Source organism: Pseudoruegeria sp. SK021 (genome assembly GCF_002119405.1).
GTDB lineage: Bacteria > Pseudomonadota > Alphaproteobacteria > Rhodobacterales > Rhodobacteraceae > Meridianimarinicoccus.
This window is the reverse complement of the sequence record NZ_MTBG01000012.1, coordinates 1-56,949: the sequence shown is the minus strand read 5'-3', so window position 1 is coordinate 56,949 and position 56,949 is coordinate 1. Positions and strand designations below refer to the sequence as shown.

General features: G+C 60.9%; 54 protein-coding genes and 1 tRNA gene (1 of these 55 only partly in view). 33 read left to right on the top strand and 22 right to left on the bottom strand.

The genetic code is table 11. The features are described from left to right. Positions 1-1,246, bottom strand: partial view of a UbiH/UbiF/VisC/COQ6 family ubiquinone biosynthesis hydroxylase gene (locus BV911_RS09510; protein WP_240512209.1) — the 5' portion only. Its footprint begins 14 nt before the window's first position; 1,246 of the gene's 1,260 nt are visible here — the first part of the coding sequence; its start codon is at positions 1,244-1,246; its stop codon lies beyond the left edge, outside the window. Between the two features lie 118 nt (positions 1,247-1,364). Between BV911_RS09510 and BV911_RS09505 the strand changes: the two genes are divergently transcribed. The 3 genes from BV911_RS09505 (at position 1,365) to BV911_RS09495 (ending at position 6,333) form a co-directional block, all read left to right on the top strand. After that, positions 1,365-2,570: an aminotransferase class I/II-fold pyridoxal phosphate-dependent enzyme gene (locus BV911_RS09505; RefSeq protein ID WP_240512208.1), complete on the top strand. Its 1,206-nt coding sequence runs from the start codon at positions 1,365-1,367 to the stop codon at positions 2,568-2,570. Positions 2,571-2,582: 12 nt separating this feature from the next. Continuing rightward, entirely contained in the window at positions 2,583-5,510 is a 2,928-nt protein-coding gene (locus BV911_RS09500; protein ID WP_086053370.1) for a DNA translocase FtsK, read from the top strand. A 232-nt stretch (positions 5,511-5,742) separates the two neighbouring features. Continuing rightward, entirely contained in the window at positions 5,743-6,333 is a 591-nt protein-coding gene (locus BV911_RS09495) for an outer membrane lipoprotein carrier protein LolA (protein ID WP_086053369.1), read from the top strand. 14 nt (positions 6,334-6,347) lie between these two features. Here the strand turns inward: BV911_RS09495 and BV911_RS09490 are convergent, their stop codons facing one another. Beyond that, positions 6,348-6,926: a transglycosylase SLT domain-containing protein gene (locus BV911_RS09490; RefSeq protein WP_086053368.1), complete on the bottom strand. Its 579-nt coding sequence runs from the start codon at positions 6,924-6,926 to the stop codon at positions 6,348-6,350. Between the two features lie 86 nt (positions 6,927-7,012). Further along, positions 7,013-7,894 carry an AEC family transporter gene (locus BV911_RS09485; protein ID WP_086053408.1) on the bottom strand — a complete coding sequence of 294 codons (882 nt, stop codon included), beginning with the start codon at positions 7,892-7,894 and terminating at the stop codon, positions 7,013-7,015. Positions 7,895-7,982: 88 nt separating this feature from the next. Between BV911_RS09485 and hspQ the strand changes: the two genes are divergently transcribed. Continuing rightward, positions 7,983-8,309, top strand: coding sequence for a heat shock protein HspQ (hspQ, locus tag BV911_RS09480; protein ID WP_086053407.1), 327 nt, complete (start codon positions 7,983-7,985; stop codon positions 8,307-8,309). Positions 8,310-8,334: 25 nt separating this feature from the next. Here hspQ and BV911_RS09475 read toward each other — a convergent pair whose 3' ends face one another. Then, positions 8,335-8,817: an ATP-binding protein gene (locus BV911_RS09475; RefSeq protein ID WP_086053367.1), complete on the bottom strand. Its 483-nt coding sequence runs from the start codon at positions 8,815-8,817 to the stop codon at positions 8,335-8,337. Between the two features lie 16 nt (positions 8,818-8,833). Next, positions 8,834-9,178: an STAS domain-containing protein gene (locus tag BV911_RS09470; RefSeq protein ID WP_086053366.1), complete on the bottom strand. Its 345-nt coding sequence runs from the start codon at positions 9,176-9,178 to the stop codon at positions 8,834-8,836. A gap of 139 nt (positions 9,179-9,317) precedes the next feature. Here BV911_RS09470 and BV911_RS09465 point away from each other — a divergent pair, with 139 nt between their 5' ends. The 4 genes from BV911_RS09465 to BV911_RS09450 all read left to right on the top strand — a co-directional run bounded on the left by BV911_RS09465 (position 9,318) and on the right by BV911_RS09450 (position 11,832). Next, positions 9,318-9,767, top strand: coding sequence for a GAF domain-containing protein (locus BV911_RS09465; protein WP_086053365.1), 450 nt, complete (start codon positions 9,318-9,320; stop codon positions 9,765-9,767). A gap of 23 nt (positions 9,768-9,790) precedes the next feature. Next, the gene (locus BV911_RS09460; RefSeq protein ID WP_086053406.1) at positions 9,791-10,414 is read left to right on the top strand and encodes an RluA family pseudouridine synthase; all 624 of its coding nucleotides are present in this window, start codon (positions 9,791-9,793) and stop codon (positions 10,412-10,414) included. A gap of 239 nt (positions 10,415-10,653) precedes the next feature. Then, on the top strand, positions 10,654-10,881 hold the full coding sequence (locus BV911_RS09455) for a hypothetical protein (RefSeq protein WP_086053364.1): 228 nt from the start codon (positions 10,654-10,656) through the stop codon (positions 10,879-10,881). A gap of 159 nt (positions 10,882-11,040) precedes the next feature. Next, entirely contained in the window at positions 11,041-11,832 is a 792-nt protein-coding gene (locus BV911_RS09450) for a glycosyltransferase family 25 protein (RefSeq protein ID WP_086053363.1), read from the top strand. Positions 11,833-11,891: 59 nt separating this feature from the next. Here the strand turns inward: BV911_RS09450 and BV911_RS09445 are convergent, their stop codons facing one another. The 8 genes from BV911_RS09445 to rbfA all read right to left on the bottom strand — a co-directional run bounded on the left by BV911_RS09445 (position 11,892) and on the right by rbfA (position 19,701). Then, the gene (locus BV911_RS09445; RefSeq protein WP_086053362.1) at positions 11,892-12,545 is read right to left on the bottom strand and encodes a peroxiredoxin; all 654 of its coding nucleotides are present in this window, start codon (positions 12,543-12,545) and stop codon (positions 11,892-11,894) included. A gap of 145 nt (positions 12,546-12,690) precedes the next feature. Then, on the bottom strand, positions 12,691-13,695 hold the full coding sequence (locus BV911_RS09440; protein WP_086053361.1) for a PAS domain-containing protein: 1,005 nt from the start codon (positions 13,693-13,695) through the stop codon (positions 12,691-12,693). A gap of 146 nt (positions 13,696-13,841) precedes the next feature. Next, positions 13,842-15,977 (bottom strand): polyribonucleotide nucleotidyltransferase, encoded by a 2,136-nt coding sequence (pnp, locus tag BV911_RS09435; RefSeq protein ID WP_086053360.1) that lies wholly within the window; start codon positions 15,975-15,977, stop codon positions 13,842-13,844. A 196-nt stretch (positions 15,978-16,173) separates the two neighbouring features. After that, positions 16,174-16,443 (bottom strand): 30S ribosomal protein S15, encoded by a 270-nt coding sequence (rpsO, locus tag BV911_RS09430; RefSeq protein ID WP_086053359.1) that lies wholly within the window; start codon positions 16,441-16,443, stop codon positions 16,174-16,176. 252 nt (positions 16,444-16,695) lie between these two features. Next, entirely contained in the window at positions 16,696-17,211 is a 516-nt protein-coding gene (locus tag BV911_RS09425) for a DUF1643 domain-containing protein (RefSeq protein WP_086053358.1), read from the bottom strand. A 56-nt stretch (positions 17,212-17,267) separates the two neighbouring features. Beyond that, positions 17,268-18,125: a DUF2189 domain-containing protein gene (locus tag BV911_RS09420; RefSeq protein ID WP_086053357.1), complete on the bottom strand. Its 858-nt coding sequence runs from the start codon at positions 18,123-18,125 to the stop codon at positions 17,268-17,270. Positions 18,126-18,330: 205 nt separating this feature from the next. After that, positions 18,331-19,242: a tRNA pseudouridine(55) synthase TruB gene (gene truB / locus BV911_RS09415; protein ID WP_086053356.1), complete on the bottom strand. Its 912-nt coding sequence runs from the start codon at positions 19,240-19,242 to the stop codon at positions 18,331-18,333. A 3-nt stretch (positions 19,243-19,245) separates the two neighbouring features. Continuing rightward, positions 19,246-19,701 (bottom strand): 30S ribosome-binding factor RbfA, encoded by a 456-nt coding sequence (rbfA, locus tag BV911_RS09410; protein WP_086053355.1) that lies wholly within the window; start codon positions 19,699-19,701, stop codon positions 19,246-19,248. 98 nt (positions 19,702-19,799) lie between these two features. Here rbfA and dapB point away from each other — a divergent pair, with 98 nt between their 5' ends. Beyond that, the gene (gene dapB, locus BV911_RS09405) at positions 19,800-20,612 is read left to right on the top strand and encodes a 4-hydroxy-tetrahydrodipicolinate reductase (protein ID WP_086053354.1); all 813 of its coding nucleotides are present in this window, start codon (positions 19,800-19,802) and stop codon (positions 20,610-20,612) included. 46 nt (positions 20,613-20,658) lie between these two features. On the opposite strand, the gene BV911_RS09400 is transcribed toward dapB, so the two are convergent. Beyond that, entirely contained in the window at positions 20,659-20,844 is a 186-nt protein-coding gene (locus BV911_RS09400) for a DUF1674 domain-containing protein (protein ID WP_086053353.1), read from the bottom strand. A gap of 78 nt (positions 20,845-20,922) precedes the next feature. Here BV911_RS09400 and BV911_RS09395 point away from each other — a divergent pair, with 78 nt between their 5' ends. The 10 genes from BV911_RS09395 to BV911_RS09350 all read left to right on the top strand — a co-directional run bounded on the left by BV911_RS09395 (position 20,923) and on the right by BV911_RS09350 (position 34,167). Further along, positions 20,923-22,263 (top strand): RsmB/NOP family class I SAM-dependent RNA methyltransferase, encoded by a 1,341-nt coding sequence (locus BV911_RS09395; RefSeq protein WP_086053352.1) that lies wholly within the window; start codon positions 20,923-20,925, stop codon positions 22,261-22,263. A gap of 81 nt (positions 22,264-22,344) precedes the next feature. Then, entirely contained in the window at positions 22,345-24,090 is a 1,746-nt protein-coding gene (locus BV911_RS09390) for a heparinase II/III family protein (RefSeq protein ID WP_086053351.1), read from the top strand. Between the two features lie 11 nt (positions 24,091-24,101). Further along, positions 24,102-25,688 (top strand): bifunctional phosphoribosylaminoimidazolecarboxamide formyltransferase/IMP cyclohydrolase, encoded by a 1,587-nt coding sequence (purH, locus tag BV911_RS09385; protein ID WP_086053350.1) that lies wholly within the window; start codon positions 24,102-24,104, stop codon positions 25,686-25,688. A 7-nt stretch (positions 25,689-25,695) separates the two neighbouring features. Then, a complete protein-coding gene (lspA, locus tag BV911_RS09380; protein WP_086053349.1) occupies positions 25,696-26,157 on the top strand; it encodes a signal peptidase II in 462 nt (153 codons plus the stop codon). Positions 26,158-26,211: 54 nt separating this feature from the next. Further along, positions 26,212-26,757: a DUF3035 domain-containing protein gene (locus BV911_RS09375; protein ID WP_086053348.1), complete on the top strand. Its 546-nt coding sequence runs from the start codon at positions 26,212-26,214 to the stop codon at positions 26,755-26,757. A gap of 103 nt (positions 26,758-26,860) precedes the next feature. Beyond that, positions 26,861-28,210 carry a pitrilysin family protein gene (locus tag BV911_RS09370; protein ID WP_086053347.1) on the top strand — a complete coding sequence of 450 codons (1,350 nt, stop codon included), beginning with the start codon at positions 26,861-26,863 and terminating at the stop codon, positions 28,208-28,210. After that, complete coding sequence (locus BV911_RS09365) at positions 28,207-29,520, top strand: pitrilysin family protein (RefSeq protein WP_086053346.1); 1,314 nt, start codon at positions 28,207-28,209, stop codon at positions 29,518-29,520. Before BV911_RS09370 ends, BV911_RS09365 begins: the two co-directional genes overlap by 4 nt. A 42-nt stretch (positions 29,521-29,562) precedes the next feature. Beyond that, on the top strand, positions 29,563-31,410 hold the full coding sequence (mutL, locus tag BV911_RS09360) for a DNA mismatch repair endonuclease MutL (protein WP_086053345.1): 1,848 nt from the start codon (positions 29,563-29,565) through the stop codon (positions 31,408-31,410). Next, a complete protein-coding gene (locus tag BV911_RS09355; protein ID WP_086053344.1) occupies positions 31,407-32,570 on the top strand; it encodes a DNA recombination protein RmuC in 1,164 nt (387 codons plus the stop codon). Before mutL ends, BV911_RS09355 begins: the two co-directional genes overlap by 4 nt. A gap of 67 nt (positions 32,571-32,637) precedes the next feature. Next, positions 32,638-34,167: a serine hydrolase gene (locus BV911_RS09350; protein WP_086053343.1), complete on the top strand. Its 1,530-nt coding sequence runs from the start codon at positions 32,638-32,640 to the stop codon at positions 34,165-34,167. A gap of 17 nt (positions 34,168-34,184) precedes the next feature. Here the strand turns inward: BV911_RS09350 and BV911_RS09345 are convergent, their stop codons facing one another. Together BV911_RS09345 and BV911_RS09340 are read right to left on the bottom strand one after the other, a co-directional pair. Beyond that, positions 34,185-34,829, bottom strand: coding sequence for a ChrR family anti-sigma-E factor (locus BV911_RS09345; RefSeq protein WP_086053342.1), 645 nt, complete (start codon positions 34,827-34,829; stop codon positions 34,185-34,187). A gap of 8 nt (positions 34,830-34,837) precedes the next feature. Continuing rightward, positions 34,838-35,392: a sigma-70 family RNA polymerase sigma factor gene (locus BV911_RS09340; protein ID WP_086053405.1), complete on the bottom strand. Its 555-nt coding sequence runs from the start codon at positions 35,390-35,392 to the stop codon at positions 34,838-34,840. A 252-nt stretch (positions 35,393-35,644) separates the two neighbouring features. On the opposite strand from BV911_RS09340, the gene BV911_RS09335 reads away from it, so the two are divergent. The 7 genes from BV911_RS09335 to BV911_RS09305 all read left to right on the top strand — a co-directional run bounded on the left by BV911_RS09335 (position 35,645) and on the right by BV911_RS09305 (position 45,129). Further along, positions 35,645-36,937 (top strand): NAD(P)/FAD-dependent oxidoreductase, encoded by a 1,293-nt coding sequence (locus BV911_RS09335; protein ID WP_086053341.1) that lies wholly within the window; start codon positions 35,645-35,647, stop codon positions 36,935-36,937. Continuing rightward, positions 36,934-37,692 (top strand): DUF1365 domain-containing protein, encoded by a 759-nt coding sequence (locus tag BV911_RS09330; RefSeq protein WP_086053340.1) that lies wholly within the window; start codon positions 36,934-36,936, stop codon positions 37,690-37,692. Before BV911_RS09335 ends, BV911_RS09330 begins: the two co-directional genes overlap by 4 nt. 71 nt (positions 37,693-37,763) lie before the next feature. Next, on the top strand, positions 37,764-38,504 hold the full coding sequence (locus BV911_RS09325; RefSeq protein WP_086053404.1) for an SDR family oxidoreductase: 741 nt from the start codon (positions 37,764-37,766) through the stop codon (positions 38,502-38,504). A gap of 72 nt (positions 38,505-38,576) precedes the next feature. Then, entirely contained in the window at positions 38,577-38,948 is a 372-nt protein-coding gene (locus tag BV911_RS09320; protein WP_086053339.1) for a DUF3775 domain-containing protein, read from the top strand. A gap of 40 nt (positions 38,949-38,988) precedes the next feature. Further along, the gene (gene fdhF, locus BV911_RS09315; RefSeq protein WP_086053338.1) at positions 38,989-41,748 is read left to right on the top strand and encodes a formate dehydrogenase subunit alpha; all 2,760 of its coding nucleotides are present in this window, start codon (positions 38,989-38,991) and stop codon (positions 41,746-41,748) included. 1,158 nt (positions 41,749-42,906) lie between these two features. Further along, positions 42,907-44,109: a phenylacetate--CoA ligase family protein gene (locus BV911_RS09310; protein WP_240512207.1), complete on the top strand. Its 1,203-nt coding sequence runs from the start codon at positions 42,907-42,909 to the stop codon at positions 44,107-44,109. A 117-nt stretch (positions 44,110-44,226) separates the two neighbouring features. Continuing rightward, positions 44,227-45,129, top strand: coding sequence for a PAS domain-containing protein (locus BV911_RS09305; RefSeq protein WP_139840058.1), 903 nt, complete (start codon positions 44,227-44,229; stop codon positions 45,127-45,129). A 109-nt stretch (positions 45,130-45,238) separates the two neighbouring features. On the opposite strand, the gene ykgO is transcribed toward BV911_RS09305, so the two are convergent. Together ykgO and BV911_RS09295 are read right to left on the bottom strand one after the other, a co-directional pair. Continuing rightward, the gene (gene ykgO, locus BV911_RS09300) at positions 45,239-45,364 is read right to left on the bottom strand and encodes a type B 50S ribosomal protein L36 (protein ID WP_086053335.1); all 126 of its coding nucleotides are present in this window, start codon (positions 45,362-45,364) and stop codon (positions 45,239-45,241) included. A 94-nt stretch (positions 45,365-45,458) separates the two neighbouring features. Further along, a tRNA-Val gene (locus tag BV911_RS09295) sits at positions 45,459-45,533 on the bottom strand. Positions 45,534-45,693: 160 nt separating this feature from the next. Between BV911_RS09295 and BV911_RS09290 the strand changes: the two genes are divergently transcribed. Then, on the top strand, positions 45,694-46,554 hold the full coding sequence (locus BV911_RS09290; protein ID WP_086053334.1) for an N-formylglutamate amidohydrolase: 861 nt from the start codon (positions 45,694-45,696) through the stop codon (positions 46,552-46,554). Positions 46,555-46,565: 11 nt separating this feature from the next. Here the strand turns inward: BV911_RS09290 and BV911_RS09285 are convergent, their stop codons facing one another. Beyond that, complete coding sequence (locus tag BV911_RS09285) at positions 46,566-47,819, bottom strand: DNA polymerase IV (RefSeq protein WP_086053333.1); 1,254 nt, start codon at positions 47,817-47,819, stop codon at positions 46,566-46,568. 83 nt (positions 47,820-47,902) lie between these two features. On the opposite strand from BV911_RS09285, the gene BV911_RS09280 reads away from it, so the two are divergent. Continuing rightward, positions 47,903-48,343, top strand: coding sequence for an NUDIX hydrolase (locus BV911_RS09280; protein WP_086053332.1), 441 nt, complete (start codon positions 47,903-47,905; stop codon positions 48,341-48,343). Positions 48,344-48,487: 144 nt separating this feature from the next. On the opposite strand, the gene pyrF is transcribed toward BV911_RS09280, so the two are convergent. Continuing rightward, a complete protein-coding gene (gene pyrF, locus BV911_RS09275; RefSeq protein WP_086053331.1) occupies positions 48,488-49,189 on the bottom strand; it encodes an orotidine-5'-phosphate decarboxylase in 702 nt (233 codons plus the stop codon). A gap of 136 nt (positions 49,190-49,325) precedes the next feature. On the opposite strand from pyrF, the gene BV911_RS09270 reads away from it, so the two are divergent. Both BV911_RS09270 and clpB read left to right on the top strand, forming a co-directional pair. Next, a complete protein-coding gene (locus BV911_RS09270; protein ID WP_086053330.1) occupies positions 49,326-49,520 on the top strand; it encodes a hypothetical protein in 195 nt (64 codons plus the stop codon). 129 nt (positions 49,521-49,649) lie between these two features. Continuing rightward, positions 49,650-52,265: an ATP-dependent chaperone ClpB gene (clpB, locus tag BV911_RS09265; RefSeq protein WP_086053329.1), complete on the top strand. Its 2,616-nt coding sequence runs from the start codon at positions 49,650-49,652 to the stop codon at positions 52,263-52,265. A gap of 71 nt (positions 52,266-52,336) precedes the next feature. Here clpB and BV911_RS09260 read toward each other — a convergent pair whose 3' ends face one another. Then, complete coding sequence (locus BV911_RS09260) at positions 52,337-52,837, bottom strand: fasciclin domain-containing protein (protein WP_086053328.1); 501 nt, start codon at positions 52,835-52,837, stop codon at positions 52,337-52,339. A 534-nt stretch (positions 52,838-53,371) separates the two neighbouring features. Here BV911_RS09260 and BV911_RS09255 point away from each other — a divergent pair. From BV911_RS09255 to msrQ, 3 genes are all read left to right on the top strand, one after another. Further along, complete coding sequence (locus BV911_RS09255) at positions 53,372-54,907, top strand: FMN-binding glutamate synthase family protein (protein WP_086053327.1); 1,536 nt, start codon at positions 53,372-53,374, stop codon at positions 54,905-54,907. Positions 54,908-55,022: 115 nt separating this feature from the next. Then, positions 55,023-55,934 carry a protein-methionine-sulfoxide reductase catalytic subunit MsrP gene (gene msrP / locus BV911_RS09250; protein WP_086053326.1) on the top strand — a complete coding sequence of 304 codons (912 nt, stop codon included), beginning with the start codon at positions 55,023-55,025 and terminating at the stop codon, positions 55,932-55,934. Between the two features lie 5 nt (positions 55,935-55,939). Then, on the top strand, positions 55,940-56,560 hold the full coding sequence (gene msrQ / locus BV911_RS09245) for a protein-methionine-sulfoxide reductase heme-binding subunit MsrQ (protein WP_086053403.1): 621 nt from the start codon (positions 55,940-55,942) through the stop codon (positions 56,558-56,560). Between the two features lie 111 nt (positions 56,561-56,671). Here msrQ and BV911_RS19760 read toward each other — a convergent pair. Further along, positions 56,672-56,949, bottom strand: a 278-nt coding sequence (locus BV911_RS19760) for a hypothetical protein (protein WP_205963828.1), incomplete at its 5' end; no start/stop codon positions are given.

Here is a 56,949-nt window from a genome sequence, read left to right as displayed (position 1 = left end):
CGGTCATCAGGCGGGGCAGGTCGCCGCTGAGGCCTGCGGCCTCGCGCATTAAGCGGCGGCGCAAGCCTGGCAGAACGTTGACCGCGCCCATCCCAAGATCCCGCCCCAGCCGCAGGATCGGATTGTCATTTGAGAACAGTCTGTTGAAGCCATCTGTGGCCAAAGCCAATGTGGCGGTGTCAAACCGGCGCCAGCGCGCATAGCGGCCCAACACGTCGGCACGGCCGATGTCTTCGCCCCGGCGATGCGCCTGAATGGCGACCTCGGCCAGCGCGGCAACATCCCGCAAACCCGCATTCAGGCCTTGGCCTGCAATGGGATGAACCCCGCGGGCGGCGTCGCCCACCAAGGCCAGTCGGTCAGCGGTCAAGCTGGACGCAAGGCTGAGGGACAAGGGATAGGTAAAGCGGTCGCCGGCCAAATGGATCTCGCCCAGAAAGTCGCCAAACCTTGGCCGCAAAACCTGTAAATAGGCGACGTCATCCAATGCTTGGATCGCGGCAGCCTGCGGCCCTGATTCTGTCCAGACGATGGAGCTGCGATTGCCGGTCAGGGGCAGGATGGCCAGCGGGCCAGAGGGCATGAAGAACTGATGCGCGATGCCGTGATGCGGAAGATCATGACTGATGGCGCAGACCAATGCGGTCTGGCGATAGTCCGTGACCTTGCGGGTCAGGCCCGCGCGCAGGGCGGTCGGCCCGGTTCGTCCGTCGGCGGCGACCAACAGCGGTGCCCGCAGGGTGCGGCCATCATCCAGCGTGATGATGGCGCCATGGTCATCCGTGCTTTGCGCGGTGACACGGGTGCCGGGCAAGTGGGTGATGGTCTCGGTGCGGTCGATGGCGGCCAAGAGGGTGCGCCGCAGGTGCCGATCCTCAATCATCTGGCCCATGGGGCCATCCTCGCCCTCGTCCTGACCGAATTCCAGCACGAAGGGGGCCGGGCCCCATCCGGCATGGCCATCGCTGACCTTGATCTCGGTAATGGGTTGGGCATCGAGCGCCAGATCCGGCCAAAGTCCCAGCGCGTCCAACATCCGGACCGATCCCAGCGCGAGCGCATAGCTGCGGCCATCGAAATCGGTCGCGGTTTGGGTGTGGCGGGGCAGGGCGTCGATCACGACCACCCGCAATCCGGCCTGCGCCAAGGCGAGGGCCAGCGCGGTTCCATTCAGGCTTCCGCCAACAATCAGAATATCAGGGTCGGTCATGCCCCAGAATAGGGTCGCGATGACGCCATTGTCCATCGCGACCGGCGACCATCTGTTGCGTCTGGGTGTCGCTGTTTGGGCTGTGCTGGCAAAGTTCCTGCCTTTCACTGGACCGATAGACAAGTTCGCGATACCTTGGCAGGAACGGGGCGTTATGACCCTGAAAAGCCGAGGCAACATGCAGTATCCAGACCGGTTTTCCGATCTGCCCCCCTACGCGTTTCCGCGGTTGCGGGGGTTATTGGACGCGCACCCACCGGGTGGCGCGCCGATTTTTATGTCCATCGGAGAGCCCAAGCATCCGTTCCCCGAATGGGTGGGGCAAATCTTTGCGGACCATGTTGGCGAGTTTGGGAAATACCCGCCCAATGACGGCATGCCCGAGCTTCTAAGCGCGATCGCCGACTGGGCGAATCGGCGCTATGGCGTCACGTTGGATCCGGCGCAGCAGGTCATGGCGCTGAACGGCACCCGCGAAGGGCTGTACAATGCCTGCATGGCGCTGTGTCCGGAAACTAAGGCCGGAAAACGACCGGTCGTGCTGATCCCGAACCCGTTCTATCAGGTCTATGCCGTGGCCGCGCTGTCGGTTGGTGCAGAGCCGGTCTTCGTGCCCGCAACCGCCGAGACCGGCTATTTGCCGGATTATGCCGCGCTGCCGCCAGAGATATTGAACCGGGCAACCATCGCCTATGTCTGCTCGCCGTCGAACCCGCAAGGCGCGGTGGCGGACCGGGCCTATTGGGATCGCTTGTTGGCCTTGGCCGAAACGCATGATTTCCGGATCTTCGCGGACGAATGCTATGCCGAGATCTATCGCGGTGCCCCGCCCTGCGGCGCGTTGGAAGCGGCGCAGGCGGTTGGGGCCGACCCTGAACGGGTGGCGGTGTTTCATTCCCTGTCGAAACGATCCAACCTGCCCGGGCTGCGGTCGGGGTTTGTCGCCAGTGGGCCCGAGAATATCACCCGCATCCGCCGGTTGCGGGCCTATTCCGGGGCGCCGCTGTCGCTGCCGGTGCAGCGAGTCTCGGCGGCGGTTTGGGCAGATGAGGCGCATGTGATCGAAAACCGGCGTCTCTATACAGAAAAGTTCGATCTTGCGGATCGGATCTTTGGGGATGTGCCCGGGTATCTATCGCCGCAGGCCGGGTTTTTCCTCTGGCTTCCTGTGGATGACAGTGAGGCCGCTGCTTTGAAGTTGTGGCAAGAGGCCGGCGTACGCGTTTTGCCGGGGGCCTATCTGGGGCGATCCGTAAACGGGCACAATCCCGGTGCCGGCCATATCCGAACCGCCCTTGTGGCCCCGAAACCAGAAACCGAACGCGGCCTGACCTTGCTGCGCAACTGCTTGTACGAATAGGATTTCCCAGACATGGCATATCAGACCCGCCGCCGCGATCCGTTGTTCGACCAAGCCACACAGGTTGCGCTAGAAAAACGCGCGCGCGAGTTGATGGGCGTGGCGCTGTTCGTGGGGGCGACGCTTCTGGCGCTGGCGCTGGCATCCTATTCGCCCACCGACCCCAGTTTCCTCGGAACGTCGAGTGAGGCTCCGCAAAACTGGCTGGGCTATTTCGGTGCCTATCTTGCGGCACCGCTTTACGTGATCCTTGGGGCGGGGTCTTGGGCGTTGGTTGCGGTCGGCATGGTCTGGGGCGTGCGGTTTGCGTTTCATCTTGGGGAAGATCGGGCCTTTGGCCGGTTGATTTTTGTGCCGGTCTTTGTGGCGGTGGCCGCAGTCTACGCCGCGACCTACCCGCCGGGGGCTGAATGGGTCCATAGTTTCGGCATGGGCGGCCTGTTCGGGGATACGGCGCTGGGTGTGTTGCTGGGCATCTTACCGCTGGCGCCGTCTTTTGGCCTGCTGTTGTCGGCTGCGGCTTTGGCCATTTTGATGTTGGCGGCCGGGCTGCACGCGCTTGGCTTCACGCGTCCTGAATTGGCGGGTATGGGGCGGTTTTTGTGGTTCGGCACGCTATTTGCCTTCGACGGCCTGATCCGAAAGCTGGGTCATGGTGCCAGCCGTACCCGAGAGCAATTGGTCGAACGGGTGGAGCGTCGCAAGGAGTTGCGGGCCGAGCGGCGGCAATTCGACGATGAGATGCTGGTGGATGAGGATGATGGCGTTATGGCCCCGTCCTATGACCGTCCAGCAGCGACCCTTCCGCCGGTGCCCAAGCTGGGGGGGGCGGCCCGAACGATCAGCCGGGATGAACCGATGCTCAGCGCCCGATATGCGCCCGAACCGCTGATGTTCGAAGCCGAGGATGACGATTACGACGACGAGGTATTTGAAGAGACGACGCAGCCCGGCCCTGGCGGCGATCAACGCGTCCGGGCGAAGATCACCGATGCCATCCGCCTGCGCCTGCGCAGTGATCGGGCCCGGGCGGCGGCGGCCTCGCGCAATCGGCGCGAACCAGTTCTCAGTCGGCATGAGCCGACGGCGCCTGAGATCACGGCAGAACCGGCCTCCATGTTTGTGCGGGCCACACCGCGCCCGGCGGCACCTGCGGCGTCACGCATGCCGTTGCCGGCAGCCGGGGCACCTGCTGCTTTCGCAGCGAGTAAGGCGGCAGCCTATGATCAGACTGCCTTTGTCGATAGCGATGACGACGACGACGATTACGATGATTACTCCGCCCAAGAACCGGCCATCTCGGGCGATGCTGCCCGGTTCCATGACCCCAAGCCGGTGGTGCGTCATGCGGTCAAACGTCCCGCCGTGGCGCAACAGACGGGCGGCGCGGCGCAACCGTCGCATCAGCCCACGCATACCGATGACGATGGCTATGAGACCCCTCCCCTCTCGTTGTTGGCGGACCCTTCGATCGTCGAACGCCTGCATCTGAGCGATGAAGCGTTGGAAGAAAACGCCCGGATGCTGGAAAACGTGCTGGATGACTATGGGGTCAAGGGCGATATCGTGTCGGTTCGGCCCGGGCCTGTGGTCACGATGTACGAGCTTGAGCCCGCGCCGGGCCTGAAGGCCAGCCGGGTAATCGGCCTTGCGGATGATATTGCGCGGTCGATGTCGGCCCTTAGCGCCCGGGTATCCACCGTGCCGGGCCGGTCGGTGATCGGGATCGAACTGCCGAACGAGAAGCGCGAGATGGTGCTGCTGCGCGAAATCCTTGCGGCGCGGGACTTTGGCGATAGCAAGATGCGCCTGCCATTGGCGTTGGGGAAGGATATTGGCGGCGAGGCGATTGTCGCCAACTTGGCAAAGATGCCCCACCTGCTGATCGCCGGGACCACCGGTTCGGGGAAGTCTGTGGCGATCAACACGATGATCTTGTCGCTGCTTTATAAGCTGACACCGGCCGAATGTCGGTTGATCATGATTGACCCCAAGATGCTGGAACTCAGCGTCTATGACGATATTCCGCATCTGCTGTCGCCGGTTGTGACCGATCCGAAGAAGGCGGTTGTCGCCCTGAAATGGGTCGTGGCCGAGATGGAAGACCGGTATCGCAAGATGTCGAAAATGGGTGTGCGCAACATCGAAGGCTATAATGGCAAAGTGCGCGCAACGCTGGACAAGGGCGAGATGTTCTCGCGCACCGTGCAGACCGGCTTTGACGACGAGACCGGTGATCCGGTGTTCGAGACCGAAGAATTCGCGCCCGAGACGTTGCCCTATATCGTCGTGATCGTTGACGAGATGGCCGACCTGATGATGGTGGCCGGCAAGGAAATCGAAGCCTGTATTCAGCGGTTGGCGCAGATGGCGCGGGCCAGTGGTATCCACCTGATCATGGCGACGCAGCGTCCGTCGGTAGACGTGATTACCGGCACCATCAAAGCCAACTTCCCAACCCGGATCAGCTTTCAGGTGACGTCCAAGATCGATAGCCGGACCATTCTGGGCGAACAGGGGGCCGAACAGCTTCTGGGCATGGGCGACATGCTTTATATGGCCGGTGGCGGGCGTATCACCCGTATTCACGCGCCGTTCGTGTCGGATGAAGAGGTTGAGGTGGTGGTGAATCACCTGAAATCCATGGGCTCGCCATCCTATGTCGGCGGCGTTGCAGATGGGCCTGATGACGACAAAAGCGATGACATTGATCTGATCCTTGGCCTTGGCGGCAATACCGGCGGCGAGGATGCGCTGTACGATCAAGCGGTGCAGATCGTCATTCAGGACCGGAAATGCTCCACCTCGTATATCCAGCGCAAGCTGGCCATCGGCTATAACAAGGCGGCGCGACTGGTTGAGCAGATGGAAGACAATGGTCTGGTCAGCCCGGCGAACCATGTCGGCAAGCGCGACGTGCTGGTCCCAGAGCAGCAGTAAGCTGAAACGCTGAGTAGCGAAGTGGTGGACGCGGCCGGGTCTGGCAAAGACCCGGCCGTTTCGTTTCTGGGCGACGCGCAACCTTCAGTCAGTCCGGATCAGCAGATGCCTTCACCAGCCATACAAGGCCTGTCTTTTGCAGGTTTGACCCTGGGCCTGCGCAACCCCGCCGTCGCTGCATTGTGAAAGATCAATCTCTTGGAATATTCCGCAGAGCGCGTATATCGAAGGGATGAAACATCTCATCCTCGCGCTATCGTGTCTGTTTGCCCTGCCTGCACACGCAGACAAGCTGCCGCTGTCGACGCTGTCGGCCTATATCAATACGATTGATGCCGATAAGGCTCAATTTACCCAGATCAATGGGGATGGAAGCCGGAATACCGGGACGCTCTATCTGAAGCGTCCGGGGCGGGCCCGGTTTGAATATGATGCGCCGATGGATGATACTCTGGTATTAGCCAGCGGATCTCAGGTGGCGATCTTTGATGGCCGCGGCGCAGTGAAGCCCGAACAATATCCTTTAAAGCGCACGCCGCTGAACCTTATCCTCGCACGCAATGTCGATCTGACACGGGCGAAGATGGTGACTGGCCACGGCGAGGAAAAAGGTCGGACGATCGTTCAAGCGCAGGATCCGGAACATCCCGAATACGGCAAGATCTATTTGTATTTTGAGCCGTCGCCGCTGCGTCTAGCCGAATGGCTGATCGTGTCGGACACGGGGGAGCAAACCCGCGTGATCCTTGAGCCATTCACGCCGGTGTCTGACATGTCGCCATTCTTGTTCGACATTGCGTTTGAGACCCGGCAACGGCAGTAGCCGGGTCCAAACTGTTAGATCTTCTTGCAGGCTTTCAGTTGGGCCTGATACAGGGCTGCGCGGGATGAGACCCGGTTCGACACACTGACCAACCATGACTTGCCGCGATAGCTGCCCCGGGCAAACCCGGTATTGCCTTCGTGATAGGCAAGGTACTGATTGCGGGCGTCATATTTCGAGATGCCGTTCAGGGTCTGGCTGCGATCCATGTACCAGCCGATGAAATCGGTGGCGTCATTGATATTGGTGCGCTTCGCACTGCGCCGCCCGGCTGTCCGCTTATATTCGTCCCAGGTGCCATCCAGCGCCTGTGCATAGCCATAGGCAGACGATTGGCGCCCCATCGGAATAATGCCCAAAGCATATTGATGCGGGGTGCGCGCATCGCTATCGAATTTGCTTTCCTGATGGATGATTGCCATCTGCACGGGAACTGGTGCGCCCCAGCGCTTTTCGGTTTTCTTCATGGCCCGAAGGTAATTCGGGCGCTGGTCCACGATGCTACAGGCATTGTCCAAGTTCCGCGGCGGCGAATCGCCCCCGCAAGCCCCAAGGATCAACATCAATAGCAACGCGCATCGACGACTGCTCATATCGGCCTCGTGCGGTTATGTTTTTCCAGACCCTAGCGGAAATCCGCTTTTCTGGAAATGCAAAACTGTCCCGCGGTCACGAAGGTTTATAACAAGAGCGCGAGGAGCACGGGCAGTGCGGCGACCGACATCAATGTCGAGGTCACGACGAGGCCGGCGACCGCATCAGAATCGGCCCCATATTTCTCGGCCAGCATGTAAGAGGTCACCGCAATCGGCGTCGAAACTTGGATGACCAGAACCGCGAAGGATATAGGTTCGAGGTTGAACCAGCGCCCAATATACCAAGACAAGCCAACACAGATGACCAATTTCAAGGCCGAGAGGATGATCGCGAGCCAAAGGTTTCCTGGTTTCAGGCGCGCCACAGCAACGCCGAGCGTGATCAACATCATCGGGATGGTCATTTGCCCGACCAGCTTGAGCGAGTTGGTCAGAAAGTCCGGTGTTTCCCAGCCTTGCCACTGAAAGAGTGCGCCCAACAACGTGGCGGCAACCAACGGTTCTCGGACGACTTTTCCCAGTGACCCGCCGCCTGCGACCAGCCAGACCCCGTAAGTAAACGACCAGATCACCATGACCGCAAACACCACCACGGCATAGCCGAGGCCTATGTCCCCGAACGCAAACAGCGCCAAAGGCAGGCCGACATTGCCAGTGTTCCCAAAGATCATTGGCGCCAGATAAGATCGGCGGTCCAGTCGGCACAGACGCACGACGCCGATCATGACGACCGTGACCGCGCCGTAAGCGGCAATTGCGGCCAAGGACAGATTGGCCAGCGCGGATGGGTCGATATCGGTCTGCATTAACGACACGAAAATCAAGCAAGGCAGTGACAAGGTGACCGACAATTGCGTGACAAATTGTGCCCGATACTCCAACCCCATCTTGATCCAAACATAGCCGATGGATGCGAGTAGGAAGACAGGAGCGACAATTTCCAGGACGGTAAGAAGAATTGCCACGTTAACAGATTCCCTATTGAAGCCCGGGCGCCGGATGGACATATGGGCTCCTTTGGGTCTACTAACGGGCGAGGAAGGTTGCAAATTGATGTTGAGAACTCGCGCCAAGTATCAGCTCGGACAGATTGTCCGGCACAAGAAGCATCCCTTCCGAGGGGTGGTCTTTGACGTGGACGCAGTGTTTTCGAACACCGATGAATGGTATGAGGCCATTCCAGAGGAAAGCCGCCCATCAAAAGATCAACCTTTTTACCATCTTCTGGCTGAAAACGACCAAAGCTATTACGTGGCTTACGTGTCCGAGCAGAACCTTTTGCCGGATATTACCGGAGAGCCGATTGAACATCCTGATATTGAGGACATGTTCGGCGAGATGGAAGACGGCATTTACCCCATACAGGCGCAGTTGAACTGAGCATCCGCTGCAGCGAAATCGGGCGTCAGGATGGTTGTTCCGTCTGAGTTTCGGACGGCGGCGGCGCTTGGGTGAGGGGGATGCGGAACGACAGCCGGTTCTGTGTCGTGACACGGACATATTGGATATCGTCTGCGACCGTTCGGATCAAGTTCCACCCGAAACTGCCTTCGGGCAGTTCAGGCAAGGCCACGTCTATGTTCGCGGGTTGTCCGGGGGGAAGGGTCAGGTCGGGCATCGGCGCGCCGGTGTCAAAGACCCGAACCGCCAATCCCGCCTCACACGGAGAAATGAAGATTTCGATCACCCCATCGTGCCGTTGGGCGTAGGCGTGCTCGACGATATTATTCAGCACTTCGGCCAACACAAGTTCGACCGATCCCAGATCATCTTCTTTCAGGCGATGTCGATGCAGGATGGCGCGGATCGCGGCCAATCCGGCACGAACCCCCGTTGCTGAGGCATTGATCTTCTGGCGGCAGATCGCGGCAGATGTCCAAAGCGACATTGGCTGAAAGGTCCGGTCAAGGACTTTCGGCCCCGGCTCTCAAAGCCTTCGCGGGCGTATCATGGATTTTGAACACTGAATCCATCCGAGTCAGCCGGAACACTTTGCCAACCGTGGGCGTCAAGCTGGCCAGTTCCAATGTCCGGCCATTTCCAAGCTGTTTCATGGCGGCGACGATTGCACCCAGACCGCTGCTGTCGATGAAGTCCACGCGAGACAGATCAACGACGATGCGCGCCGGGTGTGCGTCTGAAAGTTCGCGCATCTGGTCCTTGAATTGGATCGCGACAGAGGCATCAATGCGCGGCTCGTCGACATTGATCAACAGCACCTGCCCTTCAGTCTGGCTTGTCAGATTCATAGCCCGGCTCCGTTTACATGCCCCTTTCGACACGCTACGGCAGAGGTCTTACTATTCGGTTTCCGGGGAATTGACCCTGCACATTCTTGCAGGGGCGTTGTTGACGCCGGGGATCATGACACTGTGAAGGACGTTGGTAATGCAGGTCGTATACCCTGAATTGGCCGCCCGGGTCGCAAGCCTGACCTCGGGTGAAACCGATCCGGTGGCATTGATGGCCACGCTTGCTTGTGAAATCCACCACGCAGATGATCGGTTCGACTGGACGGGATTTTACCGGAACGTCGGCGGCGAGACCCTGAAGATCGGCCCCTATCAGGGAACCCACGGCTGTCTGGTCATCCCGTTTTCAAAGGGGGTCTGCGGTGCCGTTGCCCGCAGCGGGCAAGCGCAGATCGTGGATGATGTGACCGCCTTCGACGGACATATCGCCTGTTCCAGCTCGACCCGATCCGAATTGGTCTTGCCGGTCTGGCAGGGCGGATCTTTGCTGGGCGTTCTGGATATCGACAGCAATAGCCCGGCGGCGTTTGGTCGGGCGGATGCGGACGCCTTGCAAGGCATCCTCGACGCGGTATTCAAGCAGTGACCGGCAGTTTGTATTCGCCGCCGATGGATCCGTTGAACGTGGTCCATGAAGATCACCAACTTCTTTTGGTCGATAAGCCGAGCGGTCTGTTGTCGGTTCCGGGGAAGGGTCCGGGGCTGGAAGATTGCCTGATCTCGCGCATTCAGAAGGTATTTCCAATGGCGTTGCTGGTGCACCGCCTTGATCGCGACACGTCGGGGGTAATGGTGTTTGCGCTGACCCGATCCGCGCAGCGGCACCTTGGGTTGCAGTTCGAAAAACGCATGGTCAAGAAGACCTATGTGGCACGGGTCTGGGGCAGGATGGCGGAACGCGAGGGGCAGGTGGATTTGCCGCTGATCGTGGATTGGCCGAACCGACCCTTGCAAAAGGTTGATTTTGAAACCGGGCGTCAGGCGATCACCGACTGGAAAGTCGTGCGTTTCGAAGAGGATGCGACGCGGGTCCGCCTCAGCCCGCAAACGGGGCGAAGCCATCAACTTCGTGTTCATATGCAACAATTGGGCCACCCCATTCTGGGCGACCCGTTCTATGCGACAGGCGAAGCGCTGAACGCGCCGCGCCTGATGCTGCATGCAGAACAGTTGCGGCTGCGCCATCCCGACGGCGGCAAGGGTTTGACCTTCCGCGCACCTTGTCCGTTTTAATTCTGGCCTGAGGTCAGGGCCGACGCCGGGCAGATCGCAGTCCTTTGGCGGGCGTGCGATCCCGGCTCGCCGCATGAATTGCGGTCCGTTCTTTCCAAAAAAAGCACCGATGCTGCGCTGCGGCAGGTTTATGCTGCACGTGCATAGCGGGCTTGCGCCGATGCGCCTAGCAGAATGGCCCCGGCGCCTTTATGTCTGGTCGACAGGAAATTGTAGAATGTTCAGTCGGAGTATCCCCCATGGCACATGTTCACGCCACCAGCACCGCCCATAGTCACAACTTGATCGACCTGATCGCAGCCCCCTTCAAGGGACTTTGGAACCTGCTGATCACGATGAGTGAGTCGAACTATCGGGTCAAGGAAGTCAGCCGTTTGTCGGGCATGACTGACGAAGAACTGGCGAAGCGCGGCCTGACCCGTGAGGGCATCGTTCGCCACGTGTTCCGCGACCAAGCCATCTTTTAATCATCGGACGGCAGTTGGGGGTCTCACGTGAGACTTTCATAGCCGACCGGGATCCTCATCGTGACATCGGCATTTCCGACATGATACCTTGTCGGGAATCCACCGATCCAGAGGCCGGAATAGCGCCGGATTGGTCCCTCTAGGTCGAGAGATGCCGCGATGTCCGACAGATTGATCCAAGTCATAAATCTGGACGGAAGCACGCGGCGGATGGATGCAGTCGCCGCGAACCTGCGCGACAACAACCTTGAATTTCGACGCCTCACTGCGGTCGATGGCCGAGGCCAACCGCCGAACGCCAACCGGCTTTACACTGCCTATCGTGCGTGGCTTTGGTTTGGCCGTCCCCTGTCCGGGGGCGAGGTTGCCTGTTTCCAAAGCCATCTGAATGCGGCGCAGACATTTCTGGATAGCAATCATCGGGTCGGAGTGGTGCTGGAAGATGACGCCCATTTGAAACCCGGTGCGAAGCAGGGTTTTAATGCCCTTATGAAGTGGCTCGAACGGCAAGAAACCGACGAGTGGGACCTGATCCATCTTAGCCGATCCTTGAAGCGAACTGAATTTACAACCCCGTTGGCAACGATCCCGTCAGGCGCCGCGCACCTTACGCTGTGCCACGCCCATGATTTCCCCCTCAGCACCAGCGCTTTGATCTGGTCCCGTGCCGGTGCTGCATGGTTCGTGAACCGAACACACCACATCTCTGGAACGGTGGATAATGTCCTGCGCACAGACATGGCCGTGCGGGGAAGAGGCTTGTGTCTGGTTGATCCGTTATTTTTCACCACCGGCGCGGTGAGCGAAATCTCAGGCAGTGCCGAAGACAAAGCCACTCAGCACAAAGAACGGGACGGTAAAAGCTGGTGGTTCAAGCGTCGTAGCCGCGAACGCGGCACCTATCGCCGTCGCTGGGCGATGTTCCACCGTTGGAAACTGCGGCGGCGGTAAGAAATATCCTCAGGTTCGGAAATGCCCTGACCCGGGAAGGGGCAGGGCATTGGTTCAGTTTAACCAGGCAATTTGGCGGTGCGCAGATAGGGGAAGTGGGTGGTAAAGCTGCCGAATTTCGCCGTGGCGTCATCATTGCTTACCGTGGCGGGGATCACCACATCTTGGCCGATTTCCCAGTTTGCCGGGGTGGCGATGCTATGGGTGACGGTGGTTTGCAGCGCGTCGAGGGCACGCAGAACCTCGGCAAAATTGCGGCCGACCGTCATCGGATAGGTCATCGACAGTTTCACCTTCTTGTCCGGCCCAATGATGAACACAGACCGCACGGTCGCGCTGTCGGCCGGGGTACGGCCATCGGGCAGATAGGCTTCGGCGGGAAGCATATCGAACGCCTTGGACACGGTCAGATCTGTATCCGCGATGATCGGAAATCCGACATCGGCCCCCGCGAAGGTCTCAATATCCCCGATCCATTTCTTATGATCGTCGACGCCATCGACGGAAACGCCGATCACTTTCGTGCCGCGCTTGCGCCATTCGTCGGCCAATTGCGCGACCGCGCCGAATTCCGTGGTGCAGACCGGGGTGAAATCTTTGGGGTGCGAGAACAAGATGGCCCAACTGTCACCAATCCAGTCGTGGAAAGAGATCTCTCCGTCGCTGGTCTGGGCGGTAAAATCCGGGACGGTGTCGTTGATGCGCAGGGACATTGGTTTTCTCCTCAAGATCGTAGGGGGTGTTGCGGCATCATATGGTGACCAACCGCCAAAACGCTAGGTCTGATCGCGGATTGACCCAATGCCATTTGGCCTTTGCAGATCGAAATGCGCAGGCCGACATACGGGCCAGGTGCCGTCAGGCCAGAGCCGGAAACCGCCCAGTTACAATCAGCCCTTGGGGGGCCCAGTCAAATGTGATGGTGCCACCCGAGGCTGCAACCAGATTGTTCACGATGGCAGATCCGCTGACCCGATCGGATCGAACGACAGCGGGGCCGTTTTGTTCTGTCCAAAGAAACTCAAGGCCGGACGCGGGGGGGGAATCGGTGATGGCCCATTGCAGGACAACCTTGCCGTCCTCAGTGCCAAGCGCACCATGCTTGACGGCGTTGGTAGCCAATTCATGCAAGGTCAACGCAATGACCGACACCAGCGCCGACGGGATGGCGTAGTCTGGGCCAGATAATTCAAACTGCTGGGCGCGCAGTGGGGCATAGGCATTGAGAATCATCGCGGCAAGGTCGCCGAACAGCGGCCGTCCATCGTGCAGATGCGTGATCGTTTTGAAATGGGCCTCGCTCAGTGCCTCCAACCGGCCTTTCAAGGTTTGGCTGAACTGCGCCAGATCGGTCTCGCCGCGGGCAGTCATCCGGATGATGGCGCTCATCACGTTCACGATGTTGCGAAGCCGGTGCAGCAACTCTTCTTCGGCCAACGCCCGCATCCGGCGCTCGTCCTCGCGTTTGGAGGAGACGTCCAATTGCGAGCCAAAGAAAAACGCCAGCTTGCCGTCGTCGTCTAGGATCGGGCCAATTTGTAACGCGTTGAGGAATTCAGAGCCGTCTTTGCGATAGTTCAGGATCTCGACAGTGTCGACCGCTTGTCGGGCGATGATGTCTCGAACGGCGGCGACACTGGTTGTCGAGGTGTTCGGACCTTGCAGAAACCGGCAGTTCTTGCCGATGACCTCGGCAGAGGCATAGCCGGTCAAGTCGCAGAACGCTTTGTTGACGTAGACGATAGGATTGTCCGGCAGGTTCGGGTCGGTCACACACAGCGGCAGGCGGATGTGATGGAAAGTCTGCGCCATCGATTCATCCTTTTGGATGCCCCAACTGATGCCGCTTTGTGTCATCTCCATCGCTGCTTCCTCATTTACGTCAGGTTTATCATTTGGGTTGGGCACGTCTTGTCAATTGCCGTACCGGGCGATCTGACGGGTCGGTGTTCCAACTAAAAGGCCCCGGCGTTTCCACCGGGGCCGATTTGCTGTCTCTTGCGGTCCGATTACTCGGCTGCTTCGTCAGCCTTGATCTCTTCGCCGGAGGTCTGATCGACTTCTTTCATCGACAGGCGCACCTTGCCGCGATCGTCAAAGCCAAGCAACTTAACCCAGACTTCCTGACCTTCTTTCAGAGCGTCCGACGGGTGGTTCAGGCGCTCGGGCTTGATCTGGCTGACGTGGACCAGACCGTCCCGCTTGCCAAAGAAGTTCACGAAGGCGCCGAAATCGACGATCTTCACGACCTTGCCTTTGTAGATCTTGCCGGATTCAGGCTCTGCCACGATCGAATAGATCATGTCATAGGCCTTCTTGATGCTGTCGGCATTGGCCGAAGCGATCTTGATGATACCGTCGTCGTTGATATCGACCTTGGCGCCAGACACTTCGACGATCTCGCGGATGACCTTGCCGCCCGACCCGATAACTTCCCGGATCTTGTCGGTGGGAACCTGCATTGTCTCAATCCGCGGCGCGTGCGCCGAGAACTCTTGACGGCCTTCGGTCAGCGCATTGGCCATCTCGCCGAGGATGTGCAGACGTCCGTCCTTGGCTTGTGCCAAAGCCTGCTCCATGATCTCGGGCGTGATGCCTGCGACCTTGATGTCCATCTGCAGCGACGTGATGCCGTTTTCGGTACCCGCAACTTTGAAGTCCATGTCGCCGAGGTGATCTTCGTCGCCCAGAATGTCGGTCAGAACCGCATACTGGCCATCTTCTTCAAGGATCAGACCCATGGCAACACCGGCAACCGGCGACTTCAGCGGAACGCCCGCATCCATCATCGACAGCGATCCACCACAAACCGACGCCATCGAGCTGGAGCCGTTCGATTCGGTGATCTCAGAGACCAGACGGATCGTGTAAGGGAAATCGGTGGCAGCCGGCAGAACCGCCTGAAGCGCGCGCCAAGCCAATTTACCGTGGCCGATTTCGCGACGGCCCGGAGGTCCGAAACGTCCAACTTCACCGACCGAGTAGGGAGGGAAGTTATAGTGCAGCAAGAAGTTGCTGCGGAACGTGCCGTGCAGGGCATCGATCATCTGCTCGTCGTCACCGGTTCCCAGAGTGGTCACAACCAGACCTTGGGTTTCGCCGCGGGTGAACAGGGCCGAACCGTGGGTGCGGGGCAGGATGCCCACTTCCGACTGGATCGGCCGCACGGTTTTATGGTCCCGACCATCGATCCGGGCACCGCCCGAAATGATGTCGCCGCGCAGGATCGACGATTCGAGCTTTTTGAACGCCGAGCCGAGGTTCTCATCGGCCAGCTGCTCTTCGCTAAGAGTGGCCTTCACTGCGGCGCGAGCGGCAGAGATTGCGGTGGTCCGCTCTTGCTTGTCGCGAATGGCAAACGCCGCACGCATCTGGGTCTCGCCAGCGGCTTTGACCGCAGCATAAAGATCCGAATAGTCCGGAGCCTGAAAATCGAACGGCTCTTTTGCGGCATCTTCGGCCAAGCTGATGATCAGGTCGATCACCGGCTGAATCGCCTCATGACCGAATTTCACGGCGCCCAGCATTTCTGCTTCGGACAGCTCGTAAGCTTCGGATTCCACCATCATCACGGCGTCTTTGGTGCCGGCGACAACCAGATCAAGGCGCTGCTCAGGGGCAGTGCGCAGGTTCTGCATGTCGTCGATTTCGGGGTTCAGGATGTACTCGCCATCCACGAAACCAACCCGGCAACCCGCGATCGGACCCATGAACGGTGCGCCCGAAATGGTCAGGGCAGCCGAAGCTGCGATCATCGCCACAACGTCAGGGTCGTTGACCAGATCGTGGCTAAGCACGGTGCAGATCACCAGAACTTCGTTCTTGAAGCCCGAAACAAACAGCGGGCGGATCGGACGGTCGATCAGACGGCTGGTCAGGGTTTCTTTTTCGGTCGGACGCGCTTCGCGCTTGAAGAACCCACCGGGGATCTTGCCAGCTGCGTAGTATTTTTCGTTGTAATGAACGGTGAGCGGGAAGAAGTCCTGCCCAGGCTTCGCGGATTTCGCGAAGGTCACGTTGGCCATGACAGAGGTCTCGCCCAGAGTGGCGATGACAGATCCGTCGGCCTGACGAGCAACCTTGCCGGTTTCCAGAGTGAGGGTTTCTTCCCCCCACTGCATCGATTTTTTGGTCACGTTGAACATGTGTGTTCCTATGTTGACCGAGGGACCCTCCCCCAGCCTCTTGGTTGCGTACGGGCCGTTTGCCCGTGGCCTCATCGTCACATTGTGCCTGTCCCTTGAGGCCCGAAGGGGAGGCTGCGTCGTCAGGTGGAAGTCCCCAATCTGGAACCGCCAAATGTAGAAAACGCGCCGAAAATCGGCGCGTTCCCCTGTCAGATTAGCGGCGCAGGCCGAGACGCTGGATCAGCGACTGGTAACGCGCTTCTTCCCGCGACTTGAGGTAGTCCAGAAGCTTGCGGCGTGTTGCCACCAGCTTGAGCAGACCACGGCGGGAGTGGTTGTCTTTCTTGTGGGTCTTGAAGTGCTCGGTCAGGGTCACGATGCGCGAGGTCAGGATGGCAACTTGAACTTCCGGGGAACCGGTGTCGCCTTCTTTGGTCGCGAACTCGGACATGACGCGGGCTTTTTCTTCAACAGTAATCGACATCGGGGTCTCCTTAGAAAAGGGGTGAATGGCGCAGGCCGGGATGTCGTCCAGCAAGGCCCTTGGAGGGAATCCGCCCAAAAGAGAGGAAGGGCGGATGCGCGGCTATACGTGAAAACGGGGCAAAAGAAAAGGGGCGCAACCGGCAGACCCATAGCGGACGCGCCGCCGCATCGGCGTATTTACGCCGCGCCGTTGCCACTTGGGGCCGCAAGGCGGGCATTTTTGCGCTGGTTTCAGCGCGTATCCATCGGTTCAGCCTGCCGATGCCCACAGTTCAGGCTGTTGGGTATAGGCGATATACAGCGGATGCTTCGGATGGCCGGCCTTGCTGAGCCCTAGGTGCAGCGGGGTGCTGGTTTGGGCGCGAATCAGGGCCTCGACGGCAGGACCGCGCTTTAGGTGCGCGCCATGGGTTCCCCAAGCGCAGATCACCGTGTCGGCCCAACTGCACCCTTCGGCGATCGCGCGGTCATTGTCCGGTCCGGTGGGATCGGCCTGAGCGCGCATGTCGCGCGGATCGGTCGCCCGCCACGCGAAGATATTACAGACCCGAAACGCGCCGTAGCCCAATGCGCGGGCCCGCCGTTCGCAGCGTTCGACGGTGGGATCGTTCTGGACCTCGGTGGCGGTGGACGGGTTGAGCATCACGAACAGAACCCGGCGACCGTCCGGGTCCCATGTTCGGGTCAGGCTGTAGCGATACCGCTCACAATCCGAGTAGATCGCGGTCGAGGGCGCATCGCCCTTGATATGGGTGCGGGTAATCATAGGGGCTTGTCGCTTGCGCCGCAGCCGGACGCAAGACGCCTTCCCCGGTCACACCCTCAGCCGATTGCACGGCGATAGAGATGCCAAGTGGCGTGTCCCAAGATCGGCATGACAATGATCAAGCCAAGAAAAAGCGGAAGACTGCCGATCAGCAAGCCGGTCGCGACAACCACGCCCCAAGCGCCGATCACACGCGGATTGCGCCGTGTCAGGTTCACCGAGGTCATAACGGCCACGCGGACCCCGACGTCGCGATCCAGAAGCAGTGGAAAGGACACCACCGAAATCGTTAAGACGATGGCGGCAAACACAAACCCAACGGGGATGCCAATCAAGACCATCGCCCAACCGCCAGGCGTGGTCAGAACCTGCGTGGTGAAATCCATGGCGTTGATCCGCAACATGTCTCCCATGGTCAGGACAAACACCAGATGCGCGGCCAGCATCCAGACCACGAAGATCGCCAGCAGGATCGCGCCAAGCGCAAGGATCGGGCCGAGGGCCGGGGATCGCAGCAAGGCGAATGCGTCAGACCATTTCGGATCAAGACCCAGCTCGCGGCGGCGGCTTAGTTCGTACAGGCCAATGGCGCCGATCGGACCAATCAGGGCAAAACCCGAGGCAAGGGGAAAGATGTGATGCGCCAGATCGCCGTTGAAGGCGAAGGTCGCCATGACGAGGCCGATGATGGGGTAAAGGACGGCGATGAAGACGACATCGCTGCGCAGAGCCAGAAAATCATCGACACCGGCCCGGAGGGAAATTCTGATGTCTTCCATCGTCAGAGTGCGGATCACCGGCGGTGCCGCAGACCTGCTGCCCACGATCCGGCTGGTGGCATCGGCCAGATGATTTCCGGTCCCCGACAGTGCTTCAGCGGTCCAGGAAAGTGGATTTCCGATTGTCTTAACCATGAGCGTCCTCGCTTGAAGTGGGCGGTCTCAGGGGGGGGGCTCTGTTGCCGAACGGGCGCGCGATGCCGCCACGATCCGGTTGCTGCGGGCGGGCCACCTCAACATCGACCGTTAAGACAAGCTACCAGACTTTCGCGGCCAAGTGTGACACATTCACGCGAGTGGGCGCTGCGGCGGTATCGGACGCCGCGTGTTCGCGCCGCCGTTACTCTGGGGCGTTGAAGACCCGCGACGGGTGCAGTTCGCCCGCCTTGTAGATGCCAACCGCGATGGCTTGCCCCTGATACGAGGCCCAAGCTTCGTCGCCGTATTGCACCGAGGATGTCAGGACCATGCCCGGATTGCCGTGACGCAGGCGCACCGCACCTTCGGCAGTACAAGGCACTTCCGGCAAGTCGGCGAGGGCAATTTCCAATGGCGCGAGCAGTCGGTCAAGCGCGGGATCTTTCGCTTCGGCTTCCAAAGCCTCAAGCGTGACGCCGTCTTCGGCATCGAACGGGCCGGACCAGACCCGGCGCAGCGAGACCACATGTCCGAGACACCCCAAGGCCTGCCCCAGATCGCGTGCAATGGACCGGACATACCCGCCCTTGCCGCAAACCAATTCAAGAACGACGTGATCATCATCGGGTCGGTCCAGAAGCGTCAGGCTTTCGACATAGAGCGGGCGGTCTGCCAGATCCATTTCGGTGCCTGCTCGGGCCAGTTTATAGGCCCGCTGACCATCCACCTTGACGGCAGAAAATTGCGGCGGGACCTGCCGAATATCGCCGATGAACTTCTGTAGGGCGGTCTCAATGGCGGCGTTTTCGGGGCGCAGTGGGCTGGTGGCGATCACCTCGCCCTCGGCATCATCGGTATTGGTGGCAGCCCCAAGCCGCACTGTGAACGTATAGGCTTTCAGCGCATCGGTGACATAAGGCACCGTCTTGGTTGCTTCGCCCAAGGCAATGGCCAGCACGCCGGTGGCTTCGGGGTCGAGGGTGCCTGCGTGACCTGCCTTCTTGGCATCAAATGCCCAGCGGACCTTGCCGACCACATCATTGGAGCTGATCCCGGCAGGCTTGTCCACCACCAGCCAGCCAGATACATCCCGGCCCTTGCGTCTGCGTCCCATGGCTTAGCCCCGCTCGTCGCGCGTCGCGGATCCATCAGGGTCCGAGCCGTCATCTTCGGTGTCGGGCTGGTCCAGATCCCGGCGCACATTGTCCTGCTCTAGCAGGCGGCGGGTGGCATCCATACGGTCGAAAGTCTCGTCGATTTCGAACCTGACTTCGGGGGCGTATTTCAGGGTCATCGCCTTGGACACGGCCCGGCGCAACTCGTGCCGGTTGCGGCGCAGCGCGTCCAAAGCTTCTTTGGCGCCCTGTCCGCCCAGAGGCAGGATATAAGCGGTTGCGACTTTCAGGTCGGTCGAGGTGCGAACTTCGCCCACCGTGATCGACATGCGGTTCAATTCGGGATCGTGAATGTCGCCACGCAACAACACATCCGAAAGGGTGCGCCGGATCAATTCGCCGACGCGCAGTTGCCGCTGAGACGGACCTGCGCCGTCATGATGCCTGTTCTTTGCCATGCTGCGCCATGTAGGGGATCGCGGGCGCTGTCGCAACAGGCTTTGCTAACTGAGCCTGTCTTGACTAGATAGCGCAGAGACAATTCAGGGGGCAAATAATGGCGGATCTTCCAGGGATCGTGATTACCGGTGCATCGGGACGGATGGGCCGCATGTTAATTCAAACGGTCCAAGCCAGCGACCGGGCGCGGATAGCCGGTGCTGTCGAACGGACGGGGCATGACTGGATCGGTCAGGATTTGGGTGTGGCCATGGGCGGTGCGGCGCTTGGGGTGACGGTCACCGATGATGCCGGTGCCGCGTTTTCAGGAGCGCAGGCGGTGATCGATTTCACCTCGCCGACGGCGACGGTCGGCTTTGCGGCAAGCGCCGGAAAAGCCGGGATTTGTCATGTGATCGGCACCACCGGCCTCAGCGCTGCCGATATTGCCCAGATCGATGCGGCGTCGGCCAGCTGCGTGGTGGTTCGGGCTGGAAATATGAGCCTTGGTGTCAATCTTCTGGTGCAACTGACCAAGCAGGTCGCGGCGGCACTGGACGCAGATTACGATATTGAAGTGATTGAGTCGCATCACCGGCACAAGGTCGACGCCCCGTCTGGCACGGCTTTGATGTTGGGGCAGGCGGCAGCAGACGGGCGCGGTGTTGATCTGGACGCGGCCAGCGATCGGGGCCGAGACGGCATCACCGGCGCACGAAAGCGCGGTGATATCGGCTTTGCGGCGATCCGTGGCGGCGATGTGATCGGCGAGCATGATGTGATTTTCGCCGCCGATGGCGAACGTATCGTCCTGCGCCATCTGGCCAGCGATCGCGCGGTCTTTGCCCGGGGGGCGCTGAAAGCCGCGCTGTGGGGGCAGGGACGGACCCCGGGCCATTACGATATGTTGGATGTCCTCGGCCTGAAGTGATCAGGCCCAAGACGCTTTTCGGCGCCCAGGCGGGCCACAGCCGCGATCAGAAGTCGATCGCGAGGCCGTTCTTTTCCCAATCGCCATAGCGCACAGGTTCGGGGCCGTCGCGCCCGCCCAGTTCAATCGGGCGATTGGCGGCCTCGGCGGCATCGCGCCGCGCTTTGGCTTCGGCCAAGGCGCGTAGTGCGGCAGGGGGCAGGTCGTGCGCGTCGTCCAGTTGGTCAGTCATCTGAGCCTCCTTGTTCCAAGCCTGCCGTTGATATACCTCGAAGGCACAGTTTCTCAAGGACAAGACAGGAGGCGGGGCATGGACGATCGTCGAACAGGCGCAAAGGCTCGTCCCGGACCGCGTCCGGCAGCCAAACCGGCACCGCGGCCGGGTCTGGCGCCCCGCATGGCGGCGTTGGAATTAGTCGGTGCGGTTCTGGACAATGGCGAGATGCTCTCGGTGGTTCTGGAGGCGTCCAATGGCCCGCTGCATGGTCTCGGCCCTGAAGATCGGGCCCGTGCCCAGCGGCTCGCCCTGACCACCCTGCGCCATCTGGGCCGGGCGGATGCCTGCCTGAAACCTTATTTGCGCAAAGCGCCGCCGCCTGTGGTGCACAATATTTTGCGTCTGGCCACGGTCGAGCTGTGCGAAGATCGTGCCGCAGCGCATGGCGTGGTCGATTGTGCCGTGGCGTTGACGCGGGGCGGCTACACCCGTCAGGCGGGCTTGGTCAACGCGGTGCTGCGCAGTGTCAGCATCGAGGGCCGCGAACGGTGGGCCGATCTGCCTGCGCCGCGTCTTCCGGGGTGGCTGCGTGGGCGGATGCTGTCGGCATATGGCGCAAAGACCGTTGCGGCGATCGAAGCGGTGCAGACCGGAACGCCGCCGCTGGACTTGACCCTCAAGCAAGGAACCGATGCTGCGGCATTGGCCGACGCCCTTGGCGGCGTGTTGCTGCCCACAGGATCGCTGCGTCTGGCGGCTGGTGGGCAAGTTTCGGCCCTAGACGGCTATGAAAGTGGCGATTGGTGGGTGCAGGATGCGGCGGCGGCGTTGCCGGCGCGGTTGCTTGCGGCCCAGTCCGGAGAGCGGGTTCTGGACCTGTGCGCCGCCCCCGGTGGCAAGACCCTGCAATTGGCCGATGCCGGTGCCGAAGTGACTGCGCTGGATATTTCCGGACCGCGGCTGGCCCGGCTGCTGGACAATCTGGAACGGACAGGCCTGACCGCTGAGGTGGTCACCGCCGATGCCTTGGTCTGGCAGAGTGGCCCGTTTGATGCCGTCCTGTTGGACGCGCCCTGCAGTGCGACCGGCACCATCCGCCGGCACCCGGATTTGCCCTACGTCAAAGACGCAAGCGATATCAAAGCGCTGGCCTTGCTTCAGGGGCAAATGATCGACCGGGCGATGACCCTGTTGCAGCCCGGCGGGCGGCTGGTCTTCTGTACCTGCTCGTTGCTGCCCGATGAAGGCGAGGCGCAAATCACTGCGGCGCTGGCGCGGCACCCCGATCTGACGCTGGATGATGCCGCCTTAGCGGCAGAGTGGATCGACCCGGCGTGGCGGGCGCCTAACGGATTGCGGATCCGCCCGGATCATTGGGCTGACACAGGCGGAATCGACGGATTTTTCATCAGCGCGCTGCGCAAAAGCCGGTGATGCCGTTGGCCGATGACAGGCCGTTGTCATCGGCCTATGATTTTCGACGCGGGCCGTTGAAACGACAGGGATATCTATCAGGTGACTGATCCGTGGACAGTTGGCAAAGGCCGTCTCCGTTGGCGCGACCGGATCGAGGCGCGCTTGGCGGGACTGTCGCGTCAGCAAGTGCGTCTGATCGTGGCGCCTTGGCGACCGGTGTCTGGCGGGGCTGAGCAGGGCCATGGATTATTGGCCGGGCGGTTGGTATTTGGCGATGCCCGGGCCAAGGCCAAGCCCGGCACCCCGTTGTGGCAGGTCGCGGCGCCGACACCAGAATTCGAGGCGGCCCGGCACGGCTTTGTTTGGCTTGATGATTTGGCCGCGGCGGGAACGCCCGAAGCCTATCGCACCGGCCGGGAATGGCTGGCCGATTGGATGACGCGGTTTGGGCGCGGCCGTGGTCCCGGCTGGACGTTGGCCGAGACGTCGTGCCGTCTGGGGGCGGTGATCCGGCATGCGGCGTGGCTGTCATCGGGCCCCGACGGCCTTGCGCCCGAGCGGTTGGAGCGGTTCTTTGCGCGGCACCGCCGCTTTGCGATGAACCGGTTTCAGACCATGCCAGAGGGGCTGGTTCAGTTCGAACTATGCGCCAATCTGATCCTCGCAGGCTGCGCGCTGGACATGTCCGAACGCCTTCGATCCGCCGCACAAGCGGTTCTGGAACAAGCGTGCCGCGATTGGATCAGGCCGGATGGCACTTTGCCGAACCGATGCCCCGAGGCCTTGGCGCGGGTGCTTCATCACTTAGCGCTTGCCGCTGAGGTTCTGTCCGACACCGATCACCAACTGCGTCCTCAGCACCGTCAGGCATTGACCTGTATTCCTGCGGCGGTGCGGGGATTGCGGCACAATGATGGCGGGTTGGCCCGGTTTCATGGTGGTGGCGCTGGCAACTGTGCCCAAATTGACGCGGCTTTGTCCGTGATCGGGCGCAAAGGCCAGCGGACCAGTGACCGCCCTATGGGGCTTGTGCGGCTTGTCCGCGGCCACACCAGTATCATTTCCGATTGTGCCGCGCCGCCTGCCGGGCGCGATGCCGGGGCCTTCGGTCATGCATCGACCCTCGCGTTCGAGGCGACCATTGGACGCCACCCGCTGATCGTGAATTGCGGCGCGGGGGCGCGGTTCGGTGCCGATTGGCGGCGCGCGTCGCGCAACACGCCCTCGCATTCGACCCTGACACTAGATGGGCAATCCTCGTCGCGCTTTGGCAAGGCACGTCGGGACGGGGAAGACCTGATCGAGGGTCCGGGGGATATTCAGTGCGATGTGTGGGCCAGCGGCTTGGCGGCGCAACTGGTCGCGGCGCATAATGGCTATGCCGAAAGCTATGGGTTGATCCATGCGCGGCGGCTGGAACTATCCGCCCAAGGCACTGCCTTGCAGGGCGAGGACATGCTCAGCGCCGTCACTGAAATTGAGCGGCGTCAGTTTGCCCACCGGCAGGGTTTGCTGTCCACCGGGCGCGGCGTGCCCTTCGCGGTGCGCTTTCATCTGCATCCTGCGGTGCGCGGCATGGTTGACCCCGATCTTGACCGTGTCCTGCTGACCCTGCCGAACAATGAGGTTTGGGTGTTTGGTCACAGGTCGGACTGTACGATCCGACTTGACCCCAGCGTCTATCTGGAGAACACGGACCCCGAACCGCGTGCCACCCAGCAGATTGTGCTGGAAGGGCTTGCAAGCCGACCCGAGACGCTTGTGCGATGGAGCCTGACCCAAGAGGTCGGCGCACCGCCAAACAGGCGGGACGTGCAACCCGATGATAAAACCGATCCGGCCTAAGAGGACCTCAGATGACCAAGCTCGCCCCGCTGTCCACAGCGCTGATTTCCGTATCTGACAAAACTGGCGTCGCCGAATTCGCCGCAGCTTTGGCTGCCCGGGGGGTTGAGTTGCTGTCCACTGGCGGCACCGCGGATGCGCTGCGCAAGGCCGGTTTGGCGGTCAAGGATGTCTCTGAGGTGACGGGTTTCCCCGAAATGATGGATGGCCGGGTCAAAACCCTGCATCCCCGCGTTCACGGCGGCCTGCTGGCGCTGCGGGACAACCCCAGACACATGGCGTCCATGAATGCCCACGGCATCCCGCCGATCGATCTGCTGGTGGTAAACCTTTATCCGTTCGAGGCAACTGTGGCAGAAGGGGCCGATTACGACCGCTGCATTGAGAATATCGATATTGGTGGTCCGGCGATGATCCGCGCCGCTGCCAAGAACCACAGCTTCGTCACGGTTTTGACCGATCCCGAAGATTATACCGGCCTGCTGGCCGAGTTGGACAGCAATGCCGGCCAAACCAACTATGAATTCCGCCAGAAGATGGCGCAGGTCGCCTATGGCCGGACCGCGTCCTATGACGCCGCCGTGTCGGGCTGGATGGCCGGTGCGCTGAACATCCCGGCGCCGCGCCGTCGCGCTGTGGCCGGAACCTTGGCGCAAAGCCTGCGCTATGGCGAGAACCCGCATCAAAACGCGGCCTTCTATACCGATGGCTCGGATCGGCCCGGGGTTGCGACCGCGACCCAGCTTCAGGGCAAAGAGTTGTCCTATAACAACATCAACGACACCGATGCAGCGTTTGAATTGGTGGCGGATCTGGACCCGTCCTCGCCGGCCTGTGCGATCATCAAGCACGCCAATCCTTGTGGCGTGGCCTATGGGTCCACCTTGGCGCAAGCCTATGCCCATGCCTATGATTGTGACCGGACCTCGGCCTTTGGCGGCATTGTTGCGCTGAACCGGCCGCTGGATGGCGAAACCGCCGAGGCGATTTCCAAGATTTTCACCGAAGTCGTGATTGCCCCCGGTGCCGATGAGGACGCCATTGCGATCTTTGCCAAGAAAAAGGCCCTGCGTCTGTTGGTGACGGGCGGGTTGCCGGATCCGCGGGCGGCATCGCAGGTTTTGCGGCAAGTGTCGGGCGGCTTTCTGGTTCAAGACAAAGACGTGGGATCGGTGCTGGCGGCGGACCTGAAGGTTGTGTCCAAGCGTATGCCGACCGATGTTGAACTGGCCGACCTGATGATTGCGTGGAAAGTTGCGAAACACGTCAAGTCCAACGCCATTGTCTATGTGAACGGCGCGCGGACCGTCGGGATCGGCGCGGGCCAGATGAGCCGCGTTGACAGCACCCGGATCGCGGCGCGCAAAGCCGAAGACATGGCCGAGGCGATGGGGCTGGACGCGCCTTTGACCATCGGATCGGCTGTGGCTTCGGACGCCTTCTTTCCCTTCGCGGATGGTTTGATCGCTGCCGCCGAAGCCGGTGCCACCGCCGTGATTCAACCGGGCGGATCTGTGCGCGACGCCGAGGTCATCGAGGCGGCGGATGCGGCCGGATTGGCGATGGTCTTTACCGGCATGCGCCATTTCCGGCATTAAGTCGCCGATGCGTGCTTATGTGATCAGCCTGCTGGCAATGCTGGCTTTGGACCAGGGCTCTAAATGGGCCGTGGTTCATGGTATGGGGCTGAAAACGCGTCATTATATTGACGTTGTGCCGCCATGGCTGCAATTTCGTATGGGCTGGAACGAGGGGATCAATTTTGGATTGCTCTCGGGCCAGCCAGATGCCGCCCGTTGGATCCTGATCGCGGTGGCGATTGTAATTTCGATCTGGGTCACGCTGTGGGCGCGGCGTGATGGCCGTGTCGGGATGATGATCGCCGCCGGGGTATTGGTCGGCGGCGCATTGGGCAATGTGCTTGATCGGGTGGTCTATGGCGCCGTTGCCGACTTCCTGAACATGTCCTGTTGCGGGATCGCCAACCCGTACGTCTTCAATCTGGCCGATGTCGGCATCTTCGCGGGGGCCATCGCCCTTGTCATCTGGGGAAAATCCTCTGCGTAACTGCAGGGGGCATAACCCCCCGTGACGGGGCGGGTGAGTTGAGGTAGACATATCATGCGTTCCACCGGAGACCTGAGCCACGTGACCCTGCGCCTGCCTGCCCTTGCGACCATTCTGCTGCTTGCCGCCTGTTCGGGCGGTGACCCGCAATTGATGAATTTTGCCGCCAGTCAGACCGGGCCGGACGAGTTTCTGGTGACCCCGGCGAAGCCCTTGGTGATCCCGCCGAATAAGGATCTTGTTGCGCCAACCCCCGGCGGTGTGAACTTGGCGGCGCCGACCCCGCAGCAGGATGCTGTCTTGGCATTGGGCGGCACGGTTCAGGCGCTGGACCAGCAGGGGATCCCAGCGTCGGATCAAGGTTTGGTGAGCTATGCGTCGCGGTTGGGCGTAGCGCCGAATATCCGCACCTCGCTTGCCGAAGATGATCTGCGGTTCCGCAAGGCCAATACCGGCCTGCTTTTGGAACGGATCACCAACGCAAACGTCTATTACCGCGCCTACGCCCAATTCTCGCTCAATCAAGAGGAAGAACTTGAGCGGTTGCGCCGGGCCGGGCTTCCGACCCCGTCGGCCCCGCCGATCGTGTTGGCCGAGTAATCAGGGGCGACTGCCCGATCAGCTTCGGTCACAACCGCGTAGGGTCCCTTGCGCTGGCTTCGGAACGGCGTAACTGTCCCCCGAAATGACAGGGAGATCGCGGATGTTTCGCTCAGTTCTGTTCGGCACTGGCCTTGCGCTGATGGCGATGGTGCCAGCCCATGCCGAGGCCGTCACCGAATTCACACTTGAGAACGGCTTGGACGTGGTGGTGATCGAAGACCACCGGTCGCCCGCCGTGGTGCATATGCTGTGGTATAAGGTCGGGGCGGCGGACGAGATGCCGGGCAAGTCCGGGATCGCGCATTTGCTGGAACACCTGATGTTCAAAGGCACTGAGATCCGCAGCCCGGGTGAGTTCAGCCAGATCGTCGAAGCCAACGGCGGCAATGACAATGCTTTCACTTCTTGGGATTATACCGGATATTTTCAGCGCATTGCCGCCGACCGTCTGCCCTTGATGATGGAGATGGAGGCGGATCGGATGACCAACCTTCAACTGACCGACGAATTGACCGCGCCGGAAGTGAGTGTGGTTCTGGAAGAGCGCAACCAGCGGACCGACAGCAATCCCGACGCATTGTTCCGCGAACAGGCCAGTGCCGCGCAGTATCTGAACCATCCCTATGGTCGTCCGGTGATTGGCTGGCGGCATGAGGTCGAAGCGTTGACCGCCGAAGATGCGCTGGCGTTTTATCGCCGGTTCTATGTCCCGAACAACGCCATCCTGATCGTGGCCGGCGACGTCACGCCGGATGAGGTTCGCAGCTTGGCCGAAACCTATTACGGCGGGCTCGTGCCCAACCCCGACCTTGCCGAGCGGGACCGGGTGATCGAGCCACCACAGATCGCCGCGCGACGCTTGGTGTTCGAGGATCCGCGCATCGCCCAGCCCTATGTGGTTCGCAGCTATCTGGCCCCCGAACGCAACAGTGGCGACCAAGAGCAGGCCGCCGCGCTGTCATTGCTTGGGAATTTGCTGGGCGACGGTCCGGCCACATCGGTGCTTGGCCGGAAGTTGCAGTTTGACACCGAAGTCGCCCTGTACACCGCCGCCTATTACGCAGGCACGTCGCTGGATGCGACCACCTTCAATTTGACCGTTGTACCGGTGGATGGCGTGTCTCTGGCCGATGCCGAAGCCGCGCTGGACGATGTGCTGCGGCAGTTCATGATCGAAGGGGTCGATGAGGATCATCTGGCGCGACTGAAGCGGCAATACGCCGCCGATGCGATCTATTCGATGGATGACGCCCAAGGTTTGGCGCGTCGCTATGGGGACGCGCTGACCTCTGGTCTGACGGTTGCGGATGTTCAGGCCTGGCCTGAGGTCATTCAGGCCGTGACGCCAGAGCAGATCATGGCGGCAGCAGAGATGGTCTTTCAAGACCGCAATTCGGTGACAGGATGGCTGCGTGCGCCGATCGCCGCCGAGACGGAGGTGACGCAATGACCCGGTTTTTGACTACACTGGCCTTTCTGGCCGCGACCACCGCGCCCGCCTTTGCGGATGTGGACATCCAAGAGGTCGAAACACCGGCGGGGTTCACGGCTTGGCTAGTCGAAGAGCCGTCGATCCCGTTTGTCTCCCTTGAGATCTGGTTTCGCGGCGGCACGTCGGTGGATGCACCCGGCAAGCGGGGCGCGGTGAATCTGATGACGGCGCTGCTGGAAGAAGGCAGCGGCGATCTGGATGCCCGCGGCTTTGCTGAAGCCCGGGATGATCTGGCCGCCAGCTTTGGCTTCCGCGCCAGTGACGACACCGTCACGGTGTCGGCCCGGTTCCTCAGCGAGACAACGGATGACGCGGTGGCGTTGTTGAAACAGGCGATCACGGCGCCCAGTATGGATCCGGTTGCCGTGGAACGGGTCCGGGCGCAAGTTCTGGCTGGGCTGCGCTCGGACGCCGAAGACCCCGGTGCGATTGCCTCCCAGACCTTTGCCAAATTGGCGTTCGGGGATCATCCCTATGGCAGCGATGGCGACGGGACCCTTGACAGCGTCGCGGCTTTGACGCGCGAGGATCTGTTGGCGGCCCATGCCGGGGCGATGGCGCAGGACCGGATTTACATCGGTGCCGCCGGGGACATTTCACCAGAAAAACTGGCCGAGGTGATTGACACATTGCTGGCGGATCTGCCTGAAACTGGCGCGCCTTTGCCGGGACCGGCACCGCTGTTGCTGACCGGTGACGTGGACGTGGTGCCGTTTGAGACGCCGCAATCGGTCATCCAATTTGCGCAGCCCGGTATGGCGCGGGATGACCCGGATTTCTTTGCGGCCTATGTGGTGAACCAGATTTTTTCCGGCGGCGGTTTTGGGGCGCGCTTGATGACCGAGGTGCGTGAGAAACGCGGTTTGACCTACGGGATTTATGCGTATCTGGCCCAGAAAGATCAGTCTGAACTCTTGGTCGGCCAAGCCTCAACCGCCAACGAACGCGCCGCAGAAACGGTCGCCGTCATCCGTGAGGAATGGGCGAAAATGCAAGCCGACGGGCCAACGCAAGCTGAGCTGGATCAGGCCAAGACCTATCTGACCGGGGCCTATCCGCTGCGTTTTGACGGCAATGACTCGCTGGCGCGGATCGTCGTGGGCATGCAGATCGACGGTCTGTCGATTGATTATATCGCGACCAGAAATGACAAGGTCGAGGCCGTCACCCTTGAGGATGCGCGCCGGGTTGCAGGGGAATTGCTGGACCCTGACGCGCTGAGTTTTGTGATCGTTGGGCAGCCCGAGGGCCTCGATCTTGGCAACTGATCCTCTGGTCGAATCGGACGGCCTCATGCTAGGTCTGGTGGCATGTCAGCCACCAGTCACAACATAAGCACAAGTCACCCACGGATCGTTCAGTTAGACGATGTCGCGATTAATCGGATTGCGGCAGGCGAGGTCGTGGAACGTCCGGCCTCGGCGGTTAAAGAGTTGGTCGAGAACGCGCTGGATGCGGGGGCGACCCGCATCGACGTGGCCTATGCTGATGGCGGCAAGACTTTGATCCGGGTCACCGATGACGGTCACGGCATGCTGGCCGAAGATCTGCCGCTGGCCCTGTCGCGCCACGCCACGTCGAAAATCGATGGCTCTGATCTGTTGAATATCCACAGTTTTGGCTTCCGCGGCGAGGCGTTGCCGTCGCTTGGCGCGGTGGGCCGTTTGGTGGTGACAAGTCGCAGCGCCGGAGTCGAGGCCTCTGAGATTTCAGTGTCGGGCGGCGTCTTGGGGCCAGTCAGGCCAGCGGCGTTAACAAGCGGCACAAAAGTCGAATTGCGGGATTTGTTCCACGCCACCCCCGCGCGGCTGAAATTTATGCGAAGCGACCGCGCCGAAGCGCAAGCAATTGCCGATGTGATCAAACGTTTGGCCATGGCGCAGCCCTTTGTCGGGTTCACGTTGCGCGATCTCAGTGGCGGTGGCGAGGGTCGGGTGATCCTGCGCGCCGATGCGGAAACCGGTGATCTGTGGGGGGCGCTTTACGGGCGGCTTGGCCGCATTCTGGGGCGCGAGTTTTCCGAGAATGCCGTCACCATCGACGCCGAACGCGACGGCATTCATCTGACCGGCTATGCCGCGCTGCCAACTTATTCGCGCGGCTCTGCGGTGGCGCAGTTCCTGTTCGTCAACAGCAGGCCAGTGCGCGACAAGCTGCTGATCGGGGCGCTGCGCGGCGCCTATATGGATTTTCTCAGTCGTGACCGGCATCCGGCAGCGGCGCTGTTTCTGGATGTTCCGCCAACGCTGGTCGATGTGAATGTGCATCCGGCCAAATCCGAAGTCCGATTCCGGGACCCGGGGATGGTACGCGGGCTGATCGTCTCGGCGCTGCGCCATGCTTTGGCCGAGGCGGGGCATCGGGCGTCTAGCACCGTGGCCGGGGCAACCTTGGGCGCGATGCGTCCCGAAGGGGTCGGCGCGCGGGTCTATCAGATGGACCGGCCCAGCATGGCTTTGCGCGGGGCCAGTTATACCGCGCAAGCGCCGCAGCCGCCGATGGCTGGCTTTGCCGAGATGACCGCGCCCTCGGCCCGGATTGATCCGCCTGCGCCCGAGCCCAACATCCCAGTGACCGGGCGACCTTTGGGCGCCGCGCGGGGGCAGGTCCACGAGAATTACATCATCGCACAGACCACCGATGGGATGGTGATCGTCGATCAACACGCGGCGCATGAGCGGTTGGTCTATGAGCGGTTGAAGGCGCAAAAAGCCGAACGGGGCGTTGCGGCGCAAGCGTTGCTGATCCCCGAGATTGTCGAGTTGGACGCGGATGCAGCGGCGCGGTTGTTGGACCATGCCGAGGACCTGTCCCGCCTTGGGTTGGGGCTGGAACCGTTCGGCCCCGGCGCGATCGCAGTGCGGGAAACGCCAGCACTGCTTGGGCCGGTGGATGCCACTGCGCTGGTGCGCGATATTCTGGACGAATTGGAAGATCAGGGCGAAAGCCAAAGCCTTGAGGCCAAGCTGTTGGCAGTGTTGTCGCGGATGGCCTGTCATGGCTCGGTCCGATCCGGGCGGCGGATGCAGGCCGACGAGATGAACGCCCTGCTGCGCGAGATGGAGGCCACGCCCCATTCCGGTCAGTGCAACCATGGCAGACCCACCTATGTCGAGCTGAAGCTGGCTGATATTGAACGGCTGTTCGGGCGCACATGATCCAGATCGGTGAGATCTCTCTGAACCTTCAGGATCCGCTGGTGCTTGGCGGTCTGTGCGCGGGGGCGTTCGCGCTATTGGTTCTGTGGTTGCTGGTGATGGCGTTGCGGATGGCGGGTCGGTCGGCGCAGATCATGGAACCGATGGGGCGGCAACTGTCCGGGCTTGGTCAGCGGGTGGACGGCATTGCGCAACACCAGCATCAGTTGACGGGCGGGCTGATCCAAGTGACCGACGCCCAGACCCGGACCCAAGCCCAGATGATGGAGACGATGGAGCGGCGGCTGGAAGAGGTCACCAAATCCATGGGCGATACCCTGCATGGCACGGCGACCCGAACGGCGCGGTCACTGGGCGAATTGCAGACCCGTCTGGAAACCATCGATAAGGCGCAGGCGAATATCGAAAAACTGTCGGGCAATGTGTTGGGCCTTCAGGACATTCTGTCGAACAAGCAGGCCCGCGGCGCGTTTGGCGAGATCCAGATGGGGGACATCGTGCGCAAAGCGTTGCCGCCCGACGCCTATACGTTTCAGGCGACGCTGAGCAATGGCAAGCGTGCCGATTGCCTGATCCACCTGCCGGACCCGCCCGGGCCGCTGGTGATCGATAGCAAATTTCCCCTAGAACCCTATGAATCGCTGATCAACGCCAATAGTGACGCCGAGGTGACAGCGGCCCGCCGAGAGATGCGGGCGGCGATCCGGGCCCACATCAAGGCCATTTCCGAAAAGTATATTCTGCACGGCGAAACCGCCGACGGGGCGCTGATGTTTGTGCCGTCAGAGGCGGTCTATTCTGAACTGCATGCAAGCTTTCCTGATCTGGTGCGCGAAGGGTTTTCTGCGCGGGTCTGGCTGGTGTCCCCGACCACCTGCATGGCGACCCTGAACACCCTGCGCGCGGTGCTCAAAGACGTTCGGATGCGGGAACAGGCCGGGATCATCCGGCGCGAACTGGCCTATCTTTATGCCGATGTTGAACGGCTAAGTGGCCGCGTCGACAATTTGGACAAGCATTTCAACCAAGCCATCAAAGATGTGGGCGAGATTAAAATCTCGGCTGACAAGATCGGCCGCCGGGCGCGGAAGATGGATGATTTCGATTTTGAGGAAACGGTGCCGGAAAAAGCGGCGCTTTTGCCTTTGGTCAGCCGCTGAGCGACGTTGCGTCAAGCTAGGTTCCGTGCATAGTTTCAAATATTGAAACAAACCGGGATGTAACGCGATGCTCCGTCGACTTTACCCTCTGCCGACAGTTTTTACCTTGGCCGCCTTGGTGGCGGCGGGCACAGGGCTGGCACAGGACCGGCCCGCCGACCTGAACGTTGCGGCGGCAGTTGCGGCCTTGGACGGCATCGTTGCCGACGCCATGACCGCCTCGGGGGTGCCCGGAGTCGCGGTCGCGGTGGTTCATGAGGGCGACACGATTTTTTCCAAGGGCTATGGGGTGCGCGAGCTTGGGCACCCCGGTGCGGTAACCCCGGATACGGTGTTCCAGATTGCGTCTTTGTCGAAAAGTGTCGCCGCTACGGTCGTCGCGGGGCAGATCGCCGAGACCGAGGTGGATTGGACGACGCCGGTGCAGTCGCTGCTGCCGTGGTTCGATCTGTCGGACACTTGGGTGTCGTCTCATGTCACCATCGGCGATCTGTTTTCCCATCGTTCCGGCCTGCCAGAAAAAGCCGGAGATGTGTTAGAGGATCTAGGCTTTGATCGCCGCGAGGTGCTGTCGAGATTGGATTTGCTGCCGCTGCTGCCGTTTCGGATCAGCTATGGCTATAGCAATTTCGGGCTGACCGCCGCCGCCGAAGCGGTGGCGGTCGCTGCGGGCACCGATTGGGCAAGTCTCAGCGAAGCGACCCTGTATGCGCCATTGGGCATGACCCGGACCAGCAGTCGGTTCGACGATTTCGTAGCCCATGAAGAGCGCGCCATCGGCCATACCCTCGTGAATGAGGTCTTTACGCCGTACCGGTCCCGCCAGCCTGATGCGCAGTCCCCTGCAGGCGGGATGAGTTCAACCGTGACCGATTTCGCCAAATGGATGATCATGGTGCTGGAAGGCGGTGATGCGCCGTTGGTGGCGGCCTCGAACCTGCTGCCGGCGGTCACGCCGCAGGTGATTTCGCGCCGGTCCGCCACCGCGGCAACCTTGCCTGAGTTCTATGGCTTTGGCTTCGGGGTGGGGCCGGATGCGACGGGCCGGGTGCGGCTAAGCCATTCCGGCGCTTTCGTGCTGGGGGCGGCAACTCGCTATGTGATGATCCCAGAAGCAGGGCTTGGCATTGTGGTTTTCACCAACGGCACCCCGGTTGGTGCGCCGGAAGCCATCGCGCAGACCTTTGTGGACGTGGCCGAATTTGGGGCCGCACAGCGGGATTGGTGGGGCCTGTTTTCCGAAGGCTTCCGTCCCTTCCGCGCCCCGGTCGGGGAACTGGCTGGCCAGGTGCCGCCAACAGATCCGGCACCGGCGGGCCCGCTGGACAGCTATGCCGGGACCTATGATCATGCGTTCTTCGGTCCGGCGACCATCACTGCGACCGATGGCAGCCTCACCCTGAGCCTTGGCCCGAACGGTCTGAGCTTTCCGCTGACGCATTGGTCGGGGGACCGGTTTGTTTATGACGTGCTCAACGAAAATATGCCTGCCGGCTCGGTTGCGGAGGTGACATTCGATGCGGCCGTGAATGGCGCGTCGCCTGCGCTTCGCATCGATTATCTGGCGGCAGATGACTGGGGGACGTTCCGGCGCTGAGGCGGCCTCAGCGGATCCTAGATTTGCAGGAAAGGCTGCGCAAGCCGGGGCAGAATCGAGGTGAATTTGAGACGGGCGTCGGTGGCGGTCAGGCAGATGCAATCCTCTGGCCCGAAGGCGACCGGGGTGTGCTGGGTTTCATCGTTTGCGACCTCGATATCGCCCCGGTGAAATTCGCCGTCATCGTCCCGATAGGCACCTTGCAGTACCAGCGTCATTTCAAGGCCGCCGTGACTGTGGTCCGGCATCGCCATGCCCTTGGGGATGTAGAGCAGTCGCACCGAGGTGCTGCCATCCTTTTTCAGGATCGCCTGTTTCACCCCCATCCCGACCGAGCGCCACTTGACCGCGTCAAGATCGCCGCCGACATACTCTTGCAGAGGCGCCGGAAACGCGCCTTGGCCAATCGGTTCATCAGCGGACGGCCCGGCGGGGGCACCCATGATCCGGTCGAGCGTTGCCTGCAAGCTGCCGTCGGACAGGTTTGCAACCGGCGCCGAGTCCAACACCGCCCCGCCGACCGCATCATAAGCTTCCATCCGGGCACGGCTGTCATCGGAGAGCGACACATGCGCCGCGACAACCAAGCTGAAGCTTTCGGACAGGATGCCTGCCGAGTAAGCCATCAGATATTCGTCAGGTAGGTGGTGCTTGACCATCATTCTACTCTCTATTTCATCTCGTGACGCAAGCGTTCCAGTGCCAACCTAATCCGAGACTTGATCGTGCCAAGGGGCAGCCCGGTTTCTGCGGCGATTTCGCTATGCGACAAGTCCCCGTAATAGGCGCGCTCGACGAGGATGCGTTGTTTGTCGGGCAGGGCTTTCAGCGCGGCGGTGACCCGCAGGCTTTCCTGCTGCAATCCGATCACATCGGCCTGGTCCGGCTCTGCCTTGTGGCCCCAAGCCAAGTCCTCGGGGGCAGGGCGGCGGTCTTTGCGCAGCAGGTCGATCTTGCGATTGCGCGCGATCGTGAACACCCATGTTGCAACCGAGGCGCGCGAACTGTCGAACAGATGCGCCTTTTGCCAAAGGGTCGCCATCACCTCTTGGGTGCAGTCTTCGGCCAGACCGTCCGGCGCGCCCGATTTGATCAGGAAGCCTTTCACCCGTGGGGCGAAATACGCGAATAGCTGCGCGAAGGCGGCCTGATCGCGGTAATCGCGAATGCGGCACACGCAATCGATCCATTGATCCTCCGGATGGTTCGTGTCTGATCCACTCATCTGTTCTGCCGGCCGCGCATTTCCATGTCCGGCCCACACCTTAACCGTCTTCCCCGGCGGGTCTACCGCAAATGAATGGCGGTCATGCGGCGCGACAGATACAAGGATGAGTACGGCGCAGCCCGCAGATCAGATCAATTTATCTCGCGGTGGCCCGGCGTTCATTCGTGCAACGGACGTTGTGGGGCTTATTCTGATCCGGTTGCGATTGGTCCGCGTATGTATTGTGATCCTCAACAGTGCGAGTTGCCCATGCCCTATGATGTCCCCGCCGTCCCAGTTCGACACGTTGCCGTCATTGGCGGAGGGATCTCTGGTATGGGGGCGGCCCATGAATTGGCGCGCGGCTGCCGGGTGACGCTGTTTGAAAGCGCGCCGCGTCTCGGTGGTCACGCCCGGACGGTTATGGCGGGTCGCTCGGGCCAGCAGCCTGTGGATACCGGCTTTATCGTCTTTAATTATCAGACCTATCCGCGCCTGACCGCCTTGTTCGACGAGTTGCAGGTGCCGGTTGCGCCAAGTCGGATGACCTTTGCCGCGTCGATTGACGGTGGTCGGATCGAATACGCGCTGTCATCGCTGAACGCGCTGTTCGGTCAACGTCGCAACGTCGTTAACCCCAAGTTTCTGTGCATGTTCCGAGATATTCTAAAGTTCAACCGGCTGGCGGAAACGCTGGCGGATGAGGACGGCATGACCATCGGGGCGTTTTTGGACAAGCTGGACGGCGGCGCATGGTTTCGGGATTATTACTTGCTGCCGTTCTCAGGGGCGATCTGGTCGACGCCGAGTCGCGGTATCCTAAACTTTCCGGCCAAGGCGCTGATCCAGTTTTTTCGCAATCATGCCTTGCTGGCGACCAGCGGCCAGCATCAATGGTTCACTGTGGCGGGCGGATCGATCGAATATGTGCGCCGTCTGGAGGCATCGCTGCGCCAGAGGCACGTCGAGATCCGAACCGGTACCGCGATTGAGCGGGTCGAGCGGTCACCGCTTGGGGTTCGGATCAAGCCGCAGGGCGAGGATTGGCAGGTGTTCGATGATGTGGTGTTTGCCACCCATGCTGATGACAGCCTCGCGATGCTGGGCGATCCCACCGAAACCGAAGCACGAACCTTGTCGGCGATCCGTTATCAACCGAATGAAGCGGTCTTGCATGCGGACACATCGCTGATGCCGCGGCGACGGCGTTGTTGGGCATCGTGGAATTATGCCGAAGCGCGGGGCCATGACGACGACCGGATCGCGCTGACTTATTGGATGAACTCCCTGCAACCGATCCCGATGGAGGACCCGTTGTTTGTGACCCTGAACCCGATCCGGCCGATCAATCCCGATTTGATCTATGATCGGACCACCTTTCGGCATCCGGTCTATGATGTGGCGGCCTTGGCGGCGCAAACGGCGATTGCGGCCCATAATGGCTCGGCCAACACATGGTTCTGCGGCGCATGGATGAAAAACGGTTTTCACGAGGACGGATTGGCCAGCGGGCTTGAGGTTGCAACGGCGTTGGCCCGGCGACAAACGGCGCTGGCTGCATGAGTGCCGGGATCGACTTAATTGCGGGCGAAACGTTCCACAGTCGCGAGGGCGCCATCCGGAATGCGTTTCGCTATTCCGTGGATTTTTGCCTGCTGGACCCCGATCAGCCCGGTGGCCCATCGCTGTTTTCCCGCAACCGCCGCAACCTGACATCCCTATATGACAGCGATCATGGCGGGGCGCCGGGAAAGGGGCGGGGCACGGCTTGGGTGCGCGAGGTGCTTGCGGCCTATGGGCTGGATCGTGCAGATGGACCGATCCTGTTGCTGGCTCAACCTCGGGTGTTGGGCCATGTGTTCAACCCCGTTAGTTTTTGGCTGTGCTACGGTGGCAGCGGGACGTTACAGGCGGTGATCGCAGAGGTATCGAATACATTTGGCGACCGGCATTCCTATCTCTGCGCTTTGCCCGACCAGCGCCCCATCACCCGCAGTGACGAGATCCGAGCGCAGAAAATCTTTCACGTCTCGCCGTTTCAACCGATTGCCGGTGACTATCGGTTTCGCTTTGATATCCGCGACGACCGGATCGGGTTGTGGATCGTGTTTCAGACGGAACAGGGGCGGTTGTTTACTAATTTAATCGGCCCCCGGCGCGCGATGACCAACCGTGCGATTCTGGCTGCCGCGCTGCGCCGTCCGTTCGGGTCTCGCCGGGTGTTGGGGCTAATTCATTGGCAGGCCGTTAAGCTGTGGTGGAAAGGGGCCCAGTGGCATCACCGCCCCGAGGCTCCGGCCAAAGATGTGTCCCGGTGACGCGCGCGGCCTTCGCGCCATTGATCGTCCCGCCGTTGAAAGAGAGATAAGCCATGCCGACATCGCACAAAATCACCGACTGGACCGGGAAACGCTATTGGGTGATCGGCGCTTCGCATGGGCTGGGCCGTGCGTTATCGGTCGCCCTGAACCGGGCCGGGGCGGAACTGATCGTAAGCGCCCGTTCTGCCGAGGCGCTGATGGCGTTGGCAGATGACATGCCCGGACCGGTGCAGGTGCTGCCATTGGACGTCACGGATCAAGCCGCTGTCGACGCGGCGGCAGAGCAGATCGGCGCGATTGACGGCATGATCTATCTGGCCGGTATCTATTGGCCGATGGCCGCACAGAACTGGCACACCGACCGGGTGGTCGCCATGACCGAGGTGAATTATCTTGGCGCGGTGCGGACCGTCGGCGCGGTTCTTCCCGGTATGTTGGCGCGCGGGGCCGGGCATATCGTGCTGACGGGCAGTTTGTCGGGGTTTCGCGGCCTGTCCGGGGCTATTGGCTATGCCAGCGGCAAAGCGGCGCTGATGGGGTTGGGGGAAAGCCTTCAGGCCGACTTGCACGCCACAGGTGTGCGGGTTCAAATCGCCAATCCCGGCTTTATCCGTACCCGCCTGACCGACAAGAACGACTTTACCATGCCGTTTATCATGGATGCCGACCCGGCGGCTGCGGCGATGATGCGCGGAATTTCGGGTGGCCGGCGGTCGTTCAATTTTCCTTGGCTATTCTCGTTGGTGTTTCGGCTGAGCCGATTTTTACCGGACGGGCTTTACATCCGGCTGTTTGGGGCCAAGAACTGAAAGGAACGCGTTGGGCAGGTCCCGCCCGGGGTTTGACCAGCTTTTTCAGAGTGACTGACCAAGGAGGTTGAGATGCCCGAACTGCATTCGGACACCATCGCTGAAGTGATCCTTCTGGCGCGCGAAATTGGCGAATCCACGCAGGTGGGGGCCCATGATGGGGTTCGGCACCGCTCTGGCGGCGCCATTGCTGAACAGGAGTTCCGCAGTTTCGTGTCCAGTCTCACCGACGATGAAAAGTATAGCCTCGTCGCAGTGCTGTGGATTGGCCGCGAGGATTTCAGCGCCGATGAGTATGACGAAGCCCTCGCCACCGCCGCGCGTGAAGCAACCACTCCGACCGAAGATTATCTTTTGGGAATTCCGCAGTTATCGTCGTTTCTTGAGAGCGGATTAGAGGCGTTGGGCGTCTCAGCCACTGACGTGGAAGACGATTTGATGTAGCTGTCCGCGGGCGAGGCGATACCAAAGGAGGGCATCTGGCATGACCGAAACGATCAGGTTCACTCTGGATGGCCGTCCGGCCACGGCCCAACCCGGCGAAACCCTGTGGCAAGTGGCAAACCGGCTGGGCAACCGGCTGCCGCATCTGTGCCATAAGCCAGAACCCGGATACCGCCCGGACGGCAATTGCCGCGCCTGTATGGTGGCCATTGACGGCGAACGGGTGCTGGCGGCCTCGTGCATTCGTACGCCCGCCGAGGGGATGGTCGTCACGACATCTGGTGCGCGCGAAGTGCAAGCGCGCAAGATGGTGATGGAGTTGCTGGTCGCCGACCAGCCCGACCCAGAAAACGCGCATGACCGCAGTTCGCACTTCTGGGACATGGCGGCGGATCAAGCCGTGACCGAAAGCCGGTTTGCCGCCAAAGCCACCGACCGGGTGCCTCGGCTGGACGACAGTCATGTGGCGATGTCGGTCAATCTGGATGCCTGTATCCAGTGCGGCCTTTGCGTGCGGGCCTGCCGCGAGGTTCAGGTCAATGACGTGATCGGAATGGGAGGCCGCGGTGCCGATGCGTTTCCCATGTTTGATCTGGCCGACCCTATGGGTGCCAGTACCTGTGTCGCCTGTGGTGAATGCGTGCAGGCCTGTCCAACCGGCGCCTTGATGCCCGCGGCGACACTGGACGCCGATTTGCGCGGAGACAGCGGCGATTATGACCGCGACGTGCACAGCCTTTGCCCCTTTTGCGGCGTCGGCTGTCAGGTTTCAATCAAGGTCAAGAATGAGGTCGTGACCCGGGTCGACGGCATTAACGGTCCGGCAAATGAAGGGCGTCTTTGCGTCAAGGGGCGGTTCGGCTTCGATTATATCCACCACCCACACCGCCTGACCAAGCCGTTGATCCGCCGCGAGGATGCGCCGCCCAAAGGGCTGAACGTCGATCCCGGAAATCTGCACACGCATTTCCGCGAAGCCAGTTGGGACGAGGCGCTTGATGCCGCTGCCGGGGGGCTGGCGCGCTTGCGAAAACAAGGCGGGCGCACGGTGGCAGGCTTCGGCTCGGCCAAATGCACCAATGAAGAGGCATATCTGTTTCAAAAGCTGATTAGACAGGGGTTTGGTCACAACAATGTCGATCATTGCACCCGGCTGTGCCACGCGTCCTCAGTTGCGGCCCTGATGGAAAATGTCGGCTCTGGGGCGGTGACGGCAGGCTTTAATGAAATAGAGCACGCCGATGTGGCCCTCGTAATCGGCGCGAACCCAACGGAAAATCACCCAGTCGCCGCGACTTACTTTAAACAGTTTGTCCAACGTGGCGGCGCCTTGATCGTGATGGACCCACGTGGTCAGGGGCTTAAGCGTCACGCCCGACACATGTTGCAATTCCGCCCGGGAACCGACGTGGCTTTGCTGAATGCGCTGATGCACGTGATCGTGAAAGAGGGTCTGTACGACCGGCAATATGTCGACGGATTTACCGAAGGCTTCGACGAGTTGCGGGCGCATCTGCTAGGCTTCCCGCCTGAGCAGATGGCCGAGCTGTGTGGCATACCCGCCGAGACGATCCGCGACGTTGCCCGGTTGTTTGCCGGGGCGCGGGCCGGGATGATTTTTTGGGGCATGGGGATTAGCCAACATATTCACGGCACCGACAATGCGCGCTGTCTGATCAGCTTGGCGCTGTTATGCGGTCATGTTGGCCGTCCCGGCACCGGGCTGCATCCGTTGCGGGGGCAGAACAATGTGCAGGGGGCGTCGGATGCCGGGCTGATCCCGATGATGTTGCCGGATTACCAGTCGGTGACCGACCCCGAGGTGCGCAATCGGTTCCGGGACAGCTGGGGCGGAACCGAAATTGACCCTCAGCCGGGTCTGACCGTGGTCGAGATCATTGATGCCATCGCGCGGGGCGAGATCCGGGGCATGTATATCTTGGGTGAGAATCCGGCGATGTCTGATCCTGACCTTGATCATGCGCGGCACGCCTTAGCGTCATTGGATCATTTGGTTGTACAGGACATTTTCCTGACCGAGACGGCGAATTTCGCGGATGTGATCTTGCCGGCTGCGGCCTTGTTCGAAAAGGAAGGCACCGTCACGAACACCAACCGTCAGGTGCAGATGGTCCGCCGAGCGGTGGCCGCGCCGGGTGACGCGCGGGCCGATTGGCAGATCGTCGTCGACATGGCACGCCGTCTGGGTCTGGACTGGACCTATACGCATCCGCGCGATGTGTTTGCCGAGATGACGGGGGTGATGCCAAGCCTCGACAATATCAGCTGGGAGCGGCTGGATGCGGAAAACTCCGTGACCTATCCCTGCTTAGGCCCGGATGTTCCGGGACTGTCGGTGGTGTTTGGCGATGGGTTTCCACGCGCCTCGGGGCGCGCGCGGTTCACCCCGGCGCAGGTGACTGCACCGGCCGAACTTCCTGACAGCGCCTATCCGTTTATCCTGATAACCGGTCGGCAATTGGAGCATTGGCACACCGGGTCCATGACCCGACGGTCGCACATCCTGGACGCGCTGGAGCCGACGGCAAGTTGTACGATTCATCCCAGAACTTTGAACTCACTTGGGGTCGTCCCCGGAGATCGGGTCAGATTGACCACCCGGAGGGGGACAATCGATCTGGCCGCGCGGTCGGATCGCGCCGTGGCCGAGGATATGGTGTTCGTCCCGTTCGCCTATGTTGAGGCGGCGGCCAATATCCTGACAAATCCGGTTCTGGATCCTTTTGGAAAAATCCCTGAATTTAAGTTTGCGGCAGTCCGCATAGAGGCGGTTCGCTAAACTGTTCCAAGCCACCGGCATCACATTTCGAGTGAACTGTCGGTCGGGACGGCCAGGTGATGGCCGCGCCTTCACGACAATGTGGCTTGCAGGGTCAGATTATGCGGGTTTCCTGCGGACGCTATCGTGCCCAAATCAGCCCTTCCCATAAGCGAATCGCGAATCACCCGCAAATTTGCCCGACTTGCATCGGACGATTGTGTCGAAACCTGCCTGAATAGGGTTTTAGGTCAATTATTGACCACAGGTCACCCTGTGCGTCGCGCGTAAAATAGGGGCAAACGTCAGATTTAATGAGATTAAATTGAGCAATTTGTAAATTCGGTTGACGCGGGCGGGTTGGATCGGCAAGCTTAACGTGCGACTACCTGTCACTGCGTTTCGACGACATCGGGTGGTGACCCGCGAGGCGTTTTTTTGGCGTTAAACGGGCAACTAAAATGAGCTGCTGTGGATAATTGTTGAGTGAATGTGACCACTTATGCGTGTGCGACGTCCGGCCATTACGCGAAGTTGGCGCTTCACCGGAAGGCAGTTTCACAGCAGCTTATTTTCCCTCTATTTTCAGAGGGCGGGATTGGTATAGGATGCGAATATTACATCTAGGTATTTCGGAAGACACAAAGGTAGAGTTTCGTCCGGTTGAGGACAGCGACCGACGACACACATGAGACCTAATCGAACAAGCTGACCGTGGGTGCCTGAAGGGAGGCGGGCACTCGGTCATGTCGACGCGGCGCATACAGCGCATAGCGATGAGATGGCGGTTCAGCGCACAGGGGCTTTCAGCGTAAGTTGAAAGCCCCTTTTTCGTTTGACGCTTACGCAGCCAACGTGGTGTATCGGCGGGGCGTATTGAGGGGCCGCATGCGATCAATTATGAATTCTGCGGCTAGACCTGAGAGATTTATTGTTTCTATACACGCAACAATAATATGATTTGCATGGGCTTTATAAAAGTTTTTGTTGTAGGGTTTCTGTATCGCGTGAATATGAATTTTTAACGTGAGCAATTTCTCAATGGCGTCCAATAGTTTATTCACGGTCGCGAGTCTGTAATTGAGACTCTAAGTACTGTTGCTGCGTATTCCGGGGGGAAGCGTGCACAAAACATACGAAACTATGGGGGCACGCGGAGTCTCAGATTGGAGCGCCTCAATGTTTGAGGCACTTCCGTTGCAAATTGCGGCGGCGCAAGCGTTGCCGGGTTATGCCGAGGCTCTGTCCAGGGTGGACCCCGCCACAATCACCACGCGCGACGCGTTGGCCCAGCTTCCGGTCTTGCGCCGGACCGTTCTGCGCGCGTCGCAATTGGCCGATCCGCCCTTTGGTGGGTTTGCAGCGGCGCCGGATCCGATGTTGGATTATATTCTGCGTGCGCCCGGGCCGATTTATGGTCAAGGGCAGTCGGATCAGGATTGGTCCCGGGTTGGCAATTTTTTGGCGGCGTGCGGCGTCGGTCCCGGCGATATTGTGCAGAATTGCTTTGGCTATCACATGAGTTCCTGGGGGCCGTTCTTCGATATGGCTTCTCGGGTCGTGGGCGCCACGGTACTGCCTGCTGGGGCGGACGGTGCGGCGCGCCAGGTGCGCGCAGCGCGTGAGCTGGGATGCACCGTCTATGCTGGGCCCCCCAAATTCCTGTCCGAATTGGTGCAAATGGCGGAGGCTCTGGGTGTTCACCTGCCGTTTCGCTGTGCGGCCGTCGCTGATGGCGTATTGCAGCCCGGACAACGGGCGCTGTTTGCCGCGCGGGGGATACGGTGTCAGCAGGGCTTTGTGATGCCGGAACTGGGCTGTGTCGCGTATGAAACCGCACCGGCAAATGGGATGACGGTGGACGCGGGCGTGATTGTCGAAATTGTCACCGCGGGAACGGGCACTCCCGTGCCCGAAGGTGAAATCGGCGAGGTTCTGGTGACAACGCTGAATCCGCTCGCGCCGCTCATTCGGTTCGCAACCGGTGAACTTAGTCGCGCCATCCCGACAACGGCATCAACCACAGATGCCAACCCCCGGATTGCGGGTCGTTGCGGTCGTGCCGACCAGATGACCCGAATCAATGACCTGTTCATCCGCCCTGAACAGGTGGCCGAACTGATGACCCGTCATCCGGAAATCCTGCGCGCCCGTCTCGTCGTGACACGCGCTGATGCCGTCGATGTCGTGACATGTTTGATTGAGGTCTCAGGCAGTCCGTCGGGCCAATATTCTGCCAGCGTTGCTGAGATCCTGAAGGTCCGGCCGATCATCCAACTGGTTCCGCCGGGAAGTTTGCCGCGAGATGGCAAGGTGATTGATGACCAACGTGTCTCGACACCGGTTACGCCGCGCTGCCGGCATGCGCCGGAACCACATTGACGCTAGGAGAATCCCTGCAGGATTGATAGGCTTGTCCCACCAAGGCGGGTCTTTGCGCCTTATAGATGCATTATTGCTGCCATATTCAGGCCGTTCTATTCATTGATCAAGGTGCAGATGAGTAAATTTCATCCTCCTGTTCCTAAGGCCGACGGTCAGGCAATCTTGCGCTTGTCCCATGAATTGTCGGCGGGGCGGACCGATACCGTCGGTGCGTTGTTCGCAAGTCAGGGTGCGCGCAGTCCGCTGGTGGTCTGGGATCCCTGCCTTGCCGATTTAAATCACCCAACCTTACGCAGTTTCCTGAAGGCAGCGCATCGAGAGCGTGACCCGTCCGGACGGATTCTTGATCGTTGGGCGGACAGTGCAGAGTTTGCGGCGTATTCCGACTGGATGATGATCGTATCGCCGGCAGACGGGCAGATTGATTTTCGCTATGATCATTATGGGCGAGAAATCGCAGCGGCCTATGGTCAGGACATGACTGGGCGCTTGACCAGCGAGATCGGCGGCCACATCGCACTGTTCTTTTCGGCGCTGTACCAAGCGGTGAGTCGCCGCAATCAGATTGTGTCCAGCGAACATGAACCGCCAAAACAAGTGTTCGTCCGGGTTTGGCGGCGGCTGGTTGTGCCCTTGTACGATTCGCAGGGCGCGTTCTCGCGACTGGCGGTGATCAATCTGGCTGACAACGATCTGCGTGCAGGGCTGGATGTATTGCCGGATGCGGTGCTGGTGGTAGAGCCGGATGGCAAGGTCTGTTTTGCGAATCGTCCGGCTGTTGAGCTGTTTGGGCCGGCGCGCGATCTGGTGCCGGGCATGACGCTGGCAGAATTTACCGGTCTGGAGATCGACTTGCCGAAGTCTCCGGCCGATGCTGTCCTGAACCGCATGGAGCGGCAGGTACGGCATCTGGTGGTGCGGAACGCGATGATCGTGGCGTTACAGTTAAGTATCGGTGCCACGATGTACCGGGATAACCCGCTATTTATCGTGTCGGCGCGGGAACTTGTGCAGTAATTGCACCGGCGACAATAAGGGGATGCCCGGATCGCCGAAGCCCGGAATGCACAAAAGCCGCCCCGGAGGGCGGCTTCTAGCCATGTCAGAATGCTGTGCTGATATCAGCTCAGCCTTGACGTGCCTTGAATCTCGGTTGAGTCTTGTTAATTACGTAGACTCGGCCCTTACGGCGCACAACGCGGCAATCGCGGTGACGCAGCTTGAGCGAGCGAAGTGAGTTCTTGACCTTCATGGTCCTCTCCTCTTGTCGCGGCGCGTCGATGCGCCTGGTTACATCATGCCCCTGACCGGGGGCGTTTCTTGCGACATCTGTTGCCAGATCCTCATGGTGGGCGGTACTGGGATCGAACCAGTGGCCACTACGATGTCAACGTAGTGCTCTACCGCTGAGCTAACCGCCCCTATGAGTGCTGTTCCCTCTGCGCCCCGTTCAAAAGAACAAGACGCGGAAGGTTCCGCGCCGGTGAAAGCGTCTTTAGACAGGATTCGAACTGGGTTCAAGGGGGCTTTTGGAAAGGATTGCTTTTCGGCTATACGGAACCGTGCCCGGGAGGAGCGACGGTGTCCTACGATCTGATCAGACCTGAAACTATCCAGACCGGCGTGATCTTTGCATCGCCCCATAGCGGCAGCGATTATCCCGAAGATCTGAGGGCGCGAACGGTGTTAGACGGTTTGGCGTTGCGATCATCCGAGGATGCATTTGTAGACCGGCTGATCGCCGCGGCCCCGAGTTTGGGCGCGCCTCTATTGTTGGCGCGGACGCCGCGCGCCTATGTGGACCTCAATCGCAGTGCTGACGAACTGGATCCCGCCGTGGTCGATGGTGTGCGCCGGACGGCGCGCAATCCTCGGGTGACCTCGGGGCTGGGGGTGATTCCCCGGGTCGTGTCCAATGGCCAGCCGATTTATTCTGGCAAACTGACGCTGGACGAGGCGCATCGCCGGTTGAACACCCATTGGTATCCGTACCACGCGGCCTTGCAGCGCCTGCTCCACGAACAGCGCGCCCAGTTTGGTCTGTCTGTGTTGATCGATTTCCATTCCATGCCGCATGAGGCGATTGAAGGTCTGTCCGGCGGGCGGCGCGAAGTGCCAGAGGTGGTTCTGGGCGACCGCTTTGGTGCCGCTGCGGGCGGCGACATTGTGGACCGCATCGAAGCGGCCTTTGTGGCCGAGGGGCTGCGGGTGGCACGGAATTCGCCTTTCGCCGGGGCGTTTATCTCGCAACGCTATGGCCGTCCCAGTCAGAATCAGCATGTGGTCCAGATTGAAATGGACCGGGCGCTGTATATGGACGAGGCGTTGATCGCGCCGCGGGACGATTTTCCGGCGTTCTGTGCGTTGATTACCCGGGTGATGACCGAGATCGCGCATATTGGCCGCCCAAAGGAACAAGAGCAGGCCGTGGCGGCAGAATAACCGCTTGGGGATCAGCGCAGGGATCGGCCCTTGAGAATTGCATCTGGGCCAAATCGGGCGCGGATCGCATCTGCCGCGCGTTCGGCGGCCGCCCGGGATCGGGCCTGAGGGTCCAACAGATCGCCGGAGGCATCGGCGAAGCGGTCCTCGACCAGTTCGCTCAACCCAACGCCAATCAGCCGGTAGGGGCCGTGTTGCGGGGTCTGGTCATACAAGGCCCGGGCGCTGCGATAGAGGCTATCGGCCAACTGGGTCGGGTCGCGCAACGCCTGACGCCGCGTGATCAGCGCGTGGCTGGCCCGTTTCAGTTTTAGCGTTACCACCCGGCCCGCGAGGCCCCGTGCTTTGGCCCGGTCCGAGACTTTCTCGGACAGGCGCCAGATATGGCCGTCAAGGATTTCGGCATCGGCGGTATCGTCGTGAAAGGTGGTCTCGTTTGAAATGGACTTGATCGGGGTGCGGGCCGATACGCGGCGCAGGTCTTGACCCCGGGCCAGATGCCACAACCGGTCGCCAAAGCCGCCGAACCGGTTGTGCAGGTCGCGCTGATCCCATCGCAGCAGGTCGGCAAAGGTGCGGATTCCGGCGGCGGCGAGGGCGGTTTGGGTGGCTTGGCCAACCCCCCAGATCATCCGTACCGGCCGGTCGCGCAGGAAATCGGCTGTTTCAGCTTTGCCAATCACCGAAAACCCGCGCGGCTTGTCCAGATCCGACGCGACCTTGGCCAAAAACTTGTTGTGGGACAGGCCGACCGACCCGGTCAGGCCCAACTCCGTCTCCATGCGGTTCAAAAGCCGCGCCAACAGCACCGCCGGGGGCGCGCCATGCAACCGCGCCGTGCCCGACAGGTCAAGAAAGGCCTCGTCCAGCGACAGCGGTTCGATCGCCGGGGTCATCTCTTCCATCATGGCGCGGATTTGGCGCGAGACTGTGACATAGGTGTCCATCCGGCCCTTCACTACGACGGCCTCGGGACAAAGCTTCAGCGCCTGAAACATCGGCATCGCCGAGTGAACGCCCTTGATCCGCGCAATGTAACAGGCGGTCGAGACAACCCCCCGTCGTCCACCGCCGACGATCACCGGCTTATCGCGCAGCGCGGGATTGTCGCGCTTTTCGACCGACGCGTAAAAGGCGTCGCAGTCCATATGGGCGATGGTCAGGTCAAAGAGTTCCGGATGCGACAGGGTGCGCGCGCTGGCGCAGGCCGGACAGCGGGGGCCCCTGTCGAACCGGGTCAGGCAGGCGCGGCAAAGGCTGGGCATATGCGGGTCTTTCCCGGTGGTTTCGGGTGATTAAAACTTGGTATATAGGCATGGATCGCATGGGAAAAGGCGGCGCGTGCTGCATGGCGGATACCAACGATAACGCAGCCCCCTTTGATGGGGCGAAATTGGCCATCCTCGTCGGGGGTCATGTGCTGACCCTGTTGCGCGACGATCGGCCAGATATTCCCTTTCCGGGGCTATGGGATCTGCCGGGCGGCGGGCGTGAGGCAGCCGAGACCCCCACGGCAACGGCGTTGCGTGAATTGCACGAAGAACTGGGGCTGCGGATGTCACCGGCGCGGATTTGCTATCGCCGCTATTACCCCGGGCCGCCCGGCCGCTGGTTTCTGGGCGCTAAATGGCCTGATCTCGATCCCGCCATGGTCCGGATGGGCGACGAAGGACAGGACTGGGCGTTGATGCCGGTGCAAGAGTTTTTGAACCATCCCCGCGCCATCGTGCATCTTCAGGATCGGTTGCGCCGGTTCGTCGCCATGATGGACCGGCCCGGCAGACCCTAACACGATGTCTGAAAGGGCGGCTGCCGGAAACAGTGGCCGGACGGCATGAATGCACGCCATCATTGTAGCTGACGCGCCAAAACCGATGTGGGCGCAGGACTTGGGTGGCGGAAGGGTGGCCGAAGCCACCCGATCCAAAGGACCTCAGGGCAGGCTGGCCAGAATGGCGCGGGCGGCCGCAGCTGGGTCGGCGGCCTGCCAGACCGGGCGACCGACCACGATGTGATCCGCCCCGTCGGCAATGGCTTGTTCCGGGGTTGCCACCCGCTTTTGATCCCCAAGGGCGGCACCGGCGGGGCGCACGCCGGGGGTCACAATCAACTTGCCATTCGCTTCCGGTAGGGCCCGGATCAGCGCGGCTTCGTGCGGCGATGCGATGACCCCATGTGCGCCGGCCTCAAGCGCGCGGGCAGCGCGTTCTGACACGAGATCCGGCAGGTCTCCGGCCCGGATTTGGCACGCGTCCAAATCGGCCCGGTCCAGTGATGTCAGGATGGTGACGGCAAGAATTTTCAGGTTCGATCCGGCCGCACCTTCGCAGGCCGCGCGCACCACATGCGGATCGCCATGCACGGTCAGAAAGTCCAGATCGAAGCGGGACAGGCCGCGCACCGCGGCTTCGACGGTGGCGCTGATGTCGAACAGCTTCATGTCCAGAAAGATGCGCTTGCCATGATCTTGGATCAGCTCGTTCGCCAAGGCCAGACCGCCGCCCGTGAGCATCCCAAGGCCGATCTTGTAGAACCCGACATCGGGGCCGATGCGGGTTGCCAGTTCAAGCCCGGCCAGCGCGTCGGGAACATCGAGGGCGACAATCAGGCGATCGTCCGGTGCGGAATGCGGCATTTGCAGGTCCTTTCGTTTGCGCCGTGATGGGGTTGTGCCGGGCAAAGGTCAAGCCAGCGGCGCGGCGATGCCGGGATTTCGCCCGGCCCCGCGCCGCAAAGGGGGGCGCCGATCCCAAACGATGGCGGGGTAGAATGTGCTGCTGCTGGTGCATGATCCGCCGCAATCGTTTGGCGTATGGCCGAGCGGTTTCACCTTTCATCAGCGCAGCCTGCCGAAACAGATCGCATTCTGGTTTGACGCAATTGCAGATGCGACTCAGCCCAGTGCAGTTAGCTCTGCTGCATCGGCTGCGGTTCCTGATGGCCTGATCTGCCGGGCGGTTGCCTGAAAATTGTGCTTTAAGTTCAAGCTTCGGCTTGCACCTCGTGATCGGGTTTCCCAAATATGAGGCAAGGCCTTGGAGAGTCGTGCCACCTTGGGCGATTCTCGAAAAGGCGCTTTGAAAAGGAGAATATCCATGAACATGGAAAAGTTCACGGAGCGGTCGCGCGGGTTTTTGCAAGCTGCGCAGACGATTGCGATCCGGGAAAACCATCAGAAAATGGCCCCCGAACACCTGTTGAAGGCCCTACTGGATGACGAAGAAGGTCTGGCCAGCAACCTGATCAAGCGTGCCGGCGGCGCCCCGGAACGGGTGGTGGAGGCCAACGATTTGGCCCTCTCGAAATTGCCGAAAGTCACCGGCGATACCGGGCAGATCTATGTGGACACCCAGACCGCCAAGGTTCTGGATGAGGCCGAAAAGATCGCGACCAAGGCCGGGGACAGCTTCGTTCCGGTGGAACGTCTGCTGACGGCGCTTGCGGTGGTGCGTTCGAAAGCCAAGGACGCGCTAGACGCCGGTGCCGTGTCGGCGATGAGTTTGAATTCGGCGATTAACGATCTGCGCAAGGGGCGCACGGCTGACAGTGCCAGTGCCGAGCAAAGTTATGATGCTATGAAAAAATATGCCCGCGATCTGACCGAGGCGGCCCGCGAGGGCAAGATCGACCCGATCATCGGGCGCGACGAGGAAATTCGCCGCGCCATGCAGGTGCTCAGCCGCCGGACCAAGAACAACCCCGTTCTGATCGGGGAGCCGGGCGTCGGTAAAACGGCGATTGCCGAAGGCTTGGCGCTGCGGATCGTCAATGGCGACGTGCCGGAAAGCTTGAAGAACAAACGGTTGATGGCGCTGGACATGGGCGCTTTGATTGCGGGCGCCAAGTATCGCGGTGAATTTGAAGAACGGCTGAAGGCGGTGTTGTCGGAAGTGACATCTGCGGCCGGTGAGATCGTGCTGTTCATCGACGAGATGCACACGCTTGTTGGCGCGGGCAAGGCGGATGGGGCGATGGATGCGTCCAACCTGCTGAAACCGGCGCTGGCGCGAGGCGAATTGCACTGCATTGGTGCGACCACGCTGGATGAGTACCGCAAGCATGTGGAAAAAGACGCGGCTCTTGCCCGGCGCTTCCAGCCTGTGATGGTGGAAGAACCGACGGTGGAGGACACGATTTCCATCCTGCGCGGCATCAAGGAAAAATACGAGGTCCATCACGGGGTTCGGATCAGTGACAGTGCGCTGGTCGCGGCGGCGACGCTGAGCCACCGCTACATCACCGACCGGTTCCTGCCTGACAAGGCCATCGACCTGATGGACGAGGCCGCCGCGCGGCTGCGGATGGAGGTGGACAGCAAGCCCGAAGAACTGGACACGCTGGACCGCGAGATCCTGCAAAAGCAGATCGAAGCCGAAGCGCTGAAGAAAGAAGACGATCAGGCCAGCAAAGACCGCCTTGCGGCGCTGGAGGTGGAATTGTCGGATTTGATGGAAAAATCTGACGCCATGACGGCGCAGTGGCAGGGCGAGCGTGACAAGTTGGCCAACGCGCGCGACATCAAAGAACAGCTGGATCATGCAAGGGCTGAACTGGATCAGGCCAAGCGCGAAGGTAATCTGGCGAAGGCGGGCGAGCTATCCTATGGGGTGATTCCGGGGCTGGAAAAACAGCTGGTAGCGGCGGAGGAAGCAGAAAGCGACGTCATGGTCGAAGAGGCCGTGCGCCCCGAGCAGATCGCGGGCGTGGTCGAACGCTGGACCGGCATCCCGATGTCGAAAATGCTGGAAGGCGAGCGTGAAAAGCTGCTCCGGATGGAGGACGAACTGGGTCGCCGGGTGATTGGGCAGCACGATGCCGTCCGGGCGGTGTCGAATGCGGTGCGCCGGGCGCGGGCCGGTCTGAATGATGAGAACCGGCCGTTGGGCTCGTTCCTGTTTCTCGGGCCAACCGGCGTCGGCAAAACCGAGCTGACCAAGGCGGTGGCCGAGTACCTGTTCGACGATGACAACGCGATGGTGCGGATCGACATGAGTGAATTCATGGAGAAGCATTCCGTGGCCCGTCTGATCGGCGCGCCTCCGGGCTATGTCGGCTATGACGAAGGCGGGGTTCTGACCGAAGCGGTGCGGCGGCGTCCCTATCAAGTTGTGCTGTTTGACGAGGTTGAGAAGGCGCATCCAGATGTCTTCAACGTGCTGTTGCAGGTGTTGGATGACGGGGTGCTGACCGATGGTCAGGGCCACCGGGTCGACTTCAAGCAGACGCTGATCGTGCTGACGTCGAACCTTGGGTCGCAAGCCTTGAGTTCGCTGCCGGACGGTGCAGACCCAACGGAAGCGCGGCTGGACGTGATGGAAGCGGTTCGGGGCCATTTCCGCCCGGAATTTCTGAATCGTCTCGACGAGACCGTCATCTTCGACCGCTTGGCGCGCGAGGACATGGCCGGAATTGTTGAGATTCAGATGCGACGGCTTGAAAAGCGTTTGGCCGGGCGCAAGATCAAGCTTGAGCTGGATCAAGCGGCGTTGGACTGGCTGGCCGACGAAGGCTATGACCCGGTGTTTGGCGCGCGTCCATTGAAGCGGGTGTTGCAGCGGGCATTGCAGGATCCGTTGGCCGAGATGATTCTGGCTGGGGACGTTCGGGACGGCGACGCAATCAGCGTGTCGGCGGGATCGGATGGTTTGCTTGTCGGCGGCCGTGTTAGTCGGTCGTCCCGCGCCGCGCCGCGCACGGCAGTCATCCACTAACGCGACGATTTAATAATCACGATCTGGCGCGACCCGTCGAACACGGGCCGCGCCAGATTTAGTTACAGCGATCAGTCGGCTGGCATCAGAACGGTGTCGATCACATGGATCACCCCGTTGCTGGCCTTGATGTCGGCCTGCGTGACCGTGGCGTCGTTCACCTTCACGCCGTCCATGGTGGTGATGGTCAGCTCGCTGCCTTCGACTGTGCCCGCCATCATGTTGTCGCTAAGATCGGTGGACATCACAGCCCCCGGAACAACGTGATAGGTCAGGATTTTGGTCAGGGTCGGAATGTCGTTGAGCAGGTCGTCGACGGTTCCCTCAGGCAGTTTGGCAAAGGCCGCGTCAGTCGGCGCGAACACCGTGAATGGCCCCTCACCTTGGAGGGTTTCCACAAGGCCGGCGGCCTCGACCGCGGCAACGAGGGTGGTGAACGACCCGGCATCGACGGCGGTGGCGACGATGTCCTTCGGTCCGCTGTGGCTTTCGGCAAAGGCCGGAGCGCCGATCAGGACCGGTGCGGCAAGGCTGGCGGTGACGGCAAAAGCAAGCAATGATCTGCGACGCATGTGGGTATCTCCTTTTAAGGTGTCGGCGACCGTGACACGGACGCTTTCGGCAAGGGTCAGTTAGGCGCGGACACAGGGATTTCCGCCGCAAAACCCCTTAATTTATTCTGTTTGGTGTCTTGATGGTCGGACGGATCGGGCTAAGCGCGGGCACCGGAAACTTGCCACTCACACTTGCGCGACTGGATGTGATCCGGCTTGATCGCCGCGGGCCGCGGGCCGCGGGCCGGGTGCGGGATGCAAGCGGGTGCCTCGCAAGGTCAAAGTTGCCTTTTGTCATCGCCAGTCCCAAGGCTACGCCATGAAAACTCTGCCCGACAGTGACTTTTCCTGTGTCATAACCGGTGACCGGGGGGCATCCGGTCGATCAATTTGGCGACCTACCTGCGCTGTCAAATCCAGCTGTGAAAATTTCCGTGGGGGCCGTGTTCCCGTTGTGGCTGTTGCCCTGCAACCTGAAATATGGAGTTAGTGGGCAGACACGCGGTGCTTGCCAGTCGGACGGACCCGCGATGGAGGAGCAGGAGGAATGAGATGGGAACCATGGAACAAGGTCTGAACGTCTTACAACAGGTCATCGCGACGGGCTTGTTCCTGTTGCTTTGCACGCTGATCACGCTGTTTTTCATCGACCGGTATCAATCCCATGACGCGATTAGACGCAATTACCCGGTTCTCGGACGATTTCGGAATCTGTTCACAAGTCTGGGCGAGTTCTTCCGCCAGTACTTTTTTGCTATGGACCGTGAAGAAATGCCGTTCAATCGGGCGCAGCGGGACTGGGTTGAACGCGCAGCCGAGGGGATGGGCAACACGATTGCATTCGGCTCCACCCGCAGTCTGGACGTGGTCGGCACCCCGATTTTCGTGAATTCCGCTTTTCCGCCGCTGGACGAAGAAGCTGCGCCTGCTTCGCCGTTGGTGATCGGACCAGAGACGCGCACTCCCTATGTCGCGCGGTCGATCTTCAACATTTCCGGCATGAGCTATGGCGCCTTGTCGAAACCTGCGGTGCAAGCCTTGTCGCGCGGTGCCAAAAAGGCCGGCGTGTGGATGAATACTGGCGAGGGTGGCCTGTCGCCGTTTCATCTGGAGGGCGGCTGCGACATCGTCTTTCAGATCGGGACCGCAAAATACGGCGTCCGCAATGCCGCCGGAACACTGGACGACGGTAGGCTGCGTGCTGTGGCGGCCCATGAAAGCGTTCGGATGTTCGAGATTAAGCTCAGCCAAGGGGCCAAGCCCGGCAAGGGCGGGATTCTGCCCGCAGCGAAGGTAACGGCCGAGATCGCTGCCGTGCGCGGCATTCCGGTGGGTGAGGCCAGTATTTCGCCCAACCGCCACGCCGAGGTTCACAATTGGAACGACCTGCTGGATTTCGTCGCCCACGTCCGCGAGGTCACCGGCAAGCCGGTTGGCGTCAAGATGTGCATTGGCTCCGTCGATGGACTGCGCGAGTTGTTCAGCACCATCGTCCAGCGTGGCATCGACAGCGCCCCCGATTTCATGACCATTGATGGCGGCGAGGGCGGCACGGGCGCCGCGCCGATGCCGCTTATGGATCTGGTTGGGATGCCGCTACGCGAGGCGCTGCCGCGCATGGTGGATGTCTTGCATGAATACGGGTTGCGTCAGCGGATCCGGGTGATTGCCAGCGGCAAGCTGGTCAATCCGGGCGATGTGGCCTGGGCATTGGCGGCCGGGGCAGATTTTACCACCTCGGCGCGAGGCTTCATGTTTTCGCTCGGCTGTATTCAGGCCCTGCGATGTAACAAGAATACCTGTCCGACGGGGATCACCACCCATGATCCACGGCTACAGAAAGGCATCGTGGTTGGCGACAAGGCAACCCGGGTTGCCCATTATGCGACCGGCGTCATCAAAGAGGTCGAGATCATTTCCCATTCGGTGGGGGTGTCCGAACCGCGGCACCTGTCCCGAGCCCATGTCCGCCTGGTGCAGCCCAATGGCCGTTCGGTGCGGATGAACCAGTTATTCCCGGAACCTGCTGCGGCCTTTCCGGAAGCCAGTCATGGACCGGAAATCTTGTCGGCAGAAACCCTCGCCTGATTCCGGCGGCGTAGGACACTGCGAAGTGTTTCAGGCAGGAGACGCAACTGTGAACCGGCGTGTCTGGACGACCTATACGCCCGCGCTATGGTTTAATTGGTATTAGGAGAGTGCGATGGGACGGACACGAGCAGGACTGACATGGGCGGATGTGACGCCCGAAGCGGTCTATTTGAACAGGCGGCAGATGATGACCGGGGTGCTGGCCCTTGGTGCCGGTGGGATCGCCGGACCAACACTAGCCGCCAGCGGCTTCTCCACCGATGAGGCGGTGAACAGCTTCGAGGATGTGACCACCTATAACAATTTCTATGAATTCGGGACCGGAAAGGATGACCCGGCGCGGTATGCTGACGCCTTGACCACCGATCCGTGGAGCATTGAAATCGACGGTCTGGTGGATCGGCCCGGCACTTACGGCCTTGAGGACATCGTCGCGGGCATGGATGTCGAAGAACGCATCTACCGACTGCGCTGTGTCGAAGGCTGGTCGATGGTGGTGCCTTGGGAGGGGTTTGAACTGAACGCCCTTTTGAACCGCGTCGGCGTTCAGCCCTCAGCGAAATACGTGGCCTTTGAAACCCTGTTGCGGCCCTCTGAAATGCGGGGGCAACAGTATGGCGTGCTGGAGTGGCCCTATCGCGAAGGATTGCGGCTGGACGAGGCCATGCATCCGCTGACGATTCTGGCGACTGGGCTGTATGGCAAGCCGCTGCCCAATCAGAATGGTGCACCGATCCGGCTGGTGGTGCCGTGGAAATACGGGTTTAAATCGATCAAATCGATTACGAAAATCACCCTGACCGAAGACCAGCCCGCAACCAGTTGGAACATGGTGTTGCCTCGGGAATACGGCTTCTTTTCCAACGTGAACCCAGAGGTCGATCATCCGCGCTGGTCGCAGGCAACGGAACGTCGCATTGGCGGCGGCTTGTTTGCCAAACGGCAAGACACCCTGATGTTCAATGGCTATGCCGAAGAGGTTGCCAGCCTGTATGGCGGGATGGATCTGGTTAAGAATTTCTGATGACCATGACCGATACGGTGAATTCTGCGGCCCGGCGCCTGCCCACTGGAGTGGTCTATGGGGTGGGGCTTGTCCCTATGGGCTGGTTGTTCTGGCTGGCGGTGTCGGGGCAGTTGGGGGTCGATCCAACCAAGGCGCTGGAGCATCGCTATGGCCTGATCGGCCTACAGTTTCTCATCGCCAGTCTTTGCGTCACGCCCTTGCGGCGGTTTGCGGGTCTCAATCTGCTCCGGTTTCGCCGGGCGCTTGGGCTGCTGACGTTCTTCTACATTGCCGCGCATTTGTCGGTCTGGCTGGTGCTGGACGTTCAGCAACCGGCCCTGATCTGGCAAGACATCCTCAATCGGCCCTACATCACGATCGGCATGGTGGGGTTTCTATGCCTGTTGCCGTTGGCGCTGACCTCAAACGCTTGGTCCATACGGAGGCTTGGGGCGATGAACTGGCGGCGACTGCATCGGCTCGCATATCTGGCGGCCATGTTGGGTGCGATACATTACGTGATGCTGGTCAAAGGCTGGCAGGTCACGCCGCTGCTGTATCTAACTGGGATTGTTGGGTTGGTTGGGTTGCGTTTGGTGCCCCGTGGCGGGTTTGGGTTTGTTGGACGTAGGGGCAACGTCTGAAGCGGCGGGTAGGGCGGCGGGCGATTCTTGCGTTTTTGGGTTCTTGCGGGGCGTCATTGCGTTGAGTGTTTGGCGACCTGTTTCTGCATCCCATTGATATTGTTCGCATTTTCATTTTATTTGGATTGATTGTGTTGAATTGTAAAAAAGGGGTTGCGGGCGTTGGTGGGTTTGCTTAGACAGCCCCTCACCGGACACGGCGCCAACGACAAGGCGGCGCTGGGGACGGGGATCGGGGCCGGCGGCGAGTTGGTTCTGGTGTGATGTTGGAGACGAGTGTGAGCGGGCAGCGCTTTTATTGAGCGCCACCTGTGAATTTTTGCCTCTTGCATTGACGAGGTTTTCGGGGTTTTGCCCCACGTTGTTTGACAATTTGTAATCTGAAGAGA

Bases quoted from the DNA above. Each gene is read 5' to 3' on its own strand.
- BV911_RS09505 (WP_240512208.1), top strand. From the start codon at position 1,365: ATGACCCTGAAAAGCCGAGGCAACATGCAGTATCCAGACCGGTTTTCC.
- BV911_RS09500 (WP_086053370.1), top strand. From the start codon at position 2,583: ATGGCATATCAGACCCGCCGCCGCGATCCGTTGTTCGACCAAGCCACA.
- BV911_RS09495 (WP_086053369.1), top strand. From the start codon at position 5,743: ATGAAACATCTCATCCTCGCGCTATCGTGTCTGTTTGCCCTGCCTGCA.
- BV911_RS09490 (WP_086053368.1), bottom strand. From the start codon at position 6,926: ATGAGCAGTCGTCGATGCGCGTTGCTATTGATGTTGATCCTTGGGGCT.
- hspQ (WP_086053407.1), top strand. From the start codon at position 7,983: ATGTTGAGAACTCGCGCCAAGTATCAGCTCGGACAGATTGTCCGGCAC.
- BV911_RS09475 (WP_086053367.1), bottom strand. From the start codon at position 8,817: ATGTCGCTTTGGACATCTGCCGCGATCTGCCGCCAGAAGATCAATGCC.
- BV911_RS09470 (WP_086053366.1), bottom strand. From the start codon at position 9,178: ATGAATCTGACAAGCCAGACTGAAGGGCAGGTGCTGTTGATCAATGTC.
- BV911_RS09465 (WP_086053365.1), top strand. From the start codon at position 9,318: ATGCAGGTCGTATACCCTGAATTGGCCGCCCGGGTCGCAAGCCTGACC.
- BV911_RS09460 (WP_086053406.1), top strand. From the start codon at position 9,791: ATGGATCCGTTGAACGTGGTCCATGAAGATCACCAACTTCTTTTGGTC.
- BV911_RS09455 (WP_086053364.1), top strand. From the start codon at position 10,654: ATGGCACATGTTCACGCCACCAGCACCGCCCATAGTCACAACTTGATC.
- BV911_RS09450 (WP_086053363.1), top strand. From the start codon at position 11,041: ATGTCCGACAGATTGATCCAAGTCATAAATCTGGACGGAAGCACGCGG.
- BV911_RS09445 (WP_086053362.1), bottom strand. From the start codon at position 12,545: ATGTCCCTGCGCATCAACGACACCGTCCCGGATTTTACCGCCCAGACC.
- BV911_RS09440 (WP_086053361.1), bottom strand. From the start codon at position 13,695: ATGGAGATGACACAAAGCGGCATCAGTTGGGGCATCCAAAAGGATGAA.
- pnp (WP_086053360.1), bottom strand. From the start codon at position 15,977: ATGTTCAACGTGACCAAAAAATCGATGCAGTGGGGGGAAGAAACCCTC.
- rpsO (WP_086053359.1), bottom strand. From the start codon at position 16,443: ATGTCGATTACTGTTGAAGAAAAAGCCCGCGTCATGTCCGAGTTCGCG.
- BV911_RS09425 (WP_086053358.1), bottom strand. From the start codon at position 17,211: ATGATTACCCGCACCCATATCAAGGGCGATGCGCCCTCGACCGCGATC.
- BV911_RS09420 (WP_086053357.1), bottom strand. From the start codon at position 18,125: ATGGTTAAGACAATCGGAAATCCACTTTCCTGGACCGCTGAAGCACTG.
- truB (WP_086053356.1), bottom strand. From the start codon at position 19,242: ATGGGACGCAGACGCAAGGGCCGGGATGTATCTGGCTGGCTGGTGGTG.
- rbfA (WP_086053355.1), bottom strand. From the start codon at position 19,701: ATGGCAAAGAACAGGCATCATGACGGCGCAGGTCCGTCTCAGCGGCAA.
- dapB (WP_086053354.1), top strand. From the start codon at position 19,800: ATGGCGGATCTTCCAGGGATCGTGATTACCGGTGCATCGGGACGGATG.
- BV911_RS09400 (WP_086053353.1), bottom strand. From the start codon at position 20,844: ATGACTGACCAACTGGACGACGCGCACGACCTGCCCCCTGCCGCACTA.
- BV911_RS09395 (WP_086053352.1), top strand. From the start codon at position 20,923: ATGGACGATCGTCGAACAGGCGCAAAGGCTCGTCCCGGACCGCGTCCG.
- purH (WP_086053350.1), top strand. From the start codon at position 24,102: ATGACCAAGCTCGCCCCGCTGTCCACAGCGCTGATTTCCGTATCTGAC.
- lspA (WP_086053349.1), top strand. From the start codon at position 25,696: ATGCGTGCTTATGTGATCAGCCTGCTGGCAATGCTGGCTTTGGACCAG.
- BV911_RS09375 (WP_086053348.1), top strand. From the start codon at position 26,212: ATGCGTTCCACCGGAGACCTGAGCCACGTGACCCTGCGCCTGCCTGCC.
- BV911_RS09370 (WP_086053347.1), top strand. From the start codon at position 26,861: ATGTTTCGCTCAGTTCTGTTCGGCACTGGCCTTGCGCTGATGGCGATG.
- BV911_RS09365 (WP_086053346.1), top strand. From the start codon at position 28,207: ATGACCCGGTTTTTGACTACACTGGCCTTTCTGGCCGCGACCACCGCG.
- mutL (WP_086053345.1), top strand. From the start codon at position 29,563: ATGTCAGCCACCAGTCACAACATAAGCACAAGTCACCCACGGATCGTT.
- BV911_RS09355 (WP_086053344.1), top strand. From the start codon at position 31,407: ATGATCCAGATCGGTGAGATCTCTCTGAACCTTCAGGATCCGCTGGTG.
- BV911_RS09350 (WP_086053343.1), top strand. From the start codon at position 32,638: ATGCTCCGTCGACTTTACCCTCTGCCGACAGTTTTTACCTTGGCCGCC.
- BV911_RS09345 (WP_086053342.1), bottom strand. From the start codon at position 34,829: ATGATGGTCAAGCACCACCTACCTGACGAATATCTGATGGCTTACTCG.
- BV911_RS09340 (WP_086053405.1), bottom strand. From the start codon at position 35,392: ATGAGTGGATCAGACACGAACCATCCGGAGGATCAATGGATCGATTGC.
- BV911_RS09335 (WP_086053341.1), top strand. From the start codon at position 35,645: ATGCCCTATGATGTCCCCGCCGTCCCAGTTCGACACGTTGCCGTCATT.
- BV911_RS09330 (WP_086053340.1), top strand. From the start codon at position 36,934: ATGAGTGCCGGGATCGACTTAATTGCGGGCGAAACGTTCCACAGTCGC.
- BV911_RS09320 (WP_086053339.1), top strand. From the start codon at position 38,577: ATGCCCGAACTGCATTCGGACACCATCGCTGAAGTGATCCTTCTGGCG.
- fdhF (WP_086053338.1), top strand. From the start codon at position 38,989: ATGACCGAAACGATCAGGTTCACTCTGGATGGCCGTCCGGCCACGGCC.
- BV911_RS09310 (WP_240512207.1), top strand. From the start codon at position 42,907: ATGTTTGAGGCACTTCCGTTGCAAATTGCGGCGGCGCAAGCGTTGCCG.
- BV911_RS09305 (WP_139840058.1), top strand. From the start codon at position 44,227: ATGAGTAAATTTCATCCTCCTGTTCCTAAGGCCGACGGTCAGGCAATC.
- ykgO (WP_086053335.1), bottom strand. From the start codon at position 45,364: ATGAAGGTCAAGAACTCACTTCGCTCGCTCAAGCTGCGTCACCGCGAT.
- BV911_RS09285 (WP_086053333.1), bottom strand. From the start codon at position 47,819: ATGCCCAGCCTTTGCCGCGCCTGCCTGACCCGGTTCGACAGGGGCCCC.
- BV911_RS09280 (WP_086053332.1), top strand. From the start codon at position 47,903: ATGGCGGATACCAACGATAACGCAGCCCCCTTTGATGGGGCGAAATTG.
- pyrF (WP_086053331.1), bottom strand. From the start codon at position 49,189: ATGCCGCATTCCGCACCGGACGATCGCCTGATTGTCGCCCTCGATGTT.
- clpB (WP_086053329.1), top strand. From the start codon at position 49,650: ATGAACATGGAAAAGTTCACGGAGCGGTCGCGCGGGTTTTTGCAAGCT.
- BV911_RS09260 (WP_086053328.1), bottom strand. From the start codon at position 52,837: ATGCGTCGCAGATCATTGCTTGCTTTTGCCGTCACCGCCAGCCTTGCC.
- BV911_RS09255 (WP_086053327.1), top strand. From the start codon at position 53,372: ATGGGAACCATGGAACAAGGTCTGAACGTCTTACAACAGGTCATCGCG.
- msrP (WP_086053326.1), top strand. From the start codon at position 55,023: ATGGGACGGACACGAGCAGGACTGACATGGGCGGATGTGACGCCCGAA.
- msrQ (WP_086053403.1), top strand. From the start codon at position 55,940: ATGACCGATACGGTGAATTCTGCGGCCCGGCGCCTGCCCACTGGAGTG.